This window comes from Rossellomorea sp. NPDC077527 (assembly GCF_044542955.1).
GTDB lineage: Bacteria > Bacillota > Bacilli > Bacillales > Bacillaceae_B > Rossellomorea > Rossellomorea aquimaris_E.
The window spans coordinates 863638-920658 of sequence record NZ_JBITVL010000002.1 but is presented as its reverse complement, the minus strand read 5'-3'; the positions used below and the strand labels follow the sequence as shown (position 1 = coordinate 920658).

The window sequence follows — 57021 nt, the reverse complement described above, 5'->3', positions numbered from 1 at the left end:
ACCGCGAAAGTTTGGTACAATAATAGAGGATCTACTGTTAACTACATAAAGGAGGAACAAACCAATGGCTTTTGAATGGGTTTCAGAAAGAAACTACGAAGATATTTTGTACGAAACATATAATGGAATCGCTAAGATTACGATCAATCGACCAGAAGTACGTAATGCATTCCGTCCTAAAACGGTTATGGAATTAATCGATGCATTTGCTTATGCACGTGACGATTCCAAGGTCGGTGTCATCGTTTTAACAGGTGCAGGTGAAAAAGCATTCTGTTCAGGTGGAGACCAACGTGTCCGTGGACACGGCGGATATGTCGGGGAAGATGAAATTCCTCGCTTGAACGTATTGGACCTACAGCGTCTGATCCGAGTGATCCCGAAACCTGTCATCGCAATGGTAGCCGGTTATGCGATCGGAGGAGGACATGTCCTTCACGTCGTATGTGATATTACGATTGCTGCTGACAATGCGATCTTTGGACAAACGGGTCCTAAAGTGGGAAGCTTTGACGCAGGATACGGTGCTGGATACCTTGCACGCATCGTCGGTCACAAGAAAGCGAAAGAAATTTGGTACCTATGCCGTCAGTACAATGCACAGGAAGCGCTTGAAATGGGTCTTGTCAATACAGTGGTTCCATACGAGCAGCTTGAAGCGGAAACCGTTCAGTGGGCTTCAGAAATGCTCGAAAAAAGTCCGACTGCCCTTCGTTTCTTAAAAGCTTCATTCAATGCAGATACAGATGGACTGGCAGGTCTGCAGCAACTTGCAGGTGACGCTACCCTTCTATACTACACAACAGAGGAAGCGAAAGAAGGCCGTGACGCATTCAAAGAAAAGCGTAAGCCGGACTTCGGTCAATTCCCTCGTTTCCCTTGATTTGAGGCGGCCTGATGAATCTTTGATGGATTCATCAGGCTTTTTTAAATGAATTGCGAGTGGTACAAGTTCCCTCAAAGTGCCGCGCCTTAGAGCCAACTACACATAAAAAAATGATTACAAGAGACTCAACAAGAAAGGAATGGAGAATGACAGGATGACACCACAGCAATTGCCTAACTGGCTGAAACAAAGAGCGTTTTTAACCCCTGATCGGATGGCGTTGAGTAATGGTGACGTGGCATTTACATTTAAAGAATTATGGACAAGAACCATAACCATTGCAGAACAACTGAATACCATCGTCGACTCATCTTCCCACCCCTATTTGGGACTCATGATTAAGAATAAAGTCGAATCTGTGTTGCTTGTTCATGCTATTCAACAGCTGGGGTACACAACCGTCCTATTAAACCATAAGTTAAGTGAAAGTGAATTATCATTCCAGATTCAGGATATGGGATTATCAACGGTTATATTTGATGATGAGTTTGAAGAGAAACTTTCATTTTTAGGGGAAGACGTCACTGGGGTCTCCTTCTCTCGATTGCTTCACACACACAGAACATCTTTTGAGGTGAAGGATCATTTTCAGTTAGACCAAGCATGCTCGGTTATGTATACATCGGGTACGACGGGAGCACCAAAGGGAGTCCTTCAATCATACGGAAACCATTGGTGGAGTGCGATTGGGTCTTCATTGAATCTCGGGATAAGTGAAAATGATACATGGTTATGTTCAGTTCCCCTCTTTCACATCAGTGGATATTCGATTCTGATGAGAAGCGTCATATATGGAATGAACGTAAGGCTATTTGAAACCTTCGATGTGGAAGGGATCAATAGGGAGTTGATGGCAGGAAAAGTCACTATCATGTCCGTCGTTAGCAATATGCTCCAACGGCTGATGAAAGACATGGGGGACAAAACCTATCATGCGAATTTTCGCTGTATGCTGTTGGGAGGCGGACCGGCTCCCCTTCCATTGTTGCAGGCATGTAAGGAAAAAGGCGTACCGGTCTTTCAGACTTATGGAATGACGGAAACTTCTTCTCAAATTGTGACGTTATCACCTGAATACAGCATGTCGAAGCTTGGTTCCGCAGGAAAACCCCTCTTTCCTTCTGAATTGATGATCAAGGATAAAGAAGGACAAGCAAGGCCGTATCAGGAAGGCGAGATCTTAGTGAAAGGCCCGAATGTGACGAATGGGTATTACCGGAGAGAGAAAGCCAACGTCGAAAGCTTTAAATCCGGCTGGTTTTCTACAGGGGACATCGGCTATGTGGATGACGAAGGATTCTTATTTGTATTGGACCGACGTTCAGACCTGATCATATCCGGTGGGGAAAATGTGTACCCTGCTGAAATTGAGAGTGTTTTACTTAGCTGCGACGGGGTAGAGGAAGCAGGAGTGACAGGAATCACAAGTGACGAATGGGGACAGATTCCCTGCGCTTTTATCGTAAAGAAAGAGAATCTTACTGAAGAAGAAATTCTAAAGCATTGCGCAAAGAATCTTGCCTCTTACAAACTTCCGAAAAAACTAGTATTTGTGCAAGAGCTTCCACGAAATGCTTCAAATAAACTGCTGAGAAGAGTGCTCAGGGATCAATGGGAAAAAGGGATGTTTGCCGATGAAGATTAAATCAGTCACTCTTCATGTGATTTCAATGCCTTTAAAAAAGCCGTTTGTGACCCACCTTCAAACTGTTAAGGAGCGGGAAGGGATCATTGTCGAAGTCCAGGATACTGAAGGATTGTGCGGACTAGGGGAAGGTGTGGCCTTTTCAACCCCGTGGTATACAGAAGAAACAGTGAAAACATCCTATCATATCCTTAAAGATGTATTGATTCCCCTTATGAACAACAAACCCTTCCAGCATCCTGAAGAAATCGGGAAGCGGTTTGAAGCCGTTCGTGGGAATGCCATGGCGAAGGCGGCACTTGAAATGGCTTTATGGGATCTATACGCCAGACAGCAACAAAAGCCCCTGTGGAAACTGATTGGAGGAGTACGAGAAGAAATCCTTTCAGGCGCAGTGATCGGTGCTGGGGACACAGAGGAAATGGTCAAGCAGGCGGAAGAACTTGTTGAAGAAGGCTATCAGCGAATAAAGGTGAAAATCTCCCCTGAATCGGATATACAGATTGTACGAGAATTAAGGGCCCAATTTCCAGCTCTCTCGCTTTTAGCCGATGCCAATTCAGCCTATTCACTGGGAGATAAAGCTAAGCTTCAAGCATTGGATGAGTTTCATCTGGAGATGATCGAACAGCCCCTCGGAATTGACGACCTGGTAGAACACTCCATATTGCAGAAAGAGATTGCCACTCCCATCTGCCTTGATGAAAGTATCGTGACCCCCCACGATATGAAAAGTGCGATCCATTTGAACAGCTGCGGAGTGGTGAACATCAAGCTGGGCAGGGTAGGTGGATATACGAGTGCCCTGGAAATCTATCATCTGTGCCGGCAACATCATATTAGGGTATGGTGCGGGGGGATGATCGAGTTCGGGGTTTCCCGTGCCCATAATCTGGCTCTTTCCACCCTTGAAGGATTCACGATTCCAGGGGATATCTCTTCCTCCTCAAATTACTGGGAGGAGGACATCATCACCTCCCCGATCGTAGTGAACAATGGTGTGGTGAAACGATTGGAAGGTGCCGGAATCGGCGTGGAGTTAAATCGAAAGCGTTTGAGTGAGGTCTCCCTGAGCAAAGAGACGTTTTCATCTCTTTAAGTAAAAGAGGATCATTGAATTTCCAATCTTGTCCATATATACTTAAAGAAAATCCTTAGAGGAGGACATATGAAACTAGGTGCATTTTCTGTAAGTTTAAGCGTAAAGGACATACATGTATCAAAGTCATTTTATGAGGATCTTGGATTTGAAGTCATGGGAGGGGACATCAGCCATAATTGGCTGATTATGAAGAATGAAAGCTGTATTATCGGCCTGTTTCAGGGAATGTTTGAAAAGAACATCCTGACATTCAATCCTGGTTGGAATCAAAATGCAGAAAATCTAGAATCCTATACGGACGTCCGGGCATTACAACAGAATTTGAAGGCAAAAGGGATGACCATGCTATCCGAAGCGGATGAATCCGGTGAAGGACCAGGGAGCTTCATGATAGAAGATCCTGACGGTAATACCATCCTTGTTGATCAACACAGATAAAGTGCAAAATTTAAAATATCCATCACAAAAGAGGTGCTATTTGCACCTCTTTTGTTTACCGTTTGATATAATAAATGGCCACTTCATTAACTCACCCAAGTTTCTTCCAACTCTTTCATACGCCATTCTCCATTTTTATAGTGAACGGTACCTTCTACACCGATTGCACCCAATCCCGACTTGAACTTAGAGCCTTCAAATAAAACGTTGTTAGTGAAAGTGAAATCAACGTTTTCAATCCTAAGAAGTACACCATCTAAGGCCATTGTGTCTGGGTTGAGATAACCTTTTTCTTCTAAATCATCCATGGTGGCATTCATTACCTCAACCTTATATTTATCTTTAAAATGGTTTACTATTGTTTTTTTCTGCTCCTCATTTACTCCATCAAAGTTGCTCATATCAATTGCGATAAATTCCATTTCACTATTCAATGCTTTATCCTTTTCCATAAGAGAGTCCAAAGCAAGGGTGTATATTTCTCCCAAGTGATCCTTTGGATTTTCTTTATTGTTACAAGCAGAAAGTAGAGCTGTTAAGATTAATAAAACTGGGATCATTTTATATTTCAATTTAATACCCCCTTTATTAGTAAGACGAAAGTTGTTAAAAAAGATTACAATTTCTTCATAAAAAATAATAGGAATTGCTAATATATATTTTAATTCAAGTTGCTAATGTATTGATGAAAAAGAAAAAACATGTACCTAAGCAAAAATAAAAGGTTCAAATCGTATGAGATTTGAACCTTTCATTGATATACTAATTTAGTTTTTGTACCCTTTTAAAATGGATTCGTCGCCCACTGCAGGGATTGTTTAATAAAGATGCGTGGATGTAACTTCAGCTGAGATACCATATGTTCTGCCAGGTCTTCGGGCTGCATATATTTTTCCTTGTCCGCTTCATCAAGGTTATCAAATGTTAGATCCGTAGCCACAAGGCTTGGATTCAAGGTCATGACTCGGATATTATGCTTACGGACTTCCTGCATGAGTGCTTCCGTCATACCCTGGACAGCAAACTTTGATCCGCTGTAAGCCGTGCTCCCCGCCGTACCCTTCAATCCGCTGCTGGATGAGATAGTGATGATGTCGCCCTGGTTCTTCTCGATCAAATGGGGCAGGACGGCACGGGTGACATAATAGGTTCCGAAGACGTTAACTTCAAATGTACGTTTAAAGTCTTCGGGATCGATTTCAAGAAACGATCCGTACGTTCCGATACCCGCGTTATTGATCAAAATGTCTGCTGGTCCCAACTCATTCTTAAGTTTCTTCACGGCTTGATGAACCTGATCCATATCGGAAATATCCGCCACTGCCACACTTGCGTTCACTCCAAGGGACCGTGCTTCCTCTGCCACCTTTTCAAGAGTGCTTTCTGTACGGGCAATCAATCCAACATGGACGCCTTCCCGGGCAAGCTCCAATGCTGTAGCCTTTCCGATCCCCCGTGCTGCACCTGTAATATAAGCGGTTTTGCCTTTAATCGATTGTGCCATTTTTCATCATCCTTTCTTAAGTGGTTCTAACGTAAGTGTAAGGTTATGGACATCGGCAGGCAACTAATCTACCTGACGGGTGGCAATAAAAAAGCCCCGGGAGTCCCGGAGCTTTTTCATTCACTCTTTTGCCGCAAATATCGTTTATCATTCATAAATAAACTCCAGAAGTAGACAAAGCCCGGGAACAGGATGATGAACCCGACAATATAGGTAATGAATACAGCCTTAAAAGAGTTGGGATCGGTAAACCCCGACTGGATCGTGACCTCGGGGTAGATGATATAAGGCAAATGTGCTTTACCATATACGTAGCTCGCCAATACATACTGAAAGGTCACGGCGATGACGGCGACCCTAGGCATCCCTTTCATTCCTTCCTTATTTGTCGGAAGGAACAAGGCACCGCCTGCGACCAAGAACCCGAGGAGGGAAACCCATAAAATCGGCAGGTCATCCATCATCCGGTCATAGATCCAAGAGGCTTCCTTTTTCATGGTGAACATGATGAGAAAGGCCATGACCACCGAAATCGGACCGATAATCAGGGCGTCCCGTCGGTATACTTTAAATGCTTCGAATTCCTTTGAAGCTTTGGAGTAATCGGCAAGGAGCAAGGAAGAAAGAAACAGTGTGCTGGCTACTGCAAATCCGAAGAAAGCATATTCATGTGGACTGCTAAACAATTTCCCTAGAAGAAGAGTCTGTCCGTCTTCGAAATCAATATAGGGTCCATGGGAAATTGGAAGAACACTGATGAGCAGTCCTGGAATCAGTAATCCGGTGATTCCTGTTACATAAGTCAACGGCTTTCGATAATCATCTGCCACATGTGAAAAGACAAGGAAGGCACTTCGTAAGGCCAGAAGCAGTAGAATCATGCTGCCGGGAACCAGTAATACGGTCCCCAATGAATACGCAGCTCCCGGGAACATACTGTACACTGCCACTACGAGGGCTACGATGAACGTATTGGTAACCTCCCAGGTAGGCGACAGGTAGCGGTTGGCGATATTCGTCGCTTTCGTTTTGTCATGGTTGATATAGATCATAGACCAGAATCCAGCGCCGAAATCCATCGTCGCCATGACGGCATAAATAAAGACGAATCCCCAGAGTATGGTGATGGCAATCAATGCTTGTGTCATTTCTTCACCTCCAATTCCTGCTGATTAAGTTGACAGGGGAATATCCTTTTGTTTTGATTCAGCTTTGTGAATATCTTTTTCCGGTGGGTTTCTTCTGAAGTAATAAAGAAGCACCAGTAAAACCGATACGGCTAAAATCGCATAAACGGACACGAATAGTATAAAGAGAGTTCCTAAATTCCCAGACGTTGTGACCGAGTCCTCGGTGCTGAGGATGCGGTAAATCGTCCATGGCTGGCGGCCGGTACAGGCGAAGATCCATCCAAATTCGATGGCGAGGATTGACAGTGGCCCCCCGGCAACGAATGCCCACATCAACCATTTCGGGAAACGTTCTTTTTTCAGTAACTTGTTCCATACATAGGCGACGAGTGAAAGTAGGATGAGGAGGGATCCTATTCCAACCATTGCGTTAAATAACGTATGGACGAAAAGGGGCGGCCAATATTCTTCAGGGAAGTCGTTCAGTCCGATAACCTCCGTATCGAAGCTGTTGCCCGCAAGGAAACTAAGGGCCCAAGGCACCTCGATCCCCCATTTCACTTCCTGGGTAATAGGATCGGTAAATCCTCCGATGGCAAGTGGCGCATGAGTCTGGGTTTCGAATAATCCTTCTGCAGCAGCCAGTTTCTCCGGCTGATATTCGTGTAGCTTTTGTGCCGATTCATGCCCATTGATGGCCGTCAGGAATGAGAAAACACCGCCAACCAATAGGCAGATCATGAGTGATTTACTGTGGAAAGAATAAACCCTTGAACCAAAAGAAGACCGAAGCATCTTAAATGCAGAAACGGTCGCAATCGTAAAGGATCCCACTACATAAGCGGATAAGGCCACGTGTCCGGCTGTCACAAAAAAGCTTGGATTAAAGAATGCCTTCCACGGATCCACGTTGGTGATTTTTCCGTTTATAATTTCAAACCCTGCTGGTGTCCCTTCAAAAGCATGTACATTAGTGATCAATACGGCTGAAGCAAGTCCTCCGATGGCAACGAGCACCAGACTTACAATCCGCATCCAAGGAGCAATCCGGTTGGCCGCATACACATAAATGGACATAAATAGAGCTTCTACAAAAAATGCATAGATCTCAATTTGAAACGGCAGGGCCATGACGCGCCCGATGACTTCCATGAATCCAGGCCAAAGGAGAGACAATTGAACCCCTGCAATCGTTCCTGTCGGGATACCCACCCCTAACAGTACCGCGAACGCCTTGGTCCATCGCTTCGCCATCACGGAATAATCAAGGTCATTGGTCCGTTGGAACATGATTTCTGCCACAAGGATCATTAACGGTATACCCACTCCAAGTGTGGCAAATATGATATGAAAACCCATTGTGGTACCAAACATGGAACGAGCAATTACTAAATCATCCATTCTCAAATCTCCCTTACTAGTCTTTAACATTTCCTTATTGTCCACTTAATGGAAAATAATATTCATGTTTTTTAGGAGAAAGAGAAGTTTGAGGGGATTGATGAGGAAGTCGATAATATAAAGGGGGAAGTCGATAATCAGTGTGTGAAAGTCGATAATATAAAGGGAGAAGTCGATAATAAATGAGGCAAAGTCGATAATAACTCGGTTGTGCCCATGCATAAACGATTCATCATGACGACCCAAATTAAGGTTTTGAAAATAAAATGGTCATTTTTGAAAATAAAGTGTCCAGATTTGAAAATAAATCCTGATTTTTGAAAATATATTAGCCGATTTTGAAAATAAATGAGGAATGGCCCTCTCATTTAACAAAAAAAGCAGCCACCAGGGCTGCTTTCTTATTGTAATGCCTTCTTCAACGTATCAATATTTCTCTTCATTAATGAAAAATAATCCTCATTCTCTTTACGATCCTCTGCAGTAAGGACGGATAAGTTATGAAGCGTGAGTGATTTCGCTCCCAGTTCATTTTGGACGACTTCTGTCAGACGGGAAGAAACGTTCTGCTCAAACAGGATGTATCGGACGTTGTCTTTCTTCCCTTTTTCAATGATTTTCTTCAGCTCCTGTTGGGAAGGTTCGTCAGCGGTGTTCAACCCGGCGATGGCTTCCTGATGGAGTCCGTAGCGTTCTTCCCAATAGCTGTAGGCAGCATGGGAAACGTAGAAAGTTTTCTTTGGCGAATTGTCCGCCATGCTTTGGAATTCAGCGTTTAACTCATCTAGATCACTGGATAACGCTTCAAGGTTCGCCTGGAATTCATCTTTATGCTCAGGCATTTCTTTGGAAAGGGTGTCGGCGATGTTCTTTGCCATTTCCTTTGAATACAAGGGATCTAACCAAATGTGGGGATCCACATCATGGTTGTGGCCATCTTCATGCTCGTCTTCTTCTGCACCATCTTCTTCATGGGTCACTTCGATTCCTTTACTGGCTGCTACCACGGAGACATCTTCATTTTCTAATAAAGACTTTGAATTTTCGACGAATCCTTCAAGGCCCATTCCGACATAGAGAAAGACATCGCCATCAGCCATCTTCATCATATCTTTTTGAGACGGTTCAAATGTATGTTCATCAGCACCGGGAGGATAGATGCTTTCCACTTCCACATACTTCCCTCCGATTTTTTTTGTGAAGTCCTCCAACGGATAGACCGTAGTGTATACCTCTAATACATCTTTCTTTTTGCCCGTATCCTGTCCGGAGTCGGCTCCGCAGCCAGACAAAACGAAAATCAATAATAATAGTAAACTCAAGCGAATATAGTTCAAGAGGAATCCTCCTTTATTAACGGTTTTATCTCATAACTGTAATGATTACGATTTAGCACAAAGGTTATTTTACTACCGATATGGGGAATAAGCAAGATAAAAGGGTGGATTTCATAAAAAAGACTACCTCCCGAGCTGGAGCTAGTCTGAATCACTCATCTTTTGATGTGGCCATTCTTCAGGCACGTGGTCGATTCCTCCAGGATGAAAAGGATGACATTTCACAATACGTCTGATGGTCAACCATCCGCCCTTGAGAGCACCAAAACGGCTGACTGCTTCGACACCGTAATGGGAACAAGTGGGATAAAAACGGCAAGTAGGGGGTTTTAGAGGAGAGATGACGCGTTGATAGAACTTGAATAATAACAACAGTAACCTTTTCATAATCCGTCTCCTCGTCGATTTTCTTTTACTATACCAGAAGCCTGATAGGGATTAAAAGGTATTGGCTTATTGAGACGGTGGATATGAGTGGAAATACAGGTATTTCGCCTAATTCAGATTAAGTTGATGAAATAACTATGAATTTACGTTATACTATGAGTAGAAACTAAATGGGAGTGATTTTTAATGCCTTCAGTAGAAAGCTTTGAATTAGATCATAATGCAGTAAAAGCACCTTACGTCAGACATTGCGGTGTTCATAAGGTAGGAAGCGACGGACTTGTGAACAAGTTTGATATCCGTTTCTGTCAACCGAACAAACAATCGATGAAACCTGATACTATTCACACTTTAGAGCATTTATTAGCCTTCACCATCCGTAAATATGCTGAGCCTTATGCTCATTTCGATATTATTGACATTTCACCGATGGGCTGCCAAACGGGCTATTATTTAGTCGTCAGCGGTGAGCCGAAAGTGGAAGAAATCATTGACCTGTTGAATGCAACAATGAAAGAAGCGGTAGAAATCGAAGAAATTCCTGCAGCCAATGAAAAACAATGCGGCCAGGCGAAGCTTCATGATTTAGACGGAGCCAAGAAACTGATGCGTTTCTGGCTGAGCCAAAGCAAAGAAGATTTGAAACAAGTTTTCGCATAATAAAGAAATCCACCGTTTTATAGGAAACGGTGGATTCTTTTTGTTACTCTTTATTTTCTTTTTCCTCATCTTGTTTCATCTTTTCGAGATGAGGATTATTTTCAAGTGGATCGACTGTATGCTTAACCGTTGTATAGGCTTTGGATGTTGTAAGCGCACTTACAAAAATGACAAGGATGCATATGACAACCGCAATGATCAATACAAGAGTCACCGACATCATACAACCCCCTTTTTTTCACTATTTTATCATAAGAAGATTGGTTATTCATGGTGGAAAAACAACATTTTTATGACGTTTCCTATCATTTCCATCGAATGTTTGGTATCCTTTAGTAAGTATTAGTATTGACCATTCCAGACAGTCAAAGCGAGGGGGATGTTACCATGGATGTTTCTTCCATAATGGGAAAACAGGTTGCGGAGCTTCAGAGGACGCTCAGTATGAACCTGTTGAAAAGTCAGATGGCGACTCAAGCGGCACAAGTCACGGTGATGATGAAGGATATGCAGGTAAGTCAGCCCGCACCGCATCCGAGCAAAGGACATGTAGTGGATGTAAAAGGATAAAAAGAAGCGTTGTTCCGAAGTTTTCGGGACAACGCTTTTTTATTTTGTCGCCTCTGACCAACCCGCCTGTGCTTTTTGATTGTCCGGATCCGGCGGGTAGTCCCTCGAGGTCACAATTGAAAAATCCCCAAAGGCAAAAAACGCCTTCAGGGATTTCCCAGTTGTGCTTGTCGGGCCTGACCAACCCGCCTCCGCTTTTCTTAGTCCAGCTCCGGCGGGTAGTCCCTCGAGGTCACAACTGAAAAATCCCCAAAGGCAAAGAGCGCCTTCAGGGATTTCCCAGTTGTGCTTGTCGGGCCTGACCAACCCGCCTCCGCTTTTCTTTTGTCCAGCTCCGGGGGCTTGGGGCTCGAGGTCATAAGTCAAGCCGTCCAATAAGGCAAAGAGCGCCTTTTTGGACGGCTCGCCTTATGCTTGTCACCCCAGGTCGAGCCCCCTCCGCTTTTCTTAGTGTCCAGCTCCGGCGGGTAGAGGCTCGAGGTCATAAGCCAAGAATGCCAAAAAGGCAAAGAGCGCCTTTCCGGCATTCTCGTCTTATGCTTGTCGCCTCTGATCAACCCGCCTACGCTTTTCTTAGTGCAAGCTCTTCTTTTCAAGCCTCACTCGTTCTTCGCTGTTGGACCATTTTTCTTTAAGTGTTTCGAATATGTATAGGCGGAAGAAGTATTGTAATTCTTCTGTTTCCATTTCCTGTATGAGTTCTAATAGTTCATTCCTAGAGGTATCTTCTAGGATTGTAAGGGCAATGAGGTCTAAGTCTTCGTCGGTACCTTTGATTCTTCCACGGTACATTTCATAAATCTCTTCGATCAACTTCATGCGCTTCACCTCCCTTTTTACCATTTTAACATGAACGTTTATTAATTTCTCTACATATTATGCTAGGACAACCCTTATTCGTCTTTACCCTTTTCCGTACTTTTTAATCTTGGAAAGGTGTTTGGCCGAATTTGACTGTCATACCATTTCAGTGATGATGCCAAGGTTTGTCTTCTAAAAGCCAACCACTAGAAAAGGAGATGCTTTAATTGGAGAAAAGCATGCTGTTCGTTGGGTCTGGTCTCGGTGCCCTCATACTTAACTTATTTGGAGATTGGGACATGCTCATCACGTTTCTGTTAATCACCGTGACCCTGGATTATTTTACAGGGATGATTGCAAGCGGGATAGAAGGGAAGCTGTCGAGCAAATCAGGGGTGAAAGGGATTGGCAGGAAAGTGCTGATTTTCTCCCTTGTCACGGTTGCCCACCTTATTGATACTATACTAACAAATCAACACTTTATTCGTAATGCGACCATTATTTTTTATTTGTGTAATGAAATGATTTCAATCATTGAAAATGTCGGTCGGGCGGGAGTTCCGGTTCCGGAGTTTTTAAAGAAAGCGGTAGAAGTGTTGAAGAAGAAATCGAAGTGAATAGAATTCCGTCAATTGAGGAAAATGAAGGATAAGTACAGTGAAGGAGTGGGAAGATGAGCGAAGAACGACACGATTATTATATAGAAGTGGCCACAGGTGAAATTTCTAGAAGCTCGACTGATTCCGAATGGAATTTTAAAATATCAGCAACGGATGAAGAGATCACCCAGCTTCGGGAAGTGTTCGATTCTAATCATTCCGTCGATTGGCAGAATTTTTACAGGTCTCACGTTCCTTATGTTCAATATCATTTTGACCGGGAAAATGATGCCTATGATGAAAACTTGCAGCAAGTGTATGGAATGCTGCACCGACTCGGGGATGATGAGGTGAAGAAGTTCATTGAGAGTATTGGCATACTTGACGATCATCCACACGAAAATCAGGAGTAATGACGAAAAGTGTTGGTTCAGAAGTGATTTCTGTGGACCAACGCTTTTTATTTATGGTTAGATGGAAGGAAGAGTGTACGGGTGAGGTGAAGCAGGGTGGAACAATTTGTAGATGAGAATGGGAAAAAAGTGGAACTATCATTTGAAAAGGGGAGATTTGAGCAAGAGTCCTATCATGTCCTGGTTATCTGCCGATATGAGGGAAAGTGGTTGTTAACCCGTCATAAAAAGAGGGGGCTCGAGTTTCCAGGGGGGAAGCGTGAGCCAGGCGAAACCTTGGAGGAAACGGCCATAAGGGAAACATTTGAAGAAACGGGCGGGATGATCAAGGAGCCTGTATTCATAGGAGAATACAAGGTCTATGATCACCCACCATTTGTGAAAACGATCTTCTTTGCTGAAGCGGAAGAACTTATCAAGAAGGAGGACTACCTGGAAACGAAAGGGTCCGTCCTCTGGGGTGGTGATTTCTCAGGAATTCAGGATGATTCATCCTTCAGCTTTATCATGAAAGACCGGGTGGTGGAAATGGCGTTGCAAAGGCTTTTTCATCTGGGTATCACGATTTAATCCATCTCTTCTCGAGCTGTTCGACGAGTTTGTACATGATCGTTGCGAATACAGCAATTACGAGGAGAGAAAGAAGGACAAGGGTGAAATTAAACACTTGAAAGCCGTAAATGATCATATAACCGAGTCCCTTGGCTGACACAAGAAATTCGCCTACGATGACCCCGACCCATGATAATCCGACGTTCACTTTCAAGGTGGAGATGATAGTCGGGAAGGACGCGGGAAGGATGACCTCTTTAAACATTTGTCCCCGTTTTGCCCCAAAGGTCTGCATCACCTTTAAGTAATTGGGATCGACTTCCCGGAAGGATGTATAAACGACGATGGTGGTGATGATGACAGAAATGACGGTCCCCATGGCAATGATGGAGGTGAATCCCGGCCCCAGTCCGACGATCAAAATCGGACCTAGAGCTACTTTAGGCATGGCGTTCAAGATGACAAGGTACGGATCCAGTACTTTAGAGAGAAATGGTGACCACCATAATAGAGCGGCGAGCATCGTACCAAGAAGGGTGCCGAGGATGAATCCTATGACGGTTTCACCAAGGGTCACAGATAGATTGGTTAATAAGCTCCCATCTCCGATCTTCACAAGGAATAACTTCCATATTTTTGAAGGTGAGCTGAAGATGAGGGGATCCACCCAGCTGTTCCGGCTGGCTATTTCCCATAGTGAGAAGAAAACGGTGAAGATGAGAGCTTGATAAAACCAAACCCAGCGCTGTTCTTTTTTCAGTGATTGGATGTATTTCTGATGCTTTTGATTAATCGATTCTTGATTCAAGTTTTTCAAGCTCCTTCCATATGGTCTGAAAAAATTCCGGATATGCTTCATGATTTCTCACTTCAAACGGCATCATTTCTTTTAACGGGGCAGGCACTTCAAAAACGGTGTGAATATGTCCCGGTTTCGAACCGAACAATAGGATGCGGTCGCTCATGGAAATGGCTTCCCCGATATCATGGGTGACAAGGATGGCTGTTTTTCCGAAAGACTTCAAGGTGGAAAATACCTGATCCTCTAATCTTAATTTCGTTTGATAGTCAAGCGCGGAGAAGGGTTCATCCAGAAGAAGCAATTGAGGTTCTGTGATGAGTGTACGGATCAGCGCGACCCTTTGCCGCATTCCGCCTGATAGCTCCCTCGGGTAGGATGACCCCACGCCCTCAAGCCCCATTTCCTTTAATAACATATGAGCCTCGTTTCGCTTTTCTTCTGTCAGATTGCCCATGATGGATAGTCCCAACAATATATTTTCTTCAATGGTCTTCCAAGGAAACAGATAATCCTGCTGTAACATATAGCCGAGTTTCTTTTTCATCTGTTTGATGGGCTTATTGTGTAATGTAACGGTACCTTCTGTCGGCAGAATAAGTCCGGCGACAATAGAAAGAAGGGTTGTTTTTCCGCAGCCTGATGGACCGATGAATGAGATGAATTCACCTTCTTCGACCTGTAATGAAATATCTGAGAGGGCATGGGTGGCCGTTTTGGGTGAGAAATAGGTGTGGTGTATGGAATCGATGGATAGAAAGGTCACTGTTTTCAGCCTCCATTTTCTTTTTTTACAAAGGAAGGGCCGACATGAGTAGTCAGCCCCGGGAAGATGTTACTTTGCTGCTTTTTCAGCGATGGATGTGTTCACAAGCGTTTTATGATCGACACTCTGTGGAAGCTCTCCCGCTTCATCCATGATGCTTTGAAGATTGTTCCATTCCTCTTCGTCAAGAATCGGATCTGTGGCATAAGAACCTTGTGATTTATAGCGATCGACAACGGTTTCGATTAAGCCCAGTTCGGTATCTTCAAAATAAGGCTCGATCACTTTGGCGATATCAGCCGCTGAGTTCTCTTCCACCCACTGCTGCGCTTTATATAGTGCTTTCGTAAATTTCTCCACTGCTTCTTTGTTTTCTTTCATGTAACTGTCCTTCGCCATGAAGGTAGTGTACGGTACATGACCGGATTCTGTTCCAAAGGAAGCGACAATATGGCCTTTTCCTTCTTGTTCAAAGATGGAAGCCGTCGGTTCGAATAACTGGACATAGTCCCCTGTACCAGATGCAAAGGCATTGGCAATATTGGCAAAATCGATGTTCTGGATCAGGTTCAGATCGTTATGTGGATCAATCCCATGATTCTTTAACACGAATTCACCGACCATTTGCGGCATCCCGCCTTTTCGCTGCCCAAGGAAGGTTGATCCTTTCAGCTGATTCCAGTCAAAGTCCTCCACCTTTTCTCTTGAGACGAGAAACGTTCCATCGGTTTGGGTCAATTGGGCAAAGTTGATGACAGGATCATCCGACCCTTGTGCATGGACGTAGATGGAGGTTTCAGAACCGACCAACGCGATATCGGCACCACCCGACAGTAAGGTGGTCATCGTCTTATCCCCACCCCAAGTGGTGGTTAATTCGATATCCAGCCCTTCGTCTTTAAAGAATCCTTTTTCTATTGCTACATATTCAGGTGCATAGAAAATCGACCGGGTCACTTCCGCTATCCGCACCTTTTGAACAGTCTCCTCTTTGTCTCCACAGGCGGTAAGCCCGATGGTCAACATGAGAATGAGGAATACTCCTAAACCACTGCGAAGCCATTTTTTCAATTCAATCTTCCTCCTTTAAAACCTTCAGGTTATCAATTGTTAAGATGAGAGCAACACTTTCTCGCTTGTTTATCTATTCGTCATTTGGGTAGGATGGTCATAAAGCTATATAGGTCATAAGCCTATTGAGATTTGCTAAAATATTCTATGTAGAGTACAAAAAATGTGTGAATACCCAATGCACGTTGAAAGGAAGAGAGTATGAAGAACGGAATGATCGTGAAGAAAACGTTGTTCCCTTCTCCGAATCCACATGTGGAGCTGTATGAAGTCACTTATATATCTTCAGGTCTAAGGGTGAAGGGGCTACTTGCAGAACCAATCTTAGATGGGAAATATGACGGATTTCTTTATTTAAGAGGAGGTATAAAAGGGGTCGGAATGGTCAGGCCTGCCCGGATCGCTCAATTTGCTTCTCACGGATTCATCGTGTTTGCGCCCTATTACAGGGGGAATCTGGGGGGAGAAGGAAATGAGGATTTTGCCGGGGATGACCGCGAAGATGCGTTTTCCGGAATAGAGCTCTTAAAACATCATACACGAACAGCACCGAGCCGCATCCATGTATTCGGTTTCTCCAGGGGCGGCGTCATGGCCCTTATGGCAGGGATCGAGATCGACGTTACGTCCGTCGTCACATGGGGAGGGGTGTCGGATATGTTCTTGACCTATGAGGAGCGGAAGGATCTGCGCAGAATGATGAAGAGGGTGATCGGGGGAAGTCCGAACAAAGTTCCCGAACGATATGAATGGCGGACCCCCTTATCCTCACTCGAACATCTGCAAGCACCAATTCTGATCATTCATGGGGAAAAAGATCAGAACGTTTCAGTGGAGCATGCATATAGATTAGAACAAAGATTGAAGGAACTCGGGAAACCGGTCTCAACCCATTACTTCAAAGAATTTACACACTATTTTCCCCCAAGAAAAAATCAACAGATCGTTTCCCTGCTCTGTTCCTGGATGAAGGATCAGTAGTCAGTGGTGTATGATGAGTATGAAAAGTTTGGGTCTTATCTCAAAGCTCTTATGGAAAGGATTGTTGATATTCTTACACTGACTTTAATCCTGCAAATGTTCTGTCATTGAGTCTGCATCCTCTAAAAAAGCAATTGTTGACAGAGCTAAATGGTTTGTAAAGGTCAGTCATTATAAAGAGCGTTAGTATATTTAGATATAATTTATCACTGCATCCAAGAAAACATTTGGTTGTACGAATCCTGACAATTACACGGTAATACAGAAACATTTATACTTGGACAGTTGATTGGAGCGGAAGGTGCTCGACTCCTGCGGGAAACGCTGGACAGGTGAGACCCCGCAGGGCGAAGCCCGAGGAGGCTCACCGCCAGCCCCGCGGAAAGCGAGCACCTGGAGTGGAAATCAACCACTACTCGCTACTTCAAAAACAACTATGTTTAAGAAAACAGTTAAAAGGATTGAGGTCATACAAAATGGGTATGGGTTTAGAGCTAAACACGATGATTGTCACCAAAGGGAAAGAAGTAAGAAAAGAAGAAAATCTGTTTCAGCTTCAAAAGGGCGGATATCGTCTGTATCCGATGCATATTCCCATTGATGTGAGAAAGACGAAACATAGTGAGCCGAGTGGTTTCGGAAAGATTGAAAAGATGGAATGGAAGGATGGGAAAACGACCATCTTTTACCGATTGATTTCCCTCAATAGTACCAATTAATAAAACGAGTGGCTGCAGGCAGCCACTCGTTTTAGTTCATTTCCTCATATAATAGATAGCGGTTATCCTTCGTTTGTGCGATAAGATAATTCTTGTGATCTTTCACACTATAAATGGGTGTTCCTTCTGCTAAAGTATTTGCTGTAAAGTCATTCACAGGATGATATTTGGTTTCGATTTTTTCCTTTATAGACCCAACCTTTTCATTAAGGGTCAGCTTCTTCTCTACGGACACTTTCACATATTGCTTATTGTTCACGACCATCATATCTCCGTATCCGCATAATTCATAGGATGCAGGCTTTTTCGCCCCGCATGCACTCAATACAAATACACATAATAGCAAGACAATCAGACGCTTCATTTTTTTCCTCCTTTTCCTTTCTGCACATATTCAAAAGATATTCATGCTTGTACGCGAACATGTTTGTTTTTTTCAATCCGAATTGTTTTCCCTATGTGGTACAGTATAGAAATCAACGAATGATAGGAGAGATCAACATGAGTAAACTCGAGGTCATTGTCTTGAATGAAGAGGATGCCAGGGTAGCAGAAGCGTCCGGGGCAGATCGTCTTGAATTAGTTTCGGCCATACATACGGGAGGATTGACTCCTGATTACAAGGTAATAGAAAAGGTATTGAAAGCTGTAACGATTCCTGTTCAGCTCATGATCCGCCTGCATTCTTCATCCTTTCGATATAGCATGAATGAAGTGAAAATCATGGCAGACCATGTTCGTGCCATTAAGGAAATCGGCGGTGAGGGCATCGTATTTGGTGCTCTCACACATGATGGAAAACTGGATGTGAATGCGTTAAAGGAAATCGCTCAAGCAGCAAAGGGGCAATCGATTACATTTCACAGGGCAATCGACGAGGCTTTGGACCCGGTAGCCCTTTGTAAAGAATTGCATCGATCGGGGTTGGCAGTGGAACGGATTCTTACATCAGGAGGAAGTCCCGTTGTGAGTGAAGGGATCGGAACCATTACTAAAATGATGGAAGTAGAGAAGGCTGGCGGTCCTACTATCATGCCTGGTTCAGGTTTAACGGTTGATAACATCAGTGAAATACATAAGGTGCTACATGCAAGGGAATACCACGTAGGATCAGGTGTGCGTCATGATGGTAGATACGATCTGGGAATAGACCCTGGAAAAGTAGCTGAATTCAAAAAAGTGATCACGTACTGAATTGATTCTTTCAACCTATTTGAAATGAAAACTCAGTATGGTAAAAATAGTATGTAACAACTGAATATCCATATTTCTACTGGGGGAGTCCGATATATAGCTTGGACTGAGAGAGGAACGCAGAAGTTCTTTGACCCTTTGAACCTGATCTGGATGATACCAGCGGAGGGAAGTAGTGGAGAAGCGCTATGTGTTTTTAACGTGCTTACTACTTTTTGACATGTCGGGTTCTGATTATTCAGGACCCTTTTTTGTGTCTTCATTTTCACTGAAGGTTAAGTGAACTGCCTGACGAGGTAACCTTCCGGATCCAATCACAAGGAGGAGAAGGTAGATGGCAATCGATTTAAGAACTCAATTTTCAAACAGTAAAAAAGTATACGTCAGAGGATCAAGGCCGGACATACATGTTCCGATGAGAGAAATTGAACTAAGTAAGACGAAGGCAGCCTTTGGGGAAGAAGAGAATGCTCCTGTTCGTGTTTACGATACGAGTGGACCGTATACAGATTCACGTTATGAAGTAGATATCACGAAAGGATTGCCTTCGGTTCGAAAAAAATGGATTTTGGAACGCGAGGACGTGGATGTCTACAAAGGACGAGAAATCGTGCCGGAAGATAATGGTTATAGAAAGGAAGACCCTGGTGCGAGTCTGAAATGGTTTCCCAATGTCAATCGAAATCCTCTGCGGGGGAAAGCGGGCAGTGCCGTCACTCAAATGCACTACGCAAAGAACGGAATCATTACACCGGAAATGGAGTTCATCTCGATCCGGGAAAATGTGGATCCGTCTTTTGTAAGAGATGAGGTGGCAAGCGGCAGAGCTATCATTCCAGCGAATATCAATCATCCTGAATGTGAACCGATGATCATTGGCCGGCACTTTCATGTGAAAATCAATGCCAATATCGGGAATTCCGCTGTATCATCCTCGATTGAAGAAGAAGTGGAGAAGATGACATGGGCGACCAGGTGGGGTGCAGATACGATCATGGACTTATCGACAGGGAAAGATATTCATACGACACGGGAGTGGGTCATTCGGAACTCCCCTGTTCCTGTAGGTACTGTACCAATCTATCAAGCTCTGGAAAAGGTAAACGGGATAGCAGAGGATCTATCATGGGAAGTGTACCGGGATACGCTCATCGAACAGGCAGAGCAGGGGGTTGATTATTTTACCATCCATGCGGGAGTGTTGTTGAGGTATATTCACCTCACCGTTGAACGTACGACGGGGATTGTGTCACGGGGAGGTTCGATCATGGCACAGTGGTGCCTGGCTCATCATAAGGAGAACTTTCTTTATACCCATTTTGAAGATATTTGTGAAATCGCAAAGGCTTATGATATTTCGATTTCACTAGGGGATGGATTAAGGCCGGGATCAATCGCGGATGCGAATGATGAAGCACAATTTGCTGAGCTTGAAACATTGGGAGAGTTAACACAAATCGCTTGGGAGCATGATGTACAGGTGATGATTGAAGGGCCAGGTCATGTGCCGATGCACATGATCAAAGAAAACGTGGATAAGCAAATGGAGATCTGTCATGAAGCCCCTTTCTATACATTGGGACCATTAACGACCGATATTGCACCGGGGTACGATCATATTACTTCTGCCATTGGAGCAGCGATGATCGGCTGGTTCGGTACCGCGATGCTGTGTTATGTGACACCGAAAGAACATCTGGGGCTGCCGAATAAAGACGATGTTCGGGAAGGTGTAATTGCGTACAAAATTGCCGCTCATGCGGCTGATTTAGCGAAGGGGCATCCAGGGGCACAAATAAGGGACAACGCCCTTTCCAAAGCACGATTCGAATTTAGATGGAATGATCAATTCAATCTCTCCCTGGACCCTGAACGGGCAAGGGAGTATCATGATGAAACCCTCCCTGCCGAAGGGGCAAAAACCGCCCATTTCTGTTCCATGTGCGGACCGAAGTTTTGTTCTATGAAAATCTCCCATGATATCAGGGGAATGAAAGACGGCGCTCTAGAGTCGCAGACTGAGAGGGAAAAAGGGTTGAAAGAAAAGGCGAAGGAGTTCGTTGAAAATGGATCAAACCTCTACCGATAATCAAGGCTCTCATATCCTCATGCTGAAGAAAGAAATGTTGATTCTGCATGAGAGGATCATGGAGCTTGAGAAAGAAGTGAAGGGAATTCAGGCAAAGTGCAGGCATGTCTTCTATGAAACGCCAGCCGCCAGGAACTGCATCAAATGTCACTATGCAGAAAGTACGTACTATTAGGAAAGCATACAAGGGTGAGAATTTCTTTTGACAGCCGATCGTTCCCGTGCTACGATAAATGTTAATTTCCGAATAGTAAAAATATAAGCGTATAACTCTTATGTAGAGAGGTGGAGGGACTGGCCCTGTGAAACCCGGCAACCGTTCGATTTTTGTTGAAAAGGTGCTAATTCCTGCAAAGCCTCAGGCTTTGGAAAATAAGAGGGGATTCCACTAAATATGAAGCCCTCTCTTTCTTTGATTGAGAGGGCTTTTCTAGTATAAGGACAATTAAATAGACAAATGCAATAGGTGCTGAGTTTTACTCAGCTAAGAGGGAAGACCGGTGAAAATCCGGCGCGGTCCCGCCACTGTAATGGGGAGCAACTTATCACACTACCACTATTTCATATGAAATGGGAAGGGGTAAGAAGCGACGATCCTGAGTCAGGAGACCTGCCTGTTGTATGCACTTATGCTCTACGTGGATATAGAGAGGGGTGAGGAATGCGTGTTGAGAAAACCGGTTGGTCTCGACTCTAGTTAAGTATGCGTATGAATCTCTCTTTCATTTGGAAGAGAGATTTTTTTGTTGGGACAGGATAATCATTTTAAACAGATGGGAAGTGTGATGATTGAGTAAGGTTATGAGTTCGAACTTAGGGTATCCAAGAATAGGGGAAAATCGTGAATGGAAAAAGGTATTGGAACAATATTGGTCCCATAAGGTGGACGCAGAATCGTTCGAGAAACAAATGGAGAACATTCGTCTCGAGCATGTGAAGAAACAGAGGGATCAGGGAGTGGATTTGATCCCGCTTGGAGACTTCTCGTTGTATGATCATGTACTGGATACTGCGGTGATGTTCGGAGTCGTTCCCGAAAGGTTTGACTATCAAGGTGGGAAAGTATCTCTGGATACGTATTTTGATATTGCAAGGGGGACGAAGGATTCCCCAGCATCAGAAATGACGAAATGGTTTAACACCAACTATCATTATATCGTCCCGGAATTTTCCGGATCTGCACCTGAGCTGGTGGAAAATCGACCGTTGGCTTTTTACCGGGAAGCGAAAGAAAAGCTTGGTATCAAGGGGAAGCCTGTGATCATTGGACCATTCACATTTGTGAAATTGTCTAAAGGGTATGATGAAAAAGATGAAAGCGCACTTGTGGAAAAATTGGTCCCTCTATACGCTCAAGTCTTAAAGGAATTACAGGATGAGGGAGTAGAATGGGTGCAGATGGACGAGCCGATTCTATGCACCTCGATCTCCAAACAAAAGGTAGAACGCTTTAAAGAAATCTATGGAACATTAAAGCAAGCAGCTCCCCATGTGAAGGTGATCCTTCAAACCTATTTTGATCGCTTGGACCACTATAAAGAGGTGACGTCCATACCTGTGGACGGGATCGGAATGGATTTTATTCATGACCGGGGAGAGAATTGGGAGGCACTGCGGAAGAACGGGTTTCCTGAAGATAAAATTCTCGCTGCCGGGGTGGTGGACGGCCGGAATATTTGGAGAAGGAATCTTGTTGACGCCCATTCATTTGTATCTTCATTGGCCGATTATGTAGCGAAGGACCGGTTAATCATTCAGCCGGCATCCAGCTTGCTCCACGTACCGGTAACTGTGAGGCAGGAAGATGCGTTAGATAAAGTTCTTAAAAAGGGAATGTCATTTGCTGATGAAAAATTGAAGGAAGTGGCTCTCCTTGCGAAAGCGCTAGGAGAAGGAGTGGGGACTGTTGAGAAAGAGTTAGAAGAAAGTGTGAATTCCATTGCTGCCCTTCATGAATCAGCTGGCAGCACCAGAGATGTACTTGAAGAAGGTTCATCGAATGTCAGGAGGATCTCCCCTTATTCCATTCGTAGAAAAGTACAACCCAAACTCCCCCTTCTTCCTACTACTACGATTGGGAGCTTTCCTCAGACCAGTGAAGTAAGAAGACAAAGAATGAAGTGGCGCAAGGGTGAGATTGGGGATGACGTCTATCGGCAATTCATACGCGGAGAAATCAAGCGGTGGATCGATATTCAGGAGGAAGTCGGATTGGATGTGTTGGTCCATGGTGAGTTTGAACGGACAGATATGGTAGAGTTTTTCGGTGGGAAATTGGATGGCTTCCAGTTCACCACTTTCGGGTGGGTCCAGTCCTATGGATCGCGTTGTGTGAAGCCACCCATCATATATAGAGATGTGAACTTTATAAAACCGATGACAGTGGATGAAACGGTCTATGCCCAGTCGTTAACCGACAAGCCCGTCAAAGGGATGTTAACGGGGCCGATCACCATTCTGAACTGGTCGTTCGTAAGGGAAGACCTATCACGCTACACAGTGGCAAACCAAATTGCCCGATCTCTGCGCAAAGAAATTGAATCACTTGAAGAACAGGGGATACGGATGATCCAGGTGGACGAACCGGCACTCAGAGAGGGATTACCTTTGAAGAAGGAACGTTGGGATGAATATTTACAGGCTGCTGTCCATTCATTTAAGTTAGCTACTTCTTCTGTACAAAATGAAACCCAAATTCATACGCATATGTGTTATTCCGACTTTGAAGACATCATGGAAGCAATCAGCGATCTTGATGCCGATGTCATCTCAATCGAGACGTCGAGGAGCCATGGTGAATTAATCAACATATTTGAAGAATGCACCTACGACAAAGGGATAGGATTGGGTGTTTATGATATACACAGTCCCCGTATACCCGAGTGTGAGGAAATCATCACGCATATTAAGCGTTCTTTAAAGGTGTTAGATCCAACACAATTTTGGATCAATCCTGATTGCGGCTTGAAAACGCGGGGGATTGCAGAAACCATTTCATCGCTTAAAGTGATGGTGGAAGCAGCGGAACATGTTCGGTCAGAACTTCTCGTGAAGAATGAATAAGAACATGCGTCATAGAATGGAACATCATGAAAGGAGCCAAATATGTCCTACGTAGCCATCGGAAGAATCATACAGGTATACAATGAGCGATATCCTCATCATACATTCCTATATATGATCAGTGATAAGGGAGAAGATGAGTTAGAGAAGGGGAGAATATCTTTAAAATCTGCTGTGGAGCTTATGGCAAATGAAAAGATATGTAATATCTATGCCCCCCAGTAATAAAGGCCATAGATGTACTTAATACGTCAAAATGTTCTTCCCGAATGTAATGACATGTGTTAACTTATTGTTATATATAGGTTTACATACATTAGGGGGATTAGAACATGAATGGAGAAAAATTACGGATGCTTATCCACTGTGCCATCTTTGCTGCGATGACAGGGATCTTCGCACAAATCGAAATACCATTGCCACTCGTTCCCATCAGCGGACAGACACTGGCTGTCGGTATCACGGCAACGATTCTTGGAAGCAGATATGGTGCATTGTCTTTAATATGCTATACGGCACTCGGAGCTGTGGGCGTCCCGGTGTTTGCCGGGTTCAGCGGGGGTGCACAAGTACTGGTCGGACCAACAGGCGGCTATATCTTCGGCTTTATCGTAGCGGCTTTCTTTACAGGTTATATTCTTGAAAAAACGAAGTTCACCATTCCTATGGCGATGATTGCCAATACGGTGGGGATGATCATTACGTTGATTCTTGGTACCATCCAACTGAAATATGTAGCTGATTTGGGTTGGAATCAGGCAATGGCAGCTGGAGTTTATCCATTTATCGTAGTGGGTCTGATCAAAGCATTCCTTGCAAGCTGGATTGGAATCACGGTAAGAAAGCGTTTGATACAGGCTAAATTGATCCAGAATCAGAAAGTGGCTGTATAGGAAAACGCTGGCTCTCTAAAGGGACGGTGGAATAAGAGCTGTGTGTTGCATTCATTAGCGCTGTATGTAATGTCCTTAAATGCCATTCAACATAAAAAAGCAGAACGCCTGGATATTGTTCCTGGCGTTCTGTTTTTTTGATTTGCCTTAGGCCAGCATGAAACACTTATATGATTTACCTTTATTTTTTCTTCTGCCGATGATGACAACAGTGGTTAAAACAATAATGAGTAAGAACATTCCTTCAGCCATACAATCCCCCCTCGATAGTGGTGAGATGACGATCGAGTTCAGTGTAATCCAATGAGATTTCCAGCCATCTGGTAGTAGTTACAAATTGAAAGTAAAATAGTTTCAAAATTTAGATTATTACGCTCGTAATAACAGCCTATTTTTCATTCAAAGTGAGAACATACCAGGTCACATGTGATTTGGTGTGTTGCTGATTGATTTCATATAGAATCAAATAATGAGGTAAAGGTCCATTTATCCGAATTTATACATGGACCAATATCCGATATCTTTAAATCCGATGCGTTTATAAATTTTCCCCGCCTCCGGATTATCATAGAAAAGGCAGAGCTCCTTCCCTTCGTTTAAGACATCACGGCAAAGCTTTGTCATGCAATCTGTTGCATAGCCCTTTTTCTTATACAGGGGGTGGGTGCATACAGCAACAATCATGGCGGACATGCTGTTTTCTGCCGTTGTGGAAGCGGAAGAAACAAACTTGCCGTCTTGTTCTACGTAGTAGCTGCGTGCCACTCCTTTTTCCATCCCGTGCTTCCTTTTCTCCACTGTAAAACTTCCGCCACTGAATTCAGGGATAGAGTTCAACAACTCCACAAGCTTCGGTAAATCAGTGACAGAAGCCTCTTTCACGTTTGGAAGGCCATGTTCTTCCATGGAGGAGGTGCTGTCGCATTTTGCATAATACATATGTCGTTTCGATTGGATTTCTCTTGATAAAAAGGGCTCGACTTCAGTGACAATTCGCTTTAATCCCGAAACGATGTTGTAATCTTCCGTTTCGTTGATGATAGCGGCAAATCCTTCAGCATCAAAATGGCCCATCGAATACGGAATGAAGTTTTCTCTGTATTTAAGAAGGATCCCTCTTAGGTTTCCTTCCTCGTCAAAATCTCCCCAGATCTTCTGGAAATCCTGCTCGTATCCAAAAGCTTCAATGTCCCCAATGATGAATAAGTTCTCGGCAGGCTGCTGTTGTATGAGCTGCTGGCATAGTTCGTGATCTTTATCTGAAAGCTGTCTGATCATCTTGATTCCCCCTGTGAAATTTATTCATTATCATACCAAAATTAGCAATATTTAGTAAAGTGTGAATTTTAGAAAGTAAGCGGATTTTTTCTCCTATCCGGCAAGTGGTTTTAAATTTTGCATATTAGGGAAACTTATGATCAATAACAGTTGTAAGGAGGAGCACACATGCTTTGGACCATCATCGGAATCTTATTAGTACTATGGTTATTAGGATTGATCTTTAAGATCGGTGGAGCCGTCATTCATGTTCTACTGATCATCGCCGTTGTCGTATTCTTATTTAACAGAATCACCGGCCGCAAAAAAGGATTATAACGAAATAAAGGTCCGTCCCTCTTGGTTGAGGGACGGACCTTTGTATTTGGTGATTATCTAAAGGCAGGGCCGCCTTGTTGTTCGATGTCAGAAGGGACGTTTGAGAATTTCTTGAAGTTCTCGTTGAATTTGTGAGCAAGTTCTTTTGCTTTCACTTCATAAGCCGCTTCATTTGACCAAGTCTTCTTAGGTTGAAGAACTTCGTCCGGAACACCAGGAACATGAACCGGGATATTCAGGCCGAAGATTTCGTCTGTAGCAGTTTCTACATTCGTCAATTCGCCTTCAAGTGCTGCCTGAATCATGGCACGAGTGTAAGAAAGCTTCATACGGTTCCCGACGCCATATTCTCCACCAGTCCAGCCGGTGTTCACAAGGAATACCTGTGCATTGTGCTCATCGATCTTCTTGCCAAGCATCTCTGCATAGCGAGTAGCAGGAAGTGGCAGGAACGGTGAGCCAAAGCAAGTAGAGAATGTGGCTTGAGGTGAAGTGATGCCGCGCTCAGTGCCAGCAAGCTTCGACGTATATCCGCTTAAGAAGTGATACATAGCCTGTTCTTTTGTCAGCTTACTGATCGGAGGTAATACCCCGAATGCATCAGCCGTTAAGAATACGATCGTATTTGGGTGGCCTGCAATACTTGGCTCCACGATGTTATCCATCGCTTGAAGAGGGTATGCAGCACGCGTATTTTCTGTTAAAGTGTTATCATCATAATCCGGGATGCGGGACATGTCATCAAGAACAACGTTTTCAAGGACTGAACCGAAACGGATGGCATCGAAGATCTGTGGTTCTTTCTCACGTGTGAGACCGATGCATTTTGCGTAGCAGCCGCCTTCGATATTGAATACTCCGTTCGGGGACCAGCCGTGCTCATCATCACCGATCAAACGGCGGTTTGGATCCGCTGATAAAGTCGTTTTACCAGTACCAGATAGTCCGAAGAATAATGCGACATCGCCTTCACGGCCGACGTTTGAAGAACAGTGCATAGACAGGATATCGGATTCAGGAAGTACATAGTTCATCACAGAGAAGATGGATTTCTTCATTTCACCGGCGTATTCCGTCCCACCGATCAATACGATTCTCTTCTCGAAGGAAACGATAATGAACGTTTCAGAGTGAGTTCCGTCGACTTCAGGATCAGCCTTGAAGTTCGGAGCTGAGATGACAGTGAATTCCGACTGGTGACCTTTTAACTCTTCTGTTTCCGGGCGGATGAATAATTGGTGAGCAAAAAGATTATGCCATGCGAATTCATTGATCACTTGGATCGGAAGTCTATGTTTAGGATCGGCACCTGCAAATCCTTTAAAGGAGAAAACCTCTTCTTTTTCTTTTAAGTATTCGATGACTTTCGTATATAATTTATCGAATGATTCCGAAGAAATCGGCTGATTCACAGAGCCCCATTCGATCTTATCTTTCGTTGATGGTTCTTCAACAATAAATTTATCTTTAGGCGAGCGTCCTGTGTATTTACCAGTTTCTGCTCTGACTGCTCCAGATGATGTTAAAACGCCTTCATTTCGTTGAAGGACCTTTTCGACTAGTTGAGAAACAGATAATTGTTCCTGAATGTTTTGACCGTTAAGTAATTCTGTTAATTCATTAGACATGCTCACTGAATTCATTCGAACCCTTCCTTTATATAAATTTATTTATCGCTTACTTCACAAAAATAGTATAACACAATCAAGCTATTAGTCTATACTATTTATTTAAATTTATAATGTGTCTTCATTTTGTCACATTTTTTATCCAAATACAGCTTGTTTCTTCTTATATATATGAAAAGGACAAAAGATTGTTTAGCCTCATTGACTAATTAGGTTACAAAACCGATTAAGATAGGCGGGGAGTTGGTTAAACCTGTCATTCGAAAAAAGTTGACACCCTTTGTCCTAAACGTTATCATTGTTCCTTGAACGGATACTCTTATCCTGAGCTGGTGGAGGGAGCAGACCCTATGAAACCCAGCAACCTGCTAAATAGTGTAAGGATCTTCTTCTTTGAGTCGATCCGATTAAGCGAAGGTGCTAAACTGAGGCAAGGTCTCTAAAACCTTGAACGATAAGAGAGAAAAGGCGCGGCTATGATCTGAAACCTTTCCTCTGAAGCTTTTTCCTGAGGAAGGGTTTTTTCTGTTTATAGTGGACCACATGCACATAAATCATGATTTATTGATAAAAGAATCATGTTTACTTCATACTACTTAGGGAAATGAGTACCGTATCTGTTTACTTTTTGTCGGAACTGTTTCTGACAAATATGCTTAAGGAGGAACCTTGATGTCAACTAAACGTCGTCTGTTTACATCTGAGTCCGTAACTGAAGGACATCCAGATAAAATTTGTGACCAAATTTCTGATTCAATTCTTGATGCAATTCTTACAAATGATCCGAATGCACGTGTGGCATGTGAAACTTCCGTCACAACGGGTCTTGTGCTTGTTGCTGGTGAGATTACTACGAATACGTATGTCGATATTCCGAAAATTGTTCGTGAAACGATCCGTGAAATCGGCTATACTCGTGCAAAATATGGATTTGATGCTGAAACGTGTGCGGTACTGACTTCCATCGATGAGCAGTCTGCTGATATCGCTCAAGGTGTGGACCAGGCACTTGAAGCCCGTGAAGGTCAAATGTCAGACGAAGAAATCGAAGCAATCGGTGCTGGTGACCAGGGGCTGATGTTCGGATTCGCTTGTAATGAAACGAAAGAGCTAATGCCTCTTCCGATTTCTCTTTCTCACAAAATCTCCCGTCGCCTGACAGAAGTTCGTAAAGAAGAAATCCTTCCTTACCTTCGTCCAGATGGTAAAACGCAAGTTACCGTTGAATACGATGAAAACGATAAGCCGGTTCGCATCGACACAATCGTTATCTCTACTCAACATCACCCGGAAGTGACGCTTGAGCAAATTCAGCGTAACCTGAAAGAGTATGTTATCGATCCTGTTGTACCGAAAGAACTAATCGATGAAGAAACAAAATACTTCATCAACCCGACTGGCCGTTTCGTTATCGGTGGACCACAAGGTGATGCCGGATTAACTGGCCGTAAAATCATCGTTGACACATACGGCGGATACGCTCGTCACGGTGGCGGTGCATTCTCTGGTAAGGATGCAACAAAAGTGGACCGTTCAGCAGCATATGCAGCACGTTATGTAGCGAAGAACATTGTTGCGGCAGGACTAGCTGAAAAATGTGAAGTTCAATTAGCCTATGCTATCGGGGTTGCACAACCAGTATCCATCTCTGTAGATACATTCGGAACCGGCAAAGTATCAGAAGACGTTTTAATTGACGTAGTTCGTAATAACTTTGATCTGCGTCCTGCAGGAATCATCAAAATGTTAGACCTTCGTCGTCCGATTTACAAGCAGACAGCTGCTTACGGACACTTCGGTCGTAATGACCTTGATCTTCCTTGGGAGCGCACAAACAAAGCAGAAGCGTTGAAAGCAGAAGCTTTGGCTGAATAAGAAAAGATTGAAAAGACCAACACTTTGAGAGGTGTTGGTCTTTTTTGGTGGTGGGGAGGCGTGACGAGGGTTGGAGTACGTTGGGGTGGCGTGGAGTTCCGAGGTGCGAGAATGGTCGATATTGGTCGAATGGCAGATATATCTTCATTTTGGCAGATAAAACGGAAAAACAGCAGATAAAACATATTTTAGGCAGATATATTCTCAAACCGGCAGATAAATTCCCAAAATGGCAGATAAATCCCCCACCCGGCACCCAAACTCAGAAACCGGACCATCCATGCAAGAAAATATACCATGAGTAATCCATTAAAGGATGGGGTATCCCAAGTATAGGAAGTTAAAACGGTTTGATATTCTTATAATACTGTCCTTTTTCTGCGTATTCCCTTGAAATGCGTTTCATCTCACTAATATCGTGTTCGTTAAGCTCCCTCACGACCTTAGCCGGTCGACCGAATGCGAGTGTATTCGGCGGAATGACCTTCCCCTGGGGAACAAGGCTTCCTGCTCCGATAAACGCTCCTTCGCCGATTTCGGCATTATCGAGGATGATCGATCCCATACCGATCAATGCCTTTTTTCTGATCTTGCAGCTATGTAGAATCACACCATGGCCAACGGTCACCTCATCTTCAAGGATAAGAGGGTTATTTGGACTCTGATGGAGAATGGAGTTATCCTGTATATTGACTTTATCACCGATTTTAGTGGGAGCAACATCCCCCCTGATGACGGTATTGAACCAGATACTGGACTCCTCACCGATCTCTACGTCTCCGGAGATGGTCACATAATCCGCAATGAAAGCGGACTCCGCGATGATCGGTTTTTTATCGAAATATGGATAAAGCATTTTTTACTACCCCTTTCAATAATATTTATTATAATAATGGTAGCAGAATTCATTCAATGAGAGAACTACAAAGGAGGATTTGTCATGTGGAAATGGGAATCAGATCAAGAGGCAAAGGCAGTCATCGTCATCGTTCATGGCGCTATGGAACATCACGGCAGGTACGGCTGGCTCATTGAAATGTGGCGTGCAGCAGGCTATCATGTCGTCATGGGAGACTTGCCCGGTCAGGGGATGACGTCCCGGAGCCAAAGAGGACACATTGATTCCTTTGATGAGTATATAGTAGAAGTGAAGGATTGGATCCAGGCAGCGTATCAATTCGAATTGCCGGTCTTTGTGATCGGTCACAGTATGGGTGGTCTTATTACGGTGCGTTTGCTGCAGGAATCTCATGTGAACCTGGCGGGTGTGGTTTTGTCATCACCATGCTTAGGGTTGGTCACAACTCCTGCCAAACCGATCGAGCTTCTGTCCCACGGATTAAATAAAATCGCTCCCATGGTGAGATTTCCATCAGGATTAACGGTCGATATGGCAACAAGAAATGCAGATGTCCGTGAAATTGACAGCAATGACACACTTTATATCACCAAAGTGTCGGTCCGTTGGTATAGGGAGCTTTCCCAAGCGATTAAATTGGCCTATACAAACCTTGAAAAAATGCCTGATTTGCCACTTCTCGTGCTGCAGGCAGGTGACGATAAAATCGTGGATAAAAAAGCCGTGAAAAAATGGTTCAATGAATTGTCATTATCTGAAATGCATTACAAAGAATGGCCGAAATGCTATCATGAAATCTATAATGAACCTGAAAGAGAAGAAATATTTGAGTACTCCAAGAACTTCATAGAGAGTCGATTGAAAGCGCTGGGATACATTTTGTAAAAGAGGTGATGGAATTGTCAATACCAAGTGATCCCTTTACATTAATGACAAGAGTATACCGCACTGTATTTCCAATCGTGCACAGAGAATTGGACGGATGGAAGGAGCGGGCTGAAGGGATACCCAATCAGGAGCTTAGAAACCAGGCACTTGCGAGCATCGAGCATAAAACGTTCCACTGCGAGGGAGGATCGATTCTTTCCCTCCTTGCCCTGGACCAGAAAATAGAGACGATCCGTTTCATCGTCGCCTATCAGACGATAAGCGACTATTTGGACAATCTATGTGACCGCAGTGTTTCCCTAGATCCAGAGGACTTTGCTCTTCTTCATCAGTCCATGAAAGATTCATTGACGGTGGGGGCAGAGCCTGTTAATTATTATGCTTTAAGAAAAGATCAGGATGATGGGGGATATCTCAGAGATTTAGTCCTGACCTGTCAATCCGTTCTCGCAAAGTTAAGTCACTATGGCAGTATCAAGAAGGACCTCCTGGAATTGTGTGAGTATTATTGCGATCTACAGATACATAAACACGTGAAGGAAGAGGAGAGGGTGGAAAGGCTCCAGGACTGGTTTGAAACCCACCGTCCCAACTTGCCTGACATGGATTGGTACGAGTTCTCCGCCTGCTCGGGTTCGACCCTCGGAATCTTTTGTTTAGTATCATACGCTTGCCGTCGGGACTTCCAGCCATCGTACACAGAGACCATCAAGAGGGGATATTTTCCCTACATTCAAGGCTTACATATCCTTCTTGATTATTTCATCGATCAAGATGAAGACCGGCAGGGAGGGGATTTAAACTTCTGCTTTTACTATGAAGATGAAGAGCATCTAAAAGAGAGGCTCCTCCACTTCCTGCAGAAAGCCGATGAACATACCGGTGAGCTTCCCCATGCTCACTTTCACCGCTTAATCAACAAAGGACTCATAGGAGTCTATCTATCGGACGACAAAGCAGCGAAACAATCAAACGTCCAATCCTTCTCCAAACAATTCATCGGAGAAGCAGGCTGGATCACCCGATTCTTCTACATGAACGGGAAAATCTATCGCAAATGGAGAAACCGCAGAAGAACATCCTGAATAGAGTGAAAAAGAGGGACGGACCTTCGAAATGATTTCGAAGGTCCGTCTTTTTTTTGTTATTAGACTCTACTATTTTGAACATAAATTCAACGGATTCGACAATAACATAATTAATTTCAAAAAATGGAAAATGTTGCATGCTAATATGCCTATTTACCTATGAAAAATATGCCGAAATATACACCTATTTATCTAAAATAGTAAATTTATGTAGGTAATTGTAACTAAATTCATCATAAGAATATTTACTTTTCAGAATATTAAAGTATATTGTAATTAGTGTAAAAATTTAGTACATATTTAAGGGGGAATCATGCTTGAAATCTCGTAAAATGTTGTCGATGGCCATGGCTGCGGCTCTAAGTGTAGGGGCATTTGCTGTACCTGCATCAGCTGCGACCGTAGGACCTGAGAATGTGTTAGCAAAGCCGACGGTGAAAAAATCTCATTCGCATGGGGAGGGGCCATTTGACTTAGCCATTGCTAATGAAGAGAAACTGATTGAAATGCTTCAAAAGAGCGGTAAATTATCAAAGAATGCAACAGCGGGACAGGCTGAAAAAGCAGTCCAAAAGTTCCTTAAAGAGAAATCAGACGGAGTGAAGGAACTAGAAAACGATGGTGAATTAAAAGATGAAAAACAAAAATTAGAAAAAGAAATTAAAAAGCATAAAAAAGGCGACAAACATAAAGGGAAAAAGAGAAACCTTGACCCTGTAGTGGAAGAGGATTATAACGGAGAAACAAGAACGGATAAGGTCTTAGTATTACTTATGGAGTTCCCTGATTTTCCTCATAATTCAATCAAGCCGGATGAATCAGATATGTATTATGAAGACTACGTAAAAGAGCATTATCAGGACATGGTATTCGGAGAAAATGGTTACAAAGGTCCGAATGGTGAAAACTTGATCTCAATGAAGCAATTCTATGAGCAGCAAACCAACGGTGCATATTCCGTTGAAGGGGAGGTTGCCGGTTGGTACCAAGCTTCTAAGCCGGCTGCTGCATATGGTGGAAATGATCCAGATAGAGGGGATAGCGACACGGATGCCAGAGGTCTTGTGAAAGAAGCTCTACAGGCAGCGGCGAATGATCCAGATGTAGATTTGGCTGATTACGATCAGGAAGATCGCTATGACCTGGATGGAGATGGAAACACTCGTGAGCCGGACGGACTGGTTGACCACTTGATGGTTGTTCATTCAGCAGTAGGTGAAGAAGCTGGTGGTGGAAGCCTTGGAGAGGATGCCATCTGGTCTCACCGTTGGAACCTTGGTTCAGTATTCCCAGTTGACGGAACAGAAACGGATGTACCATATTGGGGAGGTCAAATGGCCGCGTATGATTACACGGTTCAACCGGCTGACGGAGCTGCAGGAGTGTTCTCACATGAGTATGGGCATGACCTGGGTTTACCTGATGAATATGACACTCAATATTCCGGTGAAGGTGAAGCGGTTGCTTATTGGTCCATCATGGCAAGCGGAAGCTGGGCAGGTAAGATTCCTGGAACAGAGCCGACTGGATTCAGTGCATGGTCTAAAGAATTTCTTCAGGCAGCACATGGTGGAAATTGGCTGAAATATGATGAAATCGAATTAGAAGACATTAATAAAAAAGGTACAGAAGTATTCCTTGATCAAGCCAATACTAAAGGAACAAACTTGGATGCACTTAAAATTAATCTACCAGATAAAGAAACGAAAATTAATGAGCCTTATAGCGGAGAATATGAGTACTTCAGTGGAAGTGACAATGATCTCGACAATTCAGCTGTCATGAATGTAGATCTAACATCAGCTTCCAACGCAGAGCTTACGTTCAAAGCCTGGTACGATATTGAACAGGATTGGGACTATGCTTCTGTCCAGGTTAGTGAAGATGGGAAAGAGTGGACGAGCATTCCAGGTAACCTGACAACGGAAACTGACCCGTACGAACAAAATCCTGGTCATGGAATCACAGGAAAATCAGACGGATGGGTAGATGCATCTTTTGACTTAAGTCAATATGCAGAAAAAAATGTTCAAGTGAAATTAAACTATTGGACAGATGGTGCTGCGGTTAATCCTGGTCTTTATGTAGACGATATTAAAGTGATCGCAGATGGAAATGAAGTATTATCGGATGATGCTGAAGGTGATTCAAGTATTACACTTGATGGATTCACGAAAGATGATGGAATCCAAACTTCTAAACATTACTACCTGTTGGAATGGAGAAATCACCAAGGTGTAGATGAAGGATTGGCCCATATCCGTCGCGGAGACAGCTTAATGACGTATGATCCAGGTCTTGTCATCTGGTACGCTGATGAAAAATATGGAGACAACTGGACAGGGGTTCACCCGGGTGAAGGATTCCTCGGAGTCGTGGATGCGGATCAGCATGAGCTTAAGTGGAGTGACAATTCAATGGCAGCCACTCGCTATCAAATTCACGATGCTGCATTCAGCATGGACAACACAAAGAAAATGTTCCTGGACTACAGAGATTTGTTAGGTATAACGCTTACTGACAAAGATACTCATAAAAATCAGGAGTTTAATGATAAGCGCAGCTATCTAAATGAAAAAATGCCTGATGCAGGAAGAAACGTCCCTGAATATGGCTTAAAGATCAAGGTGACTGGCCAAAGTAAGGACAAATCAGTAGGAAGAATTGAAATCAGTAAGAAATAATTATTCAAAGGGTGACGGCCATTCGGCCGTCACCCTTTAAGCATGTTAGTGGACATTTTTTTCATCAGAATTGATAATAATACACACATCAATTAAAGGAGATGTCCATTTTGAAGCTAAGTGTCTTAGATCAGTCACCGATTGCAGAAGGAATGAGCCCTCAAGAGGCTTTACATCATACAGTAACATTAGCACAGCATGCAGAGAAATTAGGGTTTGAACGGTTCTGGGTATCAGAGCATCATGATTCCACGGGACTTGCCGGTTCATCACCGGAAGTGTTAATTGCTCATCTTGCTCAAAATACGTCAAAGATCCGAGTAGGGTCTGGAGGCATCATGCTTCCCCATTACTCTTCATACAAAGTAGCAGAGAATTTCCGATTGCTGGAAGGGTTGAACCCGAATCGGATCGATTTAGGATTGGGGAGGGCACCTGGAGGGATGCCGATGGCTACGATGGCCCTTCATGACGGCAAACCACGGGATGTGAATCGCTATCCAGAACAGATCGATGATCTCCTGGGCTATCTCACGGATTCCTTACCTGATGGTCATCCGTACCAGGGTTTAACAGCTGCACCTTTGATCAAGACGATGCCGGAAGTATGGATGCTCGGTTCAAGTCCATCCAGTGCGATGCTGGCAGCTCAAAAAGGACTGCCATACACATTCGCTCAGTTCATCAATGGGGAGGGTGGACCACAATATACTCAAGCCTACCGGAATAACTTTGTTCCCTCGGACTACTTGAAAGAACCGAAGAACATCGTGGCCGTATTTGCCATTTGTGCAGAGACGGATGAGGAAGCCGAAAGAGTCGCATCAAGCTTGGATCTTTCAATCCTGATGATCGAGCAAGGCATGCGCTCGAACGGAACACCAAGCCCAGAAAAAGCGGCTGCCTACCAATACACTCCATTTGAAGAAATGAGAGTGCGTGAAAACCGCAAGCGGATGGTGGTCGGAAATCCGAAAAAAGTGAAAGAAAAACTTCTTGCACTCAGCGAACAGTACCAAACCGATGAAATCATGCTCGTAAGCATCACCCATGACTTCAAAGACAAACTCAAATCATTTGAACTCATCGCAAACGAATTATTATAAAAAATAGGGACGGACCTTCTCAGAGGTCCGTCCCTATTTTTCATCTCTTTTCCAACGCTACAATGAATGGAGGATTGTTAAGCTGGTTCATGAATTGATAACGAAGGACATGAACGTAGTTTTGATCCAATCGTTCAACGTAGCGGAGAATGTAATCCCGTTCTACCGCGCCTTCTGGATGTCCATGATAAATCACGAGAACAAGGATTCCTTCAGGTGCCATCATTTCTAGAATTTGATTCAGAGCAAGTATCGTCGTTTTTGGACGGGTAACGATATCTTTGTCACCGCCTGGTAAGTATCCAAGATTAAAGACTGCCCCTGTCACTTTCCCATGATGCAATGGGGGGATGACGTTCATGACGGTCTCGTGTCCCTGGTGAAAAAGGGTCACCCGGTGGGCCAGATCATGGGTATTGAGCTGTTCCCTGGTGTTTTCAATGGCTTCTTCTTGAATATCAAAACCATATACACGACCGTTTTCTCCAACTAAGCGAGCGAGGAACAGGGTATCATGCCCATTTCCAAGCGTTGCGTCTATGGTAATGTCTCCCGGTTTGACAGCTCTTTCTAACAGCTGTCTTGCGAAAGGTAGTATTCGATCTAATTTCATGCTTTCACATCCACTTTATAAAATTTTCCCTGCCAGCTGTCCCGGCGTTTCAGTTCATCATCAATGGCGTTGAGTACGCTCCATTTATTCACACTCCACATTGGCCCGATCATCAGGTCGATAGGTCCGTCCCCGGTTATGCGGTGCACGATCATCTCAGGCGGGATGACTTCCAATTGGTCACAGACGAGTTTGACGTAGTGGTCAAAATTCATGAAGTCTACTAGTCCTTTTTCGTATTGCTTGACCATGGGTGTACCTTTTAATAAGTGTAGGAGGTGGATCTTGATTCCCTGGACGTCAAGTTCCGCTACCTCACGTGCCGTTTCCATCATCATGTCCTCATTTTCCTGGGGAAGTCCGTTAATAATATGGGAGCACACACGAATTCCGTGTCGGCGCAATTTATTGACACCATCAACATAACATTGATAGTCATGCGCCCGGTTGATCAAGCCTGCTGTTTTTTCATGAACGGTCTGCAGACCCAGCTCCACCCATAGATAGGTTCTTTTATTCAATTCAGCCAGGTACTCGACCACGTCGTCTGGAAGACAATCGGGGCGGGTGGCGATGGAAAGACCGACGACTCCTTCCTGATGAAGGACGGATTCATACTTTTCCCTTAGCACATCAACAGGTGCATGCGTGTTTGTGAATGCCTGGAAATAGGCCATGTATTTTCCATCTTTCCATTTTTGATGCATTCTTCCTTTTATGTCATTAAACTGCTTTTCCAGGGGATCGACCCTGCTTCCGGCGAAATCTCCTGATCCGGCGGCGCTGCAAAAGGTACAGCCGCCGTGAGCAACCGTGCCGTCACGGTTAGGGCAGTCGAAGCCGCCATCTAAAGCGACCTTAAAGACTTTATGTCCAAAATGATTTCTCAAATGGTAGTTCCACGTATGGTATCGTTTTAAATCTGTGGCATATGGAAATGGGTTTGTCCCGATGACAAACACCTCCTAGCTTTCAATGTGTTAAACGGTATGTAGGTCGTTCAAAAAGATTTTATCATGAACAGAGGGACAAATGTATCCTGCGAAAGGAAATAGGCGAAGATTACCACTTCTGAAACGGACAATCGAGTTCAAACTAAGAGGGAGAGGAGCTAAGGATGGGTCCTTTCTCTTCTTTATTCCAACCATCAAGGAGGTAGTCGTAATGGCAACCAGAAATTCAATGGATGAATGCATTCAAAAGTGTGAAGATGCCATTCGTTACGCTCAAGAACAATATAAATCAGGGTCGCAGCAGGAGCATTATCATGATGTGGAGTACACGAAAGCCATGCAGCAGTTAGAAGAAGCAGTCAACGACGTGGCTCACATGGCGAATAGTGCAAACTCACAACAACGTGAACAGCTGCACCGCATGAGACTTCAGCTTCAGACGTTACAGAATGAAATGATTTTGTTAGATCATGATCCAAATGTCGTGGGAGGTAAATTACATTGAGTACACGCTCTGATCAAAACAACCCTGAACAAAAGACCCGTAGTGATTTCCGAACCATGGATACAGAATTCGGTGCAGAAAACAACCCGGTCAAAGAAGCCAAAAAGCGCTACGAAAAACAGGGTCAACCTGTTAAATCCGACCATCACAACGGTAAATGATCGTCATGAACCAGGTGCTCATTATGAGTGCCCGGTTTTTTTATTTTTTCAAGAAATAATTCTTGCTCCCGTTCACCAAAAGGAGTAAAATCCTTTTGGGACTCGAAATAAAAGAGTGGAAAGGGGGCAGAGCGATGCCCAAATCATTATGGCTGCTAGTCATTGGAATGATGGTGAATGTGACGGGAGCTTCTTTTTTATGGCCGCTCAATACCATCTATCTTCATGAAAATTTAGGAAAGTCACTATCTGTGGCGGGAATTGTGCTGATGATGAATGCAGGCGCGAGTGTCATTGGAAATCTGATTGGAGGAACATTGTTCGACCGTTTTGGTGGATATCGTTCCATTCTATTAGGGATTTCCATTACATTATCCGCCCTGATCGGAATGAATATTTGGCACGGCTTTTCTTTCTATGTTGTCTTCTTGACGATTGTTGGATTTGGCTCAGGGATCGTATTTCCTTCCATGTATGCCATGGCAGGTTCTGTTTGGCCGGAAGGCGGAAGGAAAGCATTCAATTCTGTCTATGTCGCTCAAAACATTGGAGTTGCTGTGGGAGCTGCCTTGGGCGGTTTCGTCGCTTCATTCTCCTTTAACTATATATTTTTAGCGAATTTGAGTATGTATATCGTTTTTTTCTTGATTGCATTGTTTGGCTATCGGAACATTTCCGTTGCTGGTCACCAAACGTCGGTGCTGAATGAATCGAAGGTGATCAAGGATCGCTCGAAACTGAAGGCACTTCTGTTCATTTGTATCGCCTATTTATTATGCTGGGTGGGCTATGTGCAGTGGCAATCCACTATTGCAACGTATACGCAGGAAATCAACATTTCCTTGAAACAATACAGCTTATTGTGGACGATCAACGGTGCCCTCATCGTTCTGGCACAGCCGCTTTTATCAAAAGCCATCAAGCGATTCGAAAACAATTTAAAGCTTCAAATCATGATCGGGACTGTCATTTTCATGATGTCGTTCGGTGTGGCATCGATGGCTGATCAATTTCAATGGTTTGCTATGGCCATGATCATTTTGACCATTGGTGAAATGCTCATTTGGCCTGCGGTTCCAACCATAGCGAACTCACTTGCCCCAAAGGGAAGAGAGGGGTTCTATCAGGGAATCGTCAACAGTACGGCCACGGGCGGAAGAATGATCGGACCGTTCATCGGAGGAGTGCTGGTGGATGTATTCAGCATGCAGGTGCTGTTCATGACGTTGATCGCTTTCTTCGTCGTTTCATTATTGATCACCAGTCAATATGACCGGCCATTGAGAAAGAAAAATGCCGTTCCCGTTTCGGCTCAACAATAAAGAAACCCCCAATGAGAATTCATTGGGGGTTTTTCTCCATATAAAAAGGGCTCCCGTTTCCTACGGAAGCCCACTTGCAAAAAATTGAGGCGGTGGATCAGCAAACGCCACATCGTTTGTTGTCACTAGGACGTGATCCCCGACTTACACAATTCAGCTCATCGCTATAATAGAATAGCATAGGACTTTTAAAAAAACAAGCCAATGTTAAAAAAACTTCGGATTGGTCATGTGTATAAAAGAAGAAAGGTGCCCGTTTCGATGAAACAAGACTATAGAGAAATAGGAATGAAAATCCGAATGGGACGCAGAACCATTTCTACATCATTTCTTTAGCCAGTACTTCAACAGTGGGCCGCTATCCCCAAATACAGGATCTAATGATGGAAGGGGGACGTTTTTGATGTCAATCAACACACTGGGTCTTTCACGCAATGATCCTTTCTTTACATTATATTCGTCTCCATTTGGATAGGCGCCTGTGACTTTAAAATCGTGACTTGCGTACAATCTCTTATGTCCCGTACCGGCAGGGAGGATGATCACATCACCTTGCTGGACCGTAACATGTTCTCCCATCTCCCCGCCTAATTGAACGTTTGCTTCACCTTGGATGACAGCCAATGCTTCATGAGTATTGCTATGGTAATGATGATAATCATATATGCCATTCGTCCAGCTGTTCAGCCATTGATTCCGGTTGAATGTCTCTTCGGCTTCAGCAGCTTGATCCAGGGCATTCCGGTAAATGAGTACGGGCAGATCAGGGTTATTCGGGATGATTCCATCGTCTTCGAAATAGAATAGTTTCAATTCTGCGATTTTCATCCTTTCATTCCTCCATTCATTGTTAAGAAGTTTCCCTAATACCTCATGCATTAAACCGATTTTGAACTGGTAATTGAAATTATTGGCAGAAAGGAATTCTTTTCACAATGATGTGGAATGGATGTGCTACTATAAAACTATATGTTCTCTTGCAAAATGGAGGAGGCAATGGGAAATGAGCAGTTTATTAAAGCAGGTATCCGTGGACATGATTGAAATCATTCTTGAGAACGCTTTCGAATGGTTGGTTGTCGTTGATAATGAAGGCATCATCATTTACATAAATGACAATTATTGTCGCTTCCTTGAGGTCGAAAGGGATAAGGCGATCGGTTCACATGTGACGAAGGTCATTGAAAACACAAGAATGCACGTAGTTGCTGAAAGTGGGAAGGAAGAGGTCGCTGATCTTCAGTACATTAAAGGGAATTACATGATAGCCAATCGAATTCCGATCTCTGTAGACGGAAAGGTGATCGGCGCATTCGGATCCGTCATCTTCCGGGATACGAGTGAATGGATGCAAATGAGTTCACATGTGAAGAACATGATGTCGAAGATTCAAAGTTACATTCAGGATATCAACACCGGTGTGAAGTATTCACTGAATGATATCATCGGTGACTCACCCGGCATGAATGAATTGAAGGACAAAGCGAAAATGATCGCCCCTAGTGATATTTCCATCCTGATCAGAGGGGAAAGCGGAACGGGGAAAGAACTGTTCGCCCACAGCATTCACCAGCTGAGTGAGAGGAGCGGCCAGCCTTTCATCAAAGTGAACTGTGCAGCGATTCCGGAGCATCTACTGGAATCAGAGCTTTTCGGTTACGAAGAAGGAGCCTTTACCGGGGCGAAAAAGGGCGGCAAGAAAGGGAAGTTTCAGCTTGCCCACAAGGGGACTCTGTTCCTTGATGAAATCGGTGATATGCCTCTGAATATGCAGGCGAAGCTTCTAAGGGTATTGCAGGAAGGAGAAGTCGAGGCAGTCGGCTCCACCCGTATAGAGCATGTAGACGTCCGGATCATTGCGGCCACGAATCGGCCCCTAGAGAAAATGATGGAAGAAAAGCGATTTCGGAGTGATTTGTATTACCGGATCAATGTCGTGCCATTTCAGATTCCTCCACTTCGAGAGCGGAAGGAAGATATTGAAAGCCTTGCGTCCTTTTTTCTGGATAAATCAACAAAGTCTTCGGGGAAGCGGATCAGTGATTTTGAGCATGAAGTGATGCAAATCTTTCTTTCATACAGCTGGCCGGGAAATCTTCGGGAATTGGAAAACGTCATCAATGCATCGACGTATTTGTCAAATGGAAGCAAGATTGCACTTTCATCCCTGCCATCTTATATGAAGGCTGGGAATGTTTATGATGTGGGATCAAAGACATTGAAAGAAATCCTGGAGGAAACAGAGAAGTCAGTCTTATCGCAGAGTCTGCAAACCCATCAGCAGGATAAACGAAAGGTCGCTGAGTCACTGGGGATAAGTAAATCGAGCATGTATGAAAAGTTAAATAAGTATGAGCTTTTATAATAGGTTGGGGAGTCCGGAAATATGGAAAACAGTCCATAATTCCGGACTGTTTTTGTGTATGAAGAATCATGACCATTTTGTGTCTAAATTGCCTCTCTTGTCCGGAAATTCGGAATGTAAAAAAATACATATTTGAATTTTCAGTAATTTGAAAGTTGGCACGAATTTTGCATGTATGTAGTTGGAACAGAATTTTTGGAAAGGGGAGCGTGCGTGTTAACAAATAAAATGTAAGCGTCACCACTTTTAGAGAACAAAGGGGGAAATGTCATGTTAAGCATGATCGGTCTGATTGGAGGACTCATATTATTAATCTTTTTAACGATGAGGGGGATGAATATCCTGATTGTTGGCCCCATATCGGCATTATTCGTTGCGTTATTAAGTGGAATGCCACTCTTTCCGCAATTAGCCGGTGAGGGGGAAGCCAATCTCGTCACGAACTATATGTCAGGATTCACAAGCTTTGTTGCTGCCTGGTATCTGATGTTCTTACTGGGGGCTGTATTCGGAAAGGTAATGGAAGACAGCGGAGCAGCAGATAGTGTCTCCCGTTTTGTAGTAGAGAAATTAGGGATGAAATACGCTGTGTTTGCCATTGTACTCGCGTGTGCGGTGTTGACATACGGGGGAGTCAGTCTCTTCGTTGTCGCATTCTCTGTTTATCCTATGGCTGTAAGTTTATTTAAACAAGCCGACCTGCCGCGTCGCTTCATCCCGGCAGCATTGGCATTCGGTTCGGTCACATTTACCATGACCTCTGCCGGTTCACCGGAAATCCAAAACTGGATTCCGATTGAATACTTAGGCACAACACCATATGCAGGCTGGGAAGTCAGCTTGATTGTTGCTGTGTTTATGGCTGTATTTGGCTACTGGTGGTTAAAACGCATGATTACAAAAGCCGTCAAAAAAGGAGAGAAGTTTCACTCTCGTGAAGAAGATCCGGTCATTGATGAAGGAAGACCGTTACCAAATCCTTTCATGGGCTTGATTCCATTACTGGTTGTACTCGTTCTGGCTTTTTCATTCCATGATTCTTTAAAGCAATCTGCCTTGATCATTGCCCTATTAGGTGGAGTGATTTCAGCTTATGTGTTGAATCGTAAATATTTCAAAGGCTTCTGGGGAGCTGTTTCCGAAGGAACGGTAGGAGCATTGATCGCCATCGGGAATACAGCGGCCGTTGTTGGCTTCGGTGGAGTTGCCAAAGCTGTACCAGCCTTCAGCACAGCAGTTGATGTCATGACGAATATTCCAGGTTCACCATTGATCGGTGGAGCCATCGCCGTCAGTGTCATTGCAGGTATGACCGGTTCCGCATCGGGTGGTCAGGCAATTGCACTGCCGATCCTTGCTCCGCACTATGTAGACATGGGTGTAAACCCCGAAGCCCTTCACCGGGTTGTCGCGATTTCTTCCGGAGCGCTCGATTCACTGCCTCACAATGGATATGTGGTAACGACGATTCGTTCGATCTGTAATGAAACCCACGGTGAAGCGTATGGGGCAGTTGGTGCGTTGACCGTCATCGTACCTCTTCTCGGATTGGCATTGGCGATTCTATTATTCACCTTAGGAGTAGGTATATAAGAAAGGAGTCATCATGGTAGAAAATAAAGTTGTGTTCATAACTGGGGCAGCTCAGGGAATCGGCTACCAAATCGGCAGGGAATTTGCCGCAGGAGGAGCAAAAGTCGTATTAACCGATCTGCAGGAAGATACCGTTCAAGAAGCAGCAGATGCCCTAAATACAGAAGGATTTGAAGTTCTTGGGTTGCGATGTGACGTAACCTCCGAAACGGAACTAAAAGACGCGATCGCGAAAGCAGTAAATCACTACGGTAAACTGGATGTTTTGATTAATAATGCCGGGCTCCAATATGTATCACATATTGAAGAATTTCCGACAGAAAAGTTTGAGCTGCTTGTAAAGGTCATGCTGACCGCACCGTTTATTGCGATCAAACATGCTCTTCCACATATGAAAGAACAAGGAGGGGGCCGGATCGTCAACATGGCGTCCATCAATGGGTTGGTCGGCTTCTCCGGCAAAGCAGCCTATAATTCTGCGAAGCATGGAGTCATCGGACTGACGAAAGTGGCAGCCCTGGAAACGGCAGAGTACGGTATCACCGTGAATGCAGTGTGTCCGGGCTACGTGGATACGCCATTGGTACGGAATCAACTGGCGGACCTTGCCAAGACTCGAAATGTAGCTTTTGAGAAAGTGATCGAAGAAGTCATCTATCCTCTCGTCCCGCAGCGAAGATTGTTGGATGTGAAAGAGATTGCTGACTATACCATGTTCCTGTGCAGTGATGCAGCGAAAGGGATCACGGGTCAGGCAGTCGTACTGGACGGAGGGTATACGGTTCAATAGATTCGGGAGGGGAACGGCCTTTTAGGAGGCCGTTTCTTTATTTGGGGAGATGGAGGTTGGGTTGGGAGAAAAAGTATATCGACTGCATTTTCGATGGAAACGGCCTTAATAGGATGATAAAAGGCTGGATTTTCAAATTCCAGGACGTCATTCCTACCTGTCACCTCCTCCAAATGACAAAAATCTCATCCAATAACCAATAATAGGCTTGCGCTTCTGTATATTTTTCACTAAAATAGTGAATACATATAATGTTTATCTATATTGAAACGTTGATCAGGAGTAGTAATGACGGCTTTCTGTCGTAGAGAGTTGACGGGTGGTGAAAGTCAACCAGAAGCATCATGAACTCGCCTGCTGAGTTGCAAGTGTGAACCAACAGTAAGACTTGCCGTTTTCCGCGTTAAGGATGAATGAAGCTGAGTGCGCGTACACTAATGTGGGTGGTACCGCGGGAGAATGTACATACAAACTCTCGTCCCAAATATTTATTTGGGATGAGGGTTTTTTTATTTATTTTTTTATGAAAATTAAAGGAGGATCTCAATATGAGTTTTAATCATAAAAGTGTTGAGACGAAATGGCAGCAGTATTGGGAAGAAAACAAAACGTTTAAAGCAACAGAAGAAGAAGGGAAATCCAATTTCTACGCGCTGGATATGTTCCCGTATCCATCAGGCGCAGGTCTTCATGTAGGACATCCGGAAGGGTTTACGGCAACAGACATCCTTTCCCGCATGAAGCGCATGCAGGGGTACAATGTCCTTCATCCGATGGGATGGGATGCATTCGGATTGCCGGCAGAGCAATATGCCCTTGATACAGGGAATGACCCTGCGGAATTCACTCAAAAAAATATCGATACGTTCCGTCGCCAAATTAAATCACTCGGTTTTTCTTATGATTGGGACCGTGAAGTCAATACGACAGATCCAGGTTATTACAAGTGGACGCAATGGATCTTCACAAAGCTTTATGAAAAAGGATTAGCCTATGTGGATGAGGTTGCCGTTAACTGGTGTCCGGCACTTGGAACCGTTCTTGCCAATGAAGAGGTTATCGACGGGAAGAGCGAACGCGGTGGTCACCCGGTAGAGCGCCGTCCGATGAAGCAGTGGATGCTGAAAATTACTGCTTATGCGGATCGTCTTGTTGAAGACCTTGAAGAGGTTGATTGGCCGGAAAGCATCAAAGATATGCAGCGTAACTGGATCGGCCGCTCTGAAGGAGCAGAAGTGAATTTTGCCATCGACGGCCATGACAAATCATTCGATGTGTTCACGACGCGTCCTGATACGATCTTTGGTGCGACATACGCGGTTCTTGCACCGGAGCATCCGTTCGTTGCGGAAATCACAACGGACGAACAACGCTCGAAAGTGAATGAGTACATCGACAAGATCAAGTCGAAGAGCGATCTTGAGCGTACAGACCTTGCGAAAGAAAAAACAGGAGTCTTCACAGGAGCTTATGCGATCAATCCTGCCAACGGTGAGAAAATGCCAATCTGGATCGCTGATTATGTTCTAATGAGCTACGGTTCTGGAGCGATCATGGCGGTCCCTGCCCATGACGAACGGGATTATGAGTTTGCGAAAGAATTCGATCTTCCAATCGTGGAAGTTGTGGCTGGTGGCAATGTTGAGAAAGAAGCATACACAGGTGACGGAGATCATGTGAACTCCGGGTTCCTTGATGGTCTTGGTAAGGAAGAAGCGATTGCTAAAGCAATCTCATGGTTGGAAGAGAAAAACATCGGAACGAAGAAAGTGACATACCGCCTTCGTGACTGGCTGTTCAGCCGTCAACGTTACTGGGGTGAGCCGATTCCAGTCATTCACTGGGAAGATGGTACGACAACGACTGTTCCTGAAAGTGAGCTTCCGCTTGTCCTTCCAAAGACTACCGAAATCAAACCGTCCGGTACAGGTGAATCTCCACTTGCGAACATCAGTGAATGGGTGAACGTTGAGGATCCTGAAACGGGTAAAAAAGGCCGTCGTGAAACGAACACAATGCCACAGTGGGCGGGAAGCTGCTGGTACTACATCCGTTATATCGACCCACATAACGAAGATGCCCTTGCGGATGCGAAGAAAATGCAGGAGTGGCTGCCGGTCGATACGTATATCGGAGGAGCCGAGCATGCGGTACTTCACTTGCTGTATGCGCGTTTCTGGCATAAGTTCCTTTATGATATCGGCGTAGTTCCGACGAAGGAGCCGTTCCAAAAGCTATTCAACCAAGGAATGATTCTTGGGGAAAACAACGAAAAAATGAGTAAATCAAAAGGGAATGTCGTGAACCCGGATGAAGTTGTTGAATCTCACGGTGCCGATACCCTTCGCCTATATGAAATGTTCATGGGTCCACTGGAAGCATCCATCGCCTGGAGCACAAACGGTCTTGATGGAGCACGTCGTTTCTTGGATCGTGTATGGCGCCTTCTTGTAGAAGAGGATGGTTCACTATCCTCTAAAGTGACGGATGCACCGAACAGTGACCTTGATAAAACGTATAACCAAACCGTTAAGAAAGTGACGGAAGACTATGAAGGACTTCGTTTCAATACAGGGATTTCACAGCTGATGGTATTCATCAATGATGCCTACAAAGCGGAAACCCTTCCGAAGGAATACGTAGAAGGCTTCATCAAGCTTCTAGCGCCGATCGCTCCTCATATGACAGAGGAACTTTGGAGCAAGCTTGGTCACGAAGGAACAATCTCCTACGAAGCATGGCCGACATTCGACGAATCGAAGCTTGTGGACAACGAAGTCGAAATCGTCCTTCAAGTGAACGGTAAAGTGAAAGCCAAAGTCATGATCCCACGCGACATGACCAAAGATGACCTAGAAAAAACAGCGATGGAAAACGATGAAATCAAAACACAAATCGAAGGCAAAACCATCCGCAAAGTCATCGCCGTACCTGGCAAACTAGTCAACATCGTAGCAAACTAAACGAGTTTGGTGATATCGGAGGGACGGACCTCGAAATGAGCCTGTTTTGGAGCATAAATCGCTTTAAATCAGCATTTCGGTGAGGTCCGTCCCTCTTTATGCCCTTTTATGGATCCCATGTTTTTGTTCTGGGGACAGGCTTTGGTATAATCTTGGTGAATGAATAAATGAATGATGAAAGGACGTTGAGAAGAATGGATGCTATTAAAACGATTACGACGGATGAGTTGGAGAAGAAGTTAAAGAACGGAGAAGATCTGCTATTGGTGGATGTTCGTGAAGATGAAGAAGTGGAAGAGGGTATGATTCCAGGAGCGAAGCATATCAAGATGGGTGAAATCCCTGAGTCACTTGACCAGTTTGATAAGGGTAAAGAGTATATTTTTATCTGCCGTTCAGGCAACCGCAGCGGAAATGTTGCTCACTACATGCAGGAACAAGGGTATAAAGTGGTGAACATGGAAGGCGGCATGATGAACTGGGCTGGGGAAACTGCAGCGAAGAAATAATGAGTTTTTTAGTGGGAAAGCACATCCTGTTTTGAAAAGGGGTGTGCTTTTTTGTGTGTTTAGTAGAAAATGGGTGGCATTTGGCTATACTTTATAGCGAGATTTGGCTTGTGAAGGGGATTTATCAGCGGAATTTTCATTATAACGGCGAAATCCGAAATATATCAGCGAAATTTTCATTATAACGGCGAAATCCAGAATATATCGGCGAAATCCCAAATTTAACGGCGGAACGCCAAAAACCAAAACTCACTCCCTCACCCAATGTTTAAAAACAAACTATTCTGACAATACTGCTAACAAAAACGATCCGGGAGGGGACTCTATGATCCAAGTAAAAGTCTTTGACTACGAACATGAAAAAGATTTAGAGAAAGATATGAACCATTTCCTCAGCAAAATGGATGATAAAAAGATTGTCGATATTAAATATCACGTAGCAGCGATGTCGGAGGAAGTAGAGGACCAGATCTACTGTTTCTCGGCCATGGTGGTATATAGAAAATAAAAAGGTTGATCACTCACAAAGGAGGATCAACCTTTCTTTTTTGTCTATCAGACCTTCGCTGCATTGTATCCGGCAAGCCGTCCTGTGACGAGTGCAGAGGTAATATTGTAACCACCTGTGTATCCGTGTATATCAAGCACTTCCCCGCAGAAGAACAGGCCGTTCATTTTCTTGGAGGCCATCGTTTTCGGCTCGATTTCTTTGACGGAAACCCCGCCGCCGGTTACGAACGCTTTATCGATGGATAATGTTCCGTTCACATTGAAGGTGAACTGTTTCAACAGTTTTGCAAAGAAGCGGATCTTTTCAGAAGAGATGTGATCGCCTTTTTCATCGTGATCAATTTCGGCACGGTCGAGTAAGAATAATAGATATCTCTCAGGTACAAGACCCTTGAAAATATTCTTAGCTGCTTTCTTCCCATCTTCCTTCACCTGTTTATGAAGAGACTGGAACAGCTGTTCTTCATTTTGATCCGGCATGGAGTCAATCTGCATAGCCACGTGTGTCAGATTCCATTTCTTCATGGCCTTCACCACATATTGACTGCATCGCAAAACGGCTGGTCCTGAAATGCCGAGATGAGTGAAGATCATATCCATCCGATGAGTAATGATCTTTTTACCTTTGGGATTCAGTACGCTTAAATCCACGCTGCGCAAAGACAGCCCCTGAAGCTCTTTTTTCTTCACGAAAGGCTCGTCCGACGTAAGGGGAACTTCTGTCGGAAACAGGTCCGTGATCGTATGCCCGGCCTTCGTGGCCCACGGATACCCATCTCCCGTCGATCCCGTGTGAGGGACGGACTTTCCGCCGACGGCAATCACGACAGCGTTAGCAAGAATGGTTTCTCCATCTTTTAGAAGGATTCCCGTGGTTTCGCCGTTTTCGTACAGAACGTCCTCAACGCTTGTGCTTGTCCTGGTGTCGATCTTCAATTCTTTCATGCGCTTCAAAAGTGCTTCCACCACATCCATGGCCCTGTTCGAGACAGGGAACATCCGTCCGTGATCTTCCTCTTTTAGCTGAATTCCAAGATTCTCGAAGAAGGAGATGATATCTTCATTATTAAACTCAGAAAACGCGCTGTATAAAAAACGCCCGTTGCCCGGGATATGTTTAATGATTTCCTCTACAGGAAGCCGGTTGGTCACGTTGCAGCGGCCGCCTCCTGAAATGGCGAGCTTTCTGCCTAGTTTTGTACCTTTATCTACAAGGAGGACTTTCGCACCGTTTTCTCCGGCTGCAATACTGGCCATCAAGCCTGATGGTCCTCCGCCTATGACGATGACGTCGTATTTTTTTACCATTTTTTTCACCAACTTTACCTATTCGCTTCTCAAAAGAAGTTTCACCTTATTTTAAATGGGATAGGTTTTAAATACAACATTCGAAAAAAATTGTCATTCGAATCGTACAGTAGTAAACTACTGATAGTGTGTAAATTTCGAGTTCGAATTTATTTTGTTTGTTTAACGGGCAACAAGATATATAGAGAGGGATACTATGTCATCTAAATTAATAAGAGGAACGTTTATCTTAACGTTAGGGACCTTTATTTCTAAGTTTTTGGGTCTTTTTTATGTTATACCGTTTGATGATTTGTTAAAAGGTCATGAAGAGGGGGCATCCCTTTATCAATATGGGTATGTGCCTTATACGATCTTTCTGACCGTAGCGACTGCGGGGGTGCCGCTGGCCGTTTCAAAATTCGTTTCAAAATATAATGCCATCGGGGAATATGCCGTAGGGCGGAAGTTATTTAAGTCCGGGCTCTTGCTGATGACGCTGACGGGGGTCGTGTCCTTCCTCATCATGTATGCATTCGCACCGATTTTCGCCGAAATGACGATCAAAAGTGATGAGCAGGTCATTTCCGTCGCGCAGGTGACGACGGTCATCAGGGCCGTGAGTTTTGCCCTGATCATTATTCCTTTCATGAGTTTGATCCGGGGATTCTTCCAGGGTCACCAGTCCATGGGGCCGACGGCGGTTTCCCAGGTCATTGAGCAAATCGTCCGAATCGTCTTCCTTCTTGGCGGAATTTATGTTGTATTGAACATACTGGATGGGACCGTTACAACGGCGATTTCCGTAGCAACATTTGCAGCGTTTGTAGGGGGGCTTGCGAGTCTTGGGGCATTGATCTGGTATTGGTATAAGCGGAAGCCTCATTTAGATGAGCTCCTTGAAGAGGACAAAGGGAATGAAGAAATCTCGTTAAAAGCGATGTACAAAGAAATCATTGCCTATTCGATTCCATTCATTTTCGTAGGACTGGCCAATCCATTATTCCAACTGGTGGATCAGATCACCTTCAATACCGCTATGGCGGATATAGGAAATGCGAAAATTTCCGACCATGCGTTTGCCGTATTGAACTTCTATACGCATAAGCTCGTGATCATTCCTGTATCGCTGGCAACCGCCTTTTCGATGACGCTTATTCCGTTGATCACAACATCCTATACGAGCGGTGACCGGAAAACGATGCGCAGGAACATTGACCAGACGTTTCAGATTCTGTTGTTCCTGACAGTACCGGCCGCTTTGGGACTGGCCTTGTTAGCGGAGCCGATGTATACGTTGTTCTATCATAGTGACGCTTTGGGAACGTCGATTTTACGATCATATGCGCCAGTGGCGATCCTGTTTGCACTATTTGCGGTTACCGCAGCGATTCTTCAAGGGATTGATGAGCAGAAATTCACGATTTTCAGCTTACTTGTCGGCTTGCTTCTGAAGCTTGTCTTGAACATCCCGTTGATTCGCCTGTTTGAAACCCAGGGAGCTGTACTTGCGACGACGATCGGATATGCAGTGGCGATTCTGATCAATCTCTATGTGATAAAAAAATATGCGAGATATCAATTCCAATTGATTTTAAGAAGAACGATGTTTATCGGAGCGTTGAATGCCGTCATGGCTGGGGTTGTACTGGTACTTTACAGCATACTGGTCAAATTCCTCAGTCCAGAATCGGGCTTCCAATCAATTATCCTAGTGGCAATCTGCGGCGGGGTAGGAGCTCTCGTTTACTTCTACTTGAGTATGAGAAGTAAGCTTGCAGACCGGCTGTTCGGTGATAAAATCACGAGGATCCGAAGTAAGCTGCGTATAGGGTAGGGGAAAAGGGATGGCGAGATCATCCCTTTTTTCTTTTTTTTCTAAAGAGTTGCTTACCTGATGGAGCCTATGTTAAGAATAGAAGAATGAGTGAAAAATAAAGAAATACTGACGAATCGAAGGCTGAAACAGACGGAGAGTGAATGAAGTGAGAATAGATAAAATGCTTGCGAACATGGGCTATGGTAGCCGCAAGGAAGTAAAGAAATTATTAAAGGATGGCGGCCTCCAAGTGAATGGGGAAGTCATCAAGGATGGGAAAGTCCATATAGATACGGAAAAGGATACCGTGATGTTATATGGTGAACAGGTGGAATATCGCGAGTATATTTACCTGCTGATGAATAAGCCGCCGGGAGTCATTTCTGCAACGGAAGACTCACAGGATGAAACGGTGATTGATTTACTGCAGATGGAAGATCAAATCTTCAATCCATTCCCTGTCGGTAGACTGGATAAAGATACAGAAGGCTTTCTTCTTATTACAAATGACGGTCAATTATCCCATCAGCTCCTTTCACCAAAACGACATGTGCCGAAAACCTATTTCGCCGTGATTGACGGAGAAGTGACGGAGGCGGATGTCACAGCGTTCAAAGATGGAGTGACATTGGACGATGGCTACGAAACGAAACCGGGAGAGTTAACGATCTTAAAATCGGGTCTAACTTCAGACATCGAGCTGACGATCACCGAAGGGAAATTCCATCAGGTGAAGAGAATGTTCGAAAGTGTCGGTAAGCGCGTGATGTATCTCAAACGCCTGACGATGGGACCACTAAAGCTTGACGAAGATCTGGAGCTTGGTGAGTACCGTGAACTAACGGAAGAGGAAGTAACCCTTCTTAAAGAATATAAACCGGAATAAAAAAACGGGGCGGCACCTTACGATAAAGGTGCCGCCCCGTTTTATTGTTTTTTTAGTCTGCTTTTCTATATGTCCAGCTCCGGCGGCTAGTCCCTCGAGGTCATAAGCCAAGCAACCCATAAAGGCAAAAAACGCCTTTCCGGGTTCCTCGTCTTATGCTTGTCGGGCCTGAGCAAGCCGCCTACGCTTTTCGTTTATGAGGTCATTTTCACTTTTTTCTGTGTAGTTGTCCACTGACCCCGACTTGGACTTTGCACCAAGTCATTATAAGCTAACACGTTGAGATCTCTTTGTATGGTGCGAGGAGTAATGCCAAATTCGTCTACAAGATCTTGAGTTGTTACAGTACCCTTCTGTTTAATGTACATGTATACAGCTTTGATTCTAGTGAGCATACGATTGGTTGAAGGTTTCAAAAAACCACTCCCTCATCATTTTTCCAAAGGCAAAAGACTACATGCGTCGTTTGTGCACCTCACGTGCTCCCATATGTACTATGCGCTTTAGACAACCCCTTTTCTACATTTAGAGTTTACTCATAAGATGTCAGACAATTACATTGTACCCCTAATCCGACAAAATTTCTAGAATATTGTCCAAATTTACAAACTATTTACGTAGTAACTTGATGGTTCTATTCCTAGAATATGAAGAAAATGCTAATATTATGTATTTTTTCTATAATCCTCTCTTTTTAGTCATTCTGCAAGTGAAAAGAAATGTAGAGCCCCTGTTTGGATTTCCCCGACAAACAGTATAAAATGGGAGGTGAAGTAAATACATATAAAGCAGGTGGAAGTATATGAGTATCAATTGGACGAATGAAGTCGAGAAACGGAAAGATGAATTGCTGCAGGATTTGCAGAAATTCCTTCAGATTAAAAGTGTGCTTGATGAAGAAAATGCGACGGAAGAGGCACCGCTCGGTAAAGGTGTGAAGGAGGCACTCTCTTTCCTGTTGACACTCGGGGACAAGGACGGATTCACTCCCAAGAACGTTGATCACCTGGCAGGACATTTAGAGTTCGGGGAAGGGACGGACCTCCTCGGTATCCTCTGTCATGTGGATGTGGTTCCTGAAGGGGATGGCTGGAGCGTCGATCCTTATGGCGGTGAGATCAAAGACGGGAAGATCTATGCCCGTGGAGCGATCGATGATAAAGGCCCTACGATGGCTGCCTACTATGCAATGAAAATCGTAAAAGATCTTGATCCGACGTTTAACAAACGGATTCGCATGATCATCGGGACGGATGAAGAAAGCGACTGGAGATGTGTAGAGCACTATTTCAAAAAAGAGGAAATGCCGACGATGGGATTTGCTCCTGATGCCGACTTCCCGATCATCCATGCTGAAAAAGGAATCGCGGATTATGATTTGGTCCAGGTGAAGCCTGAAGAGGTGACGGAATCTGGGATCAAAGTCCTTTCTTTCGAGTCAGGCCGCCGTTACAACATGGTTCCCGACTATGCAAAGGCCATATTGGTTGTGGATGAGGATCATACGAAATGGGTGCAGAACTTTGAAATCTTCACCAAAGAAGAAGGGGTCAAAGGAAGCTACTATCTTGAAAACGGCGAGCTTGTATTCCAAGTGGAAGGTGTGTCTTCACACGGAATGGAGCCTGACAATGGGAAGAACGCCGGACTTTATTTAGCTGCCTTCCTTTCGAAACTGCCACTATCCTCTCAAGGTAAAGCGTTCTTTGATTTTACGACAAAGCACTTCTTCAAGGATTCCAGAGGGATTCAGCTTGGCGTCAGTTACACGGACGACATTACGGGGGATCTCACTATAAACGTCGGAAAGCTTCGCTATACAGAAGCCGATGGAGGCCGTTTAGGCTTGAATATGCGTTACCCTGTGACATTTGACATGGAAAAAGGAAAGAGCATCATTGAGAACATAGAAGGGTATACCATCGAGAACTTCACTGACAGCAAGCCTCACCATGTGTCTAAGGATGATGAGCTCGTGCAGACCCTGAAAAAGGTTTACGAAGACCAGACAGGTGAAAGAGGGGAATTATTAAGCATCGGCGGAGGGACTTATGCGAGAAGTCTTGAAGCAGGCGTAGCCTTTGGAGCGCTTTTCCCAGGCCGTGAAGATATTGCCCATCAAAAGGATGAATACATGTATATAGAGGATCTCCTTAAAGCGACGGCTATTTACGCCCAGGCCATTTATGAGTTAGCATGTGAATCTTAATAGACACAAGGGGGAGAGTAGAGGATGAACACAGTATTTGTAAATGGGGAACTGATCGATCGCGATAAAGCTAAGGTCGATATCGAGGATCGAGGCTATCAATTCGGGGATGGTATTTATGAAGTGATCCGGGTATATAACGGAAGTACCTTCACCATGAAAGAGCATATGGAACGACTGTATCAAAGCGCTGAAAAGATGAAGCTCTCCATTCCATATGGAGAAGAGGAATTCACAGCCAAACTGCTGAAGCTGATCGAGCTGAACGATGTCAAAGACGGGATCGTGTATTTACAAGTGACTCGCGGTGTCTCAGCACGTCAGCATCACTTTCCTAGCAAAGACGTAGTGGGAAGTGTCGTTGCTTATACAAAGGACTTCCCGGTTCCCTCTCATCAGATGAAGAACGGGGTGACAGCCAAGCTTGTTGAGGATATCAGATGGCTTCGCTGCGATATTAAGAGTTTGAATCTCCTAGGCAATCTTCTCGCAAAACAGGAGGCGGCATCAGAAGGTCATTTCGAAGCGATTCTGCACCGTGGCGATACAGTAACGGAAGGGTCTTCTTCCAATGCCTTTATGGTGAAAGACGGAGTCATTTATACACATCCCGTTACCAACCTCATCCTCAATGGAATCACGAGGAGAGTCATAGAAGATTTATGCCGGAAAAATGATATCGCGTTTCAAGAAGAGACATTTTCCGTTTCTGAGCTGATGGCAGCGGATGAGGTGTTCATTGCCAGTACTACTTCAGAAGTGATGCCTGTAATCGGGGTCGATGGACAGGTGATCGGAGAAGGTAAACCGGGTGCTGTCACGAAAAAGCTTCAGGCGCTATTCAGTGACAGAAAAGGAATGGTAGCTCGTTAAACTAGTTGGAGGCATGACATGTTGATTTGTTCACAGCCATTTATGAAGACAGAACGAAGAATAGAAGACAACCAGCAATTCACGGTAGAGACGGAGGAGCATTTGTATTTGTACAATGATCGAATCGTCACTCCTACGAAGAGCTTCATCATCAAAGATGTGATGGACGTGACAAGCAAACCATTGTCCGCTTACTATACATTTTTGTATCTTCACACAATCGAAGGGGTCTGGACGTTCGTCGTAAAATCTTCTCCCGAACAATTCATCTCACATTATCATCAAATCAAATGAACATAAAGAAAGAGGCTGCTCCGTCTAAGGAGCAGCCTCTTATTATTAGAATCTGAACAGGTCGCTTGATAGATAGCGTTCTCCAGTATCGCAGGCAATGCATACGACCACATCACCAGGTGATAGTTTCTTAGCCACTTCTATGGCTGCGTAACATGCGGCACCTGAAGATGGTCCCACCAGGATGCCTTCTTCGCTTGCCATTCTTCGGGCAATATCATAAGCCTGTTCGTCTTCAATTTTATGGATTTCATCATATACATTCGTATTCAGGATGTCCGGTACAAACCCTGGACTTGTTCCCACCAGCTTATGCTTGCCCGGTTTTCCTCCAGATAGAACCGGTGAACCGGCAGGCTCCACAACATGGACGGCGAGATCAGGATAATGCTCTTTCAATACCTCGCCTGTTCCGGTGATCGTTCCCCCGGTACCTGCAGTTGCCACAAAAGCAGATAACGGCTTTCCAAGCTCCTTCATTGCTTCAACTATTTCAAGGGCCGTGGTTTTCCGGTGGGCATTTGGGTTTGCATCGTTCTCAAACTGCATAGGCATGAAACTGTTGGGAATCTGCTCCGTCAGTTCTTTTGCTTTTTCGATGGCACCAGGCATTTTCTCGTCCCCCGGTGTCAATACCACTTCTGC

Annotated in this window: 60 protein-coding genes, 4 riboswitches and 1 other annotated feature (2 of these 65 cut by a window edge); of the genes, 38 read left to right on the top strand and 22 right to left on the bottom strand. The window is 44.3% G+C overall.

Features of this window, described 5'->3' with window-relative positions; all coding sequences use genetic code 11:
• From menH to ACIGG7_RS09850, 5 genes are all read left to right on the top strand, one after another.
• Positions 1–49 carry the 3' portion of a 2-succinyl-6-hydroxy-2,4-cyclohexadiene-1-carboxylate synthase gene (gene menH, locus ACIGG7_RS09870; RefSeq protein WP_397549645.1) on the top strand. It extends 761 nt beyond the left edge of the window, so the window shows 49 of its 810 coding nt (coding positions 762–810); its start codon lies beyond the left edge, outside the window; its stop codon occupies positions 47–49.
• A gap of 15 nt (positions 50–64) precedes the next feature.
• Positions 65–883, top strand: a complete 819-nt coding sequence (menB, locus tag ACIGG7_RS09865) for a 1,4-dihydroxy-2-naphthoyl-CoA synthase (RefSeq protein ID WP_044340358.1) — start codon at positions 65–67, stop codon at positions 881–883.
• A 157-nt stretch (positions 884–1040) separates the two neighbouring features.
• Positions 1041–2531, top strand: coding sequence for an o-succinylbenzoate--CoA ligase (locus tag ACIGG7_RS09860; protein WP_397549644.1), 1491 nt, complete (start codon positions 1041–1043; stop codon positions 2529–2531).
• Positions 2521–3630, top strand: coding sequence for an o-succinylbenzoate synthase (gene menC, locus ACIGG7_RS09855; protein WP_397549643.1), 1110 nt, complete (start codon positions 2521–2523; stop codon positions 3628–3630). The genes ACIGG7_RS09860 and menC overlap by 11 nt, the downstream gene beginning before the upstream one ends.
• A gap of 69 nt (positions 3631–3699) precedes the next feature.
• On the top strand, positions 3700–4071 hold the full coding sequence (locus ACIGG7_RS09850) for a VOC family protein (protein ID WP_397549642.1): 372 nt from the start codon (positions 3700–3702) through the stop codon (positions 4069–4071).
• Between the two features lie 86 nt (positions 4072–4157).
• Here ACIGG7_RS09850 and ACIGG7_RS09845 read toward each other — a convergent pair whose 3' ends face one another.
• The 6 genes from ACIGG7_RS09845 to yidD form a co-directional block, all read right to left on the bottom strand.
• Positions 4158–4643: a peptide ABC transporter substrate-binding protein gene (locus tag ACIGG7_RS09845; protein WP_397549641.1), complete on the bottom strand. Its 486-nt coding sequence runs from the start codon at positions 4641–4643 to the stop codon at positions 4158–4160.
• Between the two features lie 212 nt (positions 4644–4855).
• Positions 4856–5575 carry a 3-ketoacyl-ACP reductase gene (locus tag ACIGG7_RS09840; protein WP_224939488.1) on the bottom strand — a complete coding sequence of 240 codons (720 nt, stop codon included), beginning with the start codon at positions 5573–5575 and terminating at the stop codon, positions 4856–4858.
• Between the two features lie 116 nt (positions 5576–5691).
• Positions 5692–6723: a cytochrome d ubiquinol oxidase subunit II gene (locus tag ACIGG7_RS09835; protein ID WP_224939489.1), complete on the bottom strand. Its 1032-nt coding sequence runs from the start codon at positions 6721–6723 to the stop codon at positions 5692–5694.
• A gap of 24 nt (positions 6724–6747) precedes the next feature.
• The gene (locus ACIGG7_RS09830; RefSeq protein ID WP_224939490.1) at positions 6748–8106 is read right to left on the bottom strand and encodes a cytochrome ubiquinol oxidase subunit I; all 1359 of its coding nucleotides are present in this window, start codon (positions 8104–8106) and stop codon (positions 6748–6750) included.
• A 401-nt stretch (positions 8107–8507) separates the two neighbouring features.
• Positions 8508–9443, bottom strand: coding sequence for a metal ABC transporter substrate-binding protein (locus ACIGG7_RS09825; RefSeq protein WP_397549640.1), 936 nt, complete (start codon positions 9441–9443; stop codon positions 8508–8510).
• 141 nt (positions 9444–9584) lie between these two features.
• Complete coding sequence (gene yidD / locus ACIGG7_RS09820) at positions 9585–9830, bottom strand: membrane protein insertion efficiency factor YidD (RefSeq protein WP_397549639.1); 246 nt, start codon at positions 9828–9830, stop codon at positions 9585–9587.
• Positions 9831–10016: 186 nt separating this feature from the next.
• Between yidD and ACIGG7_RS09815 the strand changes: the two genes are divergently transcribed.
• A complete protein-coding gene (locus tag ACIGG7_RS09815; protein WP_397549638.1) occupies positions 10017–10490 on the top strand; it encodes an S-ribosylhomocysteine lyase in 474 nt (157 codons plus the stop codon).
• A 43-nt stretch (positions 10491–10533) separates the two neighbouring features.
• Here the strand turns inward: ACIGG7_RS09815 and ytzI are convergent, their stop codons facing one another.
• Positions 10534–10713, bottom strand: a complete 180-nt coding sequence (gene ytzI / locus ACIGG7_RS09810; RefSeq protein WP_397549637.1) for a YtzI protein — start codon at positions 10711–10713, stop codon at positions 10534–10536.
• Positions 10714–10877: 164 nt separating this feature from the next.
• Here ytzI and ACIGG7_RS09805 point away from each other — a divergent pair, with 164 nt between their 5' ends.
• Positions 10878–11060 (top strand): hypothetical protein, encoded by a 183-nt coding sequence (locus ACIGG7_RS09805; RefSeq protein WP_224939495.1) that lies wholly within the window; start codon positions 10878–10880, stop codon positions 11058–11060.
• 39 nt (positions 11061–11099) lie between these two features.
• Here the strand turns inward: ACIGG7_RS09805 and ACIGG7_RS09800 are convergent, their stop codons facing one another.
• The gene (locus ACIGG7_RS09800) at positions 11100–11366 is read right to left on the bottom strand and encodes a hypothetical protein (protein ID WP_397549636.1); all 267 of its coding nucleotides are present in this window, start codon (positions 11364–11366) and stop codon (positions 11100–11102) included.
• Positions 11367–11633: 267 nt separating this feature from the next.
• Entirely contained in the window at positions 11634–11879 is a 246-nt protein-coding gene (locus ACIGG7_RS09795; RefSeq protein ID WP_044340349.1) for a DUF6154 family protein, read from the bottom strand.
• Between the two features lie 209 nt (positions 11880–12088).
• On the opposite strand from ACIGG7_RS09795, the gene ACIGG7_RS09790 reads away from it, so the two are divergent.
• From ACIGG7_RS09790 to ytkD, 3 genes are all read left to right on the top strand, one after another.
• Complete coding sequence (locus tag ACIGG7_RS09790) at positions 12089–12478, top strand: phage holin family protein (RefSeq protein ID WP_318246390.1); 390 nt, start codon at positions 12089–12091, stop codon at positions 12476–12478.
• A 56-nt stretch (positions 12479–12534) separates the two neighbouring features.
• Positions 12535–12873: a hydrolase gene (locus ACIGG7_RS09785; RefSeq protein WP_224939497.1), complete on the top strand. Its 339-nt coding sequence runs from the start codon at positions 12535–12537 to the stop codon at positions 12871–12873.
• A 96-nt stretch (positions 12874–12969) separates the two neighbouring features.
• Complete coding sequence (gene ytkD / locus ACIGG7_RS09780) at positions 12970–13443, top strand: RNA deprotection pyrophosphohydrolase (RefSeq protein ID WP_397549635.1); 474 nt, start codon at positions 12970–12972, stop codon at positions 13441–13443.
• Here ytkD and ACIGG7_RS09775 read toward each other — a convergent pair.
• The 3 genes from ACIGG7_RS09775 to ACIGG7_RS09765 form a co-directional block, all read right to left on the bottom strand.
• Entirely contained in the window at positions 13433–14242 is an 810-nt protein-coding gene (locus ACIGG7_RS09775) for an ABC transporter permease (RefSeq protein WP_397549634.1), read from the bottom strand. The two genes, ytkD and ACIGG7_RS09775, sit on opposite strands and share 11 nt — an antisense overlap.
• Positions 14214–14990 (bottom strand): ABC transporter ATP-binding protein, encoded by a 777-nt coding sequence (locus tag ACIGG7_RS09770; protein ID WP_397549633.1) that lies wholly within the window; start codon positions 14988–14990, stop codon positions 14214–14216. The genes ACIGG7_RS09775 and ACIGG7_RS09770 overlap by 29 nt, the downstream gene beginning before the upstream one ends.
• A 69-nt stretch (positions 14991–15059) precedes the next feature.
• Positions 15060–16016: an ABC transporter substrate-binding protein gene (locus tag ACIGG7_RS09765; RefSeq protein ID WP_224939563.1), complete on the bottom strand. Its 957-nt coding sequence runs from the start codon at positions 16014–16016 to the stop codon at positions 15060–15062.
• Between the two features lie 258 nt (positions 16017–16274).
• Between ACIGG7_RS09765 and ACIGG7_RS09760 the strand changes: the two genes are divergently transcribed.
• Positions 16275–17042 (top strand): alpha/beta hydrolase family protein, encoded by a 768-nt coding sequence (locus ACIGG7_RS09760; RefSeq protein ID WP_224939564.1) that lies wholly within the window; start codon positions 16275–16277, stop codon positions 17040–17042.
• Positions 17043–17518: 476 nt separating this feature from the next.
• Complete coding sequence (locus tag ACIGG7_RS09755; protein WP_397549632.1) at positions 17519–17761, top strand: DUF2584 domain-containing protein; 243 nt, start codon at positions 17519–17521, stop codon at positions 17759–17761.
• A gap of 31 nt (positions 17762–17792) precedes the next feature.
• On the opposite strand, the gene ACIGG7_RS09750 is transcribed toward ACIGG7_RS09755, so the two are convergent.
• The gene (locus ACIGG7_RS09750) at positions 17793–18125 is read right to left on the bottom strand and encodes a putative periplasmic lipoprotein (protein ID WP_224939502.1); all 333 of its coding nucleotides are present in this window, start codon (positions 18123–18125) and stop codon (positions 17793–17795) included.
• A 137-nt stretch (positions 18126–18262) separates the two neighbouring features.
• Here ACIGG7_RS09750 and ACIGG7_RS09745 point away from each other — a divergent pair, with 137 nt between their 5' ends.
• The 6 genes from ACIGG7_RS09745 (at position 18263) to ACIGG7_RS09720 (ending at position 25000) form a co-directional block, all read left to right on the top strand.
• A complete protein-coding gene (locus tag ACIGG7_RS09745; protein ID WP_397549631.1) occupies positions 18263–18955 on the top strand; it encodes a copper homeostasis protein CutC in 693 nt (230 codons plus the stop codon).
• A gap of 71 nt (positions 18956–19026) precedes the next feature.
• A riboswitch (TPP riboswitch) is annotated at positions 19027–19143 on the top strand.
• Between the two features lie 146 nt (positions 19144–19289).
• Positions 19290–21044, top strand: coding sequence for a phosphomethylpyrimidine synthase ThiC (thiC, locus tag ACIGG7_RS09740; RefSeq protein ID WP_397549630.1), 1755 nt, complete (start codon positions 19290–19292; stop codon positions 21042–21044).
• A complete protein-coding gene (locus tag ACIGG7_RS09735; RefSeq protein WP_224939505.1) occupies positions 21022–21219 on the top strand; it encodes a hypothetical protein in 198 nt (65 codons plus the stop codon). Before thiC ends, ACIGG7_RS09735 begins: the two co-directional genes overlap by 23 nt.
• A 95-nt stretch (positions 21220–21314) precedes the next feature.
• A riboswitch (SAM riboswitch) is annotated at positions 21315–21423 on the top strand.
• A gap of 68 nt (positions 21424–21491) precedes the next feature.
• Positions 21492–21676, top strand: a riboswitch (cobalamin riboswitch).
• 157 nt (positions 21677–21833) lie between these two features.
• Complete coding sequence (metE, locus tag ACIGG7_RS09730) at positions 21834–24107, top strand: 5-methyltetrahydropteroyltriglutamate--homocysteine S-methyltransferase (protein WP_397549629.1); 2274 nt, start codon at positions 21834–21836, stop codon at positions 24105–24107.
• Between the two features lie 42 nt (positions 24108–24149).
• A complete protein-coding gene (locus tag ACIGG7_RS09725) occupies positions 24150–24332 on the top strand; it encodes a hypothetical protein (protein WP_397549628.1) in 183 nt (60 codons plus the stop codon).
• 107 nt (positions 24333–24439) lie between these two features.
• Positions 24440–25000 (top strand): biotin transporter BioY, encoded by a 561-nt coding sequence (locus ACIGG7_RS09720; RefSeq protein ID WP_397549627.1) that lies wholly within the window; start codon positions 24440–24442, stop codon positions 24998–25000.
• Positions 25001–25486: 486 nt separating this feature from the next.
• Here the strand turns inward: ACIGG7_RS09720 and ACIGG7_RS09715 are convergent, their stop codons facing one another.
• On the bottom strand, positions 25487–26278 hold the full coding sequence (locus tag ACIGG7_RS09715; RefSeq protein WP_397549626.1) for a GNAT family N-acetyltransferase: 792 nt from the start codon (positions 26276–26278) through the stop codon (positions 25487–25489).
• Positions 26279–26446: 168 nt separating this feature from the next.
• Here ACIGG7_RS09715 and ACIGG7_RS09710 point away from each other — a divergent pair, with 168 nt between their 5' ends.
• Positions 26447–26596, top strand: coding sequence for a lmo0937 family membrane protein (locus tag ACIGG7_RS09710; protein ID WP_106298475.1), 150 nt, complete (start codon positions 26447–26449; stop codon positions 26594–26596).
• A gap of 53 nt (positions 26597–26649) precedes the next feature.
• Here ACIGG7_RS09710 and pckA read toward each other — a convergent pair whose 3' ends face one another.
• Entirely contained in the window at positions 26650–28239 is a 1590-nt protein-coding gene (gene pckA, locus ACIGG7_RS09705) for a phosphoenolpyruvate carboxykinase (ATP) (protein WP_397549625.1), read from the bottom strand.
• A 301-nt stretch (positions 28240–28540) separates the two neighbouring features.
• Positions 28541–28685: riboswitch (SAM riboswitch) on the top strand.
• A 211-nt stretch (positions 28686–28896) separates the two neighbouring features.
• On the opposite strand from pckA, the gene metK reads away from it, so the two are divergent.
• Positions 28897–30099, top strand: a complete 1203-nt coding sequence (gene metK, locus ACIGG7_RS09700) for a methionine adenosyltransferase (protein ID WP_224939510.1) — start codon at positions 28897–28899, stop codon at positions 30097–30099.
• Between the two features lie 340 nt (positions 30100–30439).
• Here metK and ACIGG7_RS09695 read toward each other — a convergent pair whose 3' ends face one another.
• Positions 30440–30955 carry a gamma carbonic anhydrase gene (locus ACIGG7_RS09695; protein WP_224939511.1) on the bottom strand — a complete coding sequence of 172 codons (516 nt, stop codon included), beginning with the start codon at positions 30953–30955 and terminating at the stop codon, positions 30440–30442.
• 84 nt (positions 30956–31039) lie between these two features.
• Here ACIGG7_RS09695 and ACIGG7_RS09690 point away from each other — a divergent pair, with 84 nt between their 5' ends.
• The 4 genes from ACIGG7_RS09690 (at position 31040) to ACIGG7_RS09675 (ending at position 36724) form a co-directional block, all read left to right on the top strand.
• Entirely contained in the window at positions 31040–31843 is an 804-nt protein-coding gene (locus ACIGG7_RS09690; protein ID WP_397549624.1) for an alpha/beta hydrolase, read from the top strand.
• Between the two features lie 14 nt (positions 31844–31857).
• Complete coding sequence (locus ACIGG7_RS09685) at positions 31858–32931, top strand: tetraprenyl-beta-curcumene synthase family protein (RefSeq protein ID WP_397549623.1); 1074 nt, start codon at positions 31858–31860, stop codon at positions 32929–32931.
• A 320-nt stretch (positions 32932–33251) separates the two neighbouring features.
• A complete protein-coding gene (locus ACIGG7_RS09680) occupies positions 33252–35618 on the top strand; it encodes an immune inhibitor A domain-containing protein (RefSeq protein WP_397549622.1) in 2367 nt (788 codons plus the stop codon).
• A 101-nt stretch (positions 35619–35719) separates the two neighbouring features.
• On the top strand, positions 35720–36724 hold the full coding sequence (locus ACIGG7_RS09675; protein ID WP_397549621.1) for an LLM class flavin-dependent oxidoreductase: 1005 nt from the start codon (positions 35720–35722) through the stop codon (positions 36722–36724).
• Positions 36725–36764: 40 nt separating this feature from the next.
• Here the strand turns inward: ACIGG7_RS09675 and mnmM are convergent, their stop codons facing one another.
• Both mnmM and mnmL read right to left on the bottom strand, forming a co-directional pair.
• Positions 36765–37337 carry a tRNA 5-(aminomethyl)-2-thiouridylate-methyltransferase MnmM gene (gene mnmM, locus ACIGG7_RS09670; RefSeq protein ID WP_219170524.1) on the bottom strand — a complete coding sequence of 191 codons (573 nt, stop codon included), beginning with the start codon at positions 37335–37337 and terminating at the stop codon, positions 36765–36767.
• A complete protein-coding gene (gene mnmL / locus ACIGG7_RS09665) occupies positions 37334–38299 on the bottom strand; it encodes a tRNA modification radical SAM protein MnmL/YtqA (protein ID WP_397549620.1) in 966 nt (321 codons plus the stop codon). Before mnmL ends, mnmM begins: the two co-directional genes overlap by 4 nt.
• 202 nt (positions 38300–38501) lie before the next feature.
• On the opposite strand from mnmL, the gene ACIGG7_RS09660 reads away from it, so the two are divergent.
• The 3 genes from ACIGG7_RS09660 to ACIGG7_RS09650 all read left to right on the top strand — a co-directional run bounded on the left by ACIGG7_RS09660 (position 38502) and on the right by ACIGG7_RS09650 (position 40278).
• Positions 38502–38795 carry a YtzC family protein gene (locus ACIGG7_RS09660; protein WP_224939516.1) on the top strand — a complete coding sequence of 98 codons (294 nt, stop codon included), beginning with the start codon at positions 38502–38504 and terminating at the stop codon, positions 38793–38795.
• Positions 38792–38956: a glycogen biosynthesis protein GlgD gene (locus ACIGG7_RS09655; RefSeq protein WP_224939517.1), complete on the top strand. Its 165-nt coding sequence runs from the start codon at positions 38792–38794 to the stop codon at positions 38954–38956. The genes ACIGG7_RS09660 and ACIGG7_RS09655 overlap by 4 nt, the downstream gene beginning before the upstream one ends.
• A gap of 134 nt (positions 38957–39090) precedes the next feature.
• Positions 39091–40278 (top strand): MDR family MFS transporter, encoded by a 1188-nt coding sequence (locus ACIGG7_RS09650; RefSeq protein ID WP_397549619.1) that lies wholly within the window; start codon positions 39091–39093, stop codon positions 40276–40278.
• Between the two features lie 324 nt (positions 40279–40602).
• Here the strand turns inward: ACIGG7_RS09650 and ACIGG7_RS09645 are convergent, their stop codons facing one another.
• On the bottom strand, positions 40603–41106 hold the full coding sequence (locus tag ACIGG7_RS09645) for a cupin domain-containing protein (protein ID WP_397549618.1): 504 nt from the start codon (positions 41104–41106) through the stop codon (positions 40603–40605).
• A 175-nt stretch (positions 41107–41281) separates the two neighbouring features.
• Between ACIGG7_RS09645 and ACIGG7_RS09640 the strand changes: the two genes are divergently transcribed.
• The 6 genes from ACIGG7_RS09640 to ACIGG7_RS09615 all read left to right on the top strand — a co-directional run bounded on the left by ACIGG7_RS09640 (position 41282) and on the right by ACIGG7_RS09615 (position 49006).
• On the top strand, positions 41282–42643 hold the full coding sequence (locus tag ACIGG7_RS09640; protein ID WP_397549617.1) for a sigma-54 interaction domain-containing protein: 1362 nt from the start codon (positions 41282–41284) through the stop codon (positions 42641–42643).
• Positions 42644–42913: 270 nt separating this feature from the next.
• Positions 42914–44236, top strand: a complete 1323-nt coding sequence (locus tag ACIGG7_RS09635) for a GntP family permease (protein ID WP_397549616.1) — start codon at positions 42914–42916, stop codon at positions 44234–44236.
• 13 nt (positions 44237–44249) lie between these two features.
• Positions 44250–45026 carry a 3-hydroxybutyrate dehydrogenase gene (locus tag ACIGG7_RS09630; RefSeq protein ID WP_397549615.1) on the top strand — a complete coding sequence of 259 codons (777 nt, stop codon included), beginning with the start codon at positions 44250–44252 and terminating at the stop codon, positions 45024–45026.
• Between the two features lie 263 nt (positions 45027–45289).
• Positions 45290–45512: a binding site (T-box leader), on the top strand.
• 62 nt (positions 45513–45574) lie between these two features.
• A complete protein-coding gene (gene leuS, locus ACIGG7_RS09625) occupies positions 45575–47989 on the top strand; it encodes a leucine--tRNA ligase (protein WP_397549614.1) in 2415 nt (804 codons plus the stop codon).
• A 194-nt stretch (positions 47990–48183) separates the two neighbouring features.
• A complete protein-coding gene (locus ACIGG7_RS09620) occupies positions 48184–48498 on the top strand; it encodes a rhodanese-like domain-containing protein (protein ID WP_224939567.1) in 315 nt (104 codons plus the stop codon).
• A 325-nt stretch (positions 48499–48823) separates the two neighbouring features.
• Positions 48824–49006 carry a sporulation protein Cse60 gene (locus tag ACIGG7_RS09615; protein ID WP_034765594.1) on the top strand — a complete coding sequence of 61 codons (183 nt, stop codon included), beginning with the start codon at positions 48824–48826 and terminating at the stop codon, positions 49004–49006.
• A gap of 47 nt (positions 49007–49053) precedes the next feature.
• Here the strand turns inward: ACIGG7_RS09615 and ACIGG7_RS09610 are convergent, their stop codons facing one another.
• Positions 49054–50316, bottom strand: a complete 1263-nt coding sequence (locus ACIGG7_RS09610; RefSeq protein ID WP_397549613.1) for a BaiN/RdsA family NAD(P)/FAD-dependent oxidoreductase — start codon at positions 50314–50316, stop codon at positions 49054–49056.
• A 196-nt stretch (positions 50317–50512) separates the two neighbouring features.
• Here ACIGG7_RS09610 and ACIGG7_RS09605 point away from each other — a divergent pair, with 196 nt between their 5' ends.
• On the top strand, positions 50513–52132 hold the full coding sequence (locus ACIGG7_RS09605) for a putative polysaccharide biosynthesis protein (RefSeq protein ID WP_397549612.1): 1620 nt from the start codon (positions 50513–50515) through the stop codon (positions 52130–52132).
• A 163-nt stretch (positions 52133–52295) separates the two neighbouring features.
• Positions 52296–53000, top strand: a complete 705-nt coding sequence (locus ACIGG7_RS09600) for a pseudouridine synthase (protein WP_397549687.1) — start codon at positions 52296–52298, stop codon at positions 52998–53000.
• 194 nt (positions 53001–53194) lie between these two features.
• Here ACIGG7_RS09600 and ACIGG7_RS09595 read toward each other — a convergent pair whose 3' ends face one another.
• Entirely contained in the window at positions 53195–53416 is a 222-nt protein-coding gene (locus tag ACIGG7_RS09595) for a DeoR family transcriptional regulator (RefSeq protein ID WP_206851743.1), read from the bottom strand.
• Between the two features lie 386 nt (positions 53417–53802).
• Here ACIGG7_RS09595 and pepV point away from each other — a divergent pair, with 386 nt between their 5' ends.
• The 3 genes from pepV to ACIGG7_RS09580 are packed head-to-tail and all read left to right on the top strand — an operon-like array spanning position 53803 to position 56376.
• Entirely contained in the window at positions 53803–55209 is a 1407-nt protein-coding gene (pepV, locus tag ACIGG7_RS09590) for a dipeptidase PepV (protein WP_397549611.1), read from the top strand.
• 24 nt (positions 55210–55233) lie between these two features.
• Positions 55234–56082, top strand: a complete 849-nt coding sequence (gene dat, locus ACIGG7_RS09585; protein ID WP_397549610.1) for a D-amino-acid transaminase — start codon at positions 55234–55236, stop codon at positions 56080–56082.
• An 18-nt stretch (positions 56083–56100) separates the two neighbouring features.
• Positions 56101–56376, top strand: coding sequence for a hypothetical protein (locus tag ACIGG7_RS09580; RefSeq protein WP_224939530.1), 276 nt, complete (start codon positions 56101–56103; stop codon positions 56374–56376).
• Positions 56377–56421: 45 nt separating this feature from the next.
• Here ACIGG7_RS09580 and cysK read toward each other — a convergent pair whose 3' ends face one another.
• Positions 56422–57021: the 3' portion of a cysteine synthase A gene (gene cysK / locus ACIGG7_RS09575; RefSeq protein ID WP_224939531.1), read on the bottom strand. 330 nt of this gene lie beyond the right edge of the window; only the last 600 of its 930 coding nucleotides appear in the window; the start codon falls outside the window, past its right edge; its stop codon occupies positions 56422–56424.

Bases quoted from the DNA above. Each gene is read 5' to 3' on its own strand.
- menB (WP_044340358.1), top strand. From the start codon at position 65: ATGGCTTTTGAATGGGTTTCAGAAAGAAACTACGAAGATATTTTGTAC.
- ACIGG7_RS09860 (WP_397549644.1), top strand. From the start codon at position 1,041: ATGACACCACAGCAATTGCCTAACTGGCTGAAACAAAGAGCGTTTTTA.
- menC (WP_397549643.1), top strand. From the start codon at position 2,521: ATGAAGATTAAATCAGTCACTCTTCATGTGATTTCAATGCCTTTAAAA.
- ACIGG7_RS09850 (WP_397549642.1), top strand. From the start codon at position 3,700: ATGAAACTAGGTGCATTTTCTGTAAGTTTAAGCGTAAAGGACATACAT.
- ACIGG7_RS09840 (WP_224939488.1), bottom strand. From the start codon at position 5,575: ATGGCACAATCGATTAAAGGCAAAACCGCTTATATTACAGGTGCAGCA.
- ACIGG7_RS09835 (WP_224939489.1), bottom strand. From the start codon at position 6,723: ATGACACAAGCATTGATTGCCATCACCATACTCTGGGGATTCGTCTTT.
- ACIGG7_RS09830 (WP_224939490.1), bottom strand. From the start codon at position 8,106: ATGGATGATTTAGTAATTGCTCGTTCCATGTTTGGTACCACAATGGGT.
- yidD (WP_397549639.1), bottom strand. From the start codon at position 9,830: ATGAAAAGGTTACTGTTGTTATTATTCAAGTTCTATCAACGCGTCATC.
- ACIGG7_RS09815 (WP_397549638.1), top strand. From the start codon at position 10,017: ATGCCTTCAGTAGAAAGCTTTGAATTAGATCATAATGCAGTAAAAGCA.
- ytzI (WP_397549637.1), bottom strand. From the start codon at position 10,713: ATGATGTCGGTGACTCTTGTATTGATCATTGCGGTTGTCATATGCATC.
- ACIGG7_RS09805 (WP_224939495.1), top strand. From the start codon at position 10,878: ATGGATGTTTCTTCCATAATGGGAAAACAGGTTGCGGAGCTTCAGAGG.
- ACIGG7_RS09795 (WP_044340349.1), bottom strand. From the start codon at position 11,879: ATGAAGTTGATCGAAGAGATTTATGAAATGTACCGTGGAAGAATCAAA.
- ACIGG7_RS09785 (WP_224939497.1), top strand. From the start codon at position 12,535: ATGAGCGAAGAACGACACGATTATTATATAGAAGTGGCCACAGGTGAA.
- ACIGG7_RS09765 (WP_224939563.1), bottom strand. From the start codon at position 16,016: ATGTTGACCATCGGGCTTACCGCCTGTGGAGACAAAGAGGAGACTGTT.
- ACIGG7_RS09760 (WP_224939564.1), top strand. From the start codon at position 16,275: ATGATCGTGAAGAAAACGTTGTTCCCTTCTCCGAATCCACATGTGGAG.
- ACIGG7_RS09755 (WP_397549632.1), top strand. From the start codon at position 17,519: ATGGGTATGGGTTTAGAGCTAAACACGATGATTGTCACCAAAGGGAAA.
- ACIGG7_RS09750 (WP_224939502.1), bottom strand. From the start codon at position 18,125: ATGAAGCGTCTGATTGTCTTGCTATTATGTGTATTTGTATTGAGTGCA.
- ACIGG7_RS09745 (WP_397549631.1), top strand. From the start codon at position 18,263: ATGAGTAAACTCGAGGTCATTGTCTTGAATGAAGAGGATGCCAGGGTA.
- thiC (WP_397549630.1), top strand. From the start codon at position 19,290: ATGGCAATCGATTTAAGAACTCAATTTTCAAACAGTAAAAAAGTATAC.
- ACIGG7_RS09735 (WP_224939505.1), top strand. From the start codon at position 21,022: ATGGATCAAACCTCTACCGATAATCAAGGCTCTCATATCCTCATGCTG.
- ACIGG7_RS09725 (WP_397549628.1), top strand. From the start codon at position 24,150: ATGTCCTACGTAGCCATCGGAAGAATCATACAGGTATACAATGAGCGA.
- ACIGG7_RS09720 (WP_397549627.1), top strand. From the start codon at position 24,440: ATGAATGGAGAAAAATTACGGATGCTTATCCACTGTGCCATCTTTGCT.
- ACIGG7_RS09715 (WP_397549626.1), bottom strand. From the start codon at position 26,278: ATGATCAGACAGCTTTCAGATAAAGATCACGAACTATGCCAGCAGCTC.
- ACIGG7_RS09710 (WP_106298475.1), top strand. From the start codon at position 26,447: ATGCTTTGGACCATCATCGGAATCTTATTAGTACTATGGTTATTAGGA.
- pckA (WP_397549625.1), bottom strand. From the start codon at position 28,239: ATGAATTCAGTGAGCATGTCTAATGAATTAACAGAATTACTTAACGGT.
- metK (WP_224939510.1), top strand. From the start codon at position 28,897: ATGTCAACTAAACGTCGTCTGTTTACATCTGAGTCCGTAACTGAAGGA.
- ACIGG7_RS09695 (WP_224939511.1), bottom strand. From the start codon at position 30,955: ATGCTTTATCCATATTTCGATAAAAAACCGATCATCGCGGAGTCCGCT.
- ACIGG7_RS09690 (WP_397549624.1), top strand. From the start codon at position 31,040: ATGTGGAAATGGGAATCAGATCAAGAGGCAAAGGCAGTCATCGTCATC.
- ACIGG7_RS09675 (WP_397549621.1), top strand. From the start codon at position 35,720: ATGTCCATTTTGAAGCTAAGTGTCTTAGATCAGTCACCGATTGCAGAA.
- mnmM (WP_219170524.1), bottom strand. From the start codon at position 37,337: ATGAAATTAGATCGAATACTACCTTTCGCAAGACAGCTGTTAGAAAGA.
- ACIGG7_RS09660 (WP_224939516.1), top strand. From the start codon at position 38,502: ATGGCAACCAGAAATTCAATGGATGAATGCATTCAAAAGTGTGAAGAT.
- ACIGG7_RS09650 (WP_397549619.1), top strand. From the start codon at position 39,091: ATGCCCAAATCATTATGGCTGCTAGTCATTGGAATGATGGTGAATGTG.
- ACIGG7_RS09645 (WP_397549618.1), bottom strand. From the start codon at position 41,106: ATGAAAATCGCAGAATTGAAACTATTCTATTTCGAAGACGATGGAATC.
- ACIGG7_RS09640 (WP_397549617.1), top strand. From the start codon at position 41,282: ATGAGCAGTTTATTAAAGCAGGTATCCGTGGACATGATTGAAATCATT.
- ACIGG7_RS09635 (WP_397549616.1), top strand. From the start codon at position 42,914: ATGTTAAGCATGATCGGTCTGATTGGAGGACTCATATTATTAATCTTT.
- ACIGG7_RS09630 (WP_397549615.1), top strand. From the start codon at position 44,250: ATGGTAGAAAATAAAGTTGTGTTCATAACTGGGGCAGCTCAGGGAATC.
- leuS (WP_397549614.1), top strand. From the start codon at position 45,575: ATGAGTTTTAATCATAAAAGTGTTGAGACGAAATGGCAGCAGTATTGG.
- ACIGG7_RS09620 (WP_224939567.1), top strand. From the start codon at position 48,184: ATGGATGCTATTAAAACGATTACGACGGATGAGTTGGAGAAGAAGTTA.
- ACIGG7_RS09615 (WP_034765594.1), top strand. From the start codon at position 48,824: ATGATCCAAGTAAAAGTCTTTGACTACGAACATGAAAAAGATTTAGAG.
- ACIGG7_RS09610 (WP_397549613.1), bottom strand. From the start codon at position 50,316: ATGGTAAAAAAATACGACGTCATCGTCATAGGCGGAGGACCATCAGGC.
- ACIGG7_RS09605 (WP_397549612.1), top strand. From the start codon at position 50,513: ATGTCATCTAAATTAATAAGAGGAACGTTTATCTTAACGTTAGGGACC.
- ACIGG7_RS09600 (WP_397549687.1), top strand. From the start codon at position 52,296: ATGCTTGCGAACATGGGCTATGGTAGCCGCAAGGAAGTAAAGAAATTA.
- pepV (WP_397549611.1), top strand. From the start codon at position 53,803: ATGAGTATCAATTGGACGAATGAAGTCGAGAAACGGAAAGATGAATTG.
- dat (WP_397549610.1), top strand. From the start codon at position 55,234: ATGAACACAGTATTTGTAAATGGGGAACTGATCGATCGCGATAAAGCT.
- ACIGG7_RS09580 (WP_224939530.1), top strand. From the start codon at position 56,101: ATGTTGATTTGTTCACAGCCATTTATGAAGACAGAACGAAGAATAGAA.